Raw genomic sequence first — 49,441 nt, forward strand, 5'->3', positions numbered from 1 at the left:
GGCAATGAAATACTTAGAAGGATTAGTTATAAAGATACAGAAATTACGAAGGCCTTTGAAAAACACTTCAAAACTAAATCAAGAACGAATTATTGGAATGTTGAATTTGACTTACCAAGTTTTGTCTCGTGGGTAGGTAGTACGAGAAGGTTGAACACCATGATTCATAAATGTCATTATGTTTATAGGGTTGTTAGCAATCCTGGAATAGAAACTTTGCCTGATCAACTAAACACGAACCTTGGTATTGTGTCTTCCTTTTTAGAAATGATATACGATTGGGCTAAAACTAAGTTGTACGTGGTTAATACGCTTACTCACTAGACACTTATTTTGTATGCATAACATAACTTGATGCTATTACTTTTTCTACTTGGAAAAAAGACGATGCTAGAAAGATCTAAAATTAATCACGATGAGGTGCTTTATGACAACTTTTGTAAGGGTGTCAAAATTTCTTTAAACAAAAGTGCCACATGAAAAATTATGAACAGATCGTGGGGAGACAAAACACACCGTATTTGTTCTTATACAGCCATGTTTCCTCCCGCTTTAGCAAGGTATTTTATAGAAAAATATTCATCAAAAAATGACACTGTTTTAGACACATTTTCGGGTCGAGGAACAACTGTATTGGAAGCTAGATTACTAAACAGAAGAGCTTTTGCTATGGATTTAAACCCTTTGGCTTATGTTCTTAGTAGAGCAAAGGCGAAAAGTTTCCGTGAAAAAAAACTCCTAAGACGCGTCTCTAATTTGGAAAAGGAATTCTATTCTTATTCAAACAAGGTAGACATAACCAGTCACAAGTTAAATTCGTTGAAAACCTATTACAGTGACGAAAATTTAAGACAAATTATTTTTCTCAAAGACAAGTTGGGTATTAATCATCTTTCATTGGATTATATTGACAATTATATCCTTGCTATTACCTTGGGACTTATGCACGGTCCAATGAGGAAAAACGGGGAGAGCATATATTTTTCTTTGCACATGAGCAACCATACTTCAATGTCAGAAAATTATGTTAGAAAATATGCTAAAAAAAATTGTTTGGAAAAGCCAGTGGACAATATTTTTGAAAAAATTAGCAGAAGAATAACTACGATTTTTTCTAGATCAGAATACAGTACGAACAATGCTATAGTGAAGATAGGGAATGCTTTAGAAGCTTCTAAGCATTTTAAGATTAGACCAAAATTAATTTTGACCTCTCCTCCGTATTTAAATTTGGTCAATTACACTCAGCAAAATTGAATAAAAATGTGAATGCTTGGGTACGAGAATCGTTACGACAATAAAAACATTGGAATAGACGATAAACATAAGGAAAATTCGTATGAGAAATTCATTTGCGGTTATCTCTACGAAATTTCTAAAATTTTTTTCAAAAAACACTAGGTTAGTTATGGTTATAGGTGATGCTAATAAGAGAGACTCAATAGGTGACGGCAACTTCTTTGAAAAAATTTGGAACAAAAATAGAGACAAATTACCGTTAATTTTGGAAGAAAAGTATACAGATTATCTTGACCCTGTGAAAAAAAGTTCAATTTCCCTAGGAACAAAAAGAGGCAAAGCCACGAAAATGGAACAAATTTATGTGTTTAGAAAAAAAGATTTAGCATTACCTTGCATCTAAGTAACTCAACTTATGTTTTTTGTATGTTGGTGTAAAACATATGGTGCCCAAGATGGGACTCGAACCCATAAGACTCGGAAGTCAGTAGATTTTGAGTCTACCGTGTTTGCCATTTCACCACTTGGGCTTGGCAGGAGCAGCAGGAATCGAACCCGCACCAGTAGTTTTGGAGACTACAGTTCTACCATTAAACTATGCTCCTACGCATTGGAATTGTATATCACTTTTTATTTGTGATCGCTCATTTTGTAGCTAAAAACACTTCCATTCTCTAAATTTAACGGATGTATTTTAGACATCTTAATTTTATCATTCGTTATAAAATTGGAAGAATTTGTTCAGAAATATCATAATTGGCGTTTCATAACTTATTTCTTCGTTGAGAAAAGAATAGCGAGGACTGTTAAACGCCGTTAGAAGATACGATCATCCGCTTAAGTAGGGGTTAAAACTATGACAATGTTTTCCGGCTATTGAAAATATGATTGTTGACGGTTTCATCAATGCCAATTTCCATTCTTGCATTGATGATACTTTGCAAAGTAGCCATGCAAAAAGATTATTGAAATATAAAGCGCCAGAGAGTCGTTTGATAAATGGATGTTCATTATTTTATGTTTGAAACAACTAAACAAGTTGGGTAGAATTAGAGCAAGGTGATTTATGTCGCTAAATAGATACGACATCATTATTATTGGTGGCGGAATAATCGGAGCTACCATTGCTTACCGTTTAGCTCTGTATAAACTTAGAATCTTGGTGCTTGAAAAAAACCCTTATTTAGCCGAAGAAACTTCAGCGGCGAATTCGGGTTTGATTCACGGAGGTTTTGATCCCGAACCGGGCAAATTAGAAGCTCGCTTTAATGTTGAAGGCAATAAGATGTGGCAGAGCGAAATTTTTCCTTATTTGGATTTTCCACGTCGAAAAATTGATTCAGTAGTAGTTGCATTAAGTGACGCAGAGGTTTCGGAACTCAATGTGCTTTATCAACGTGGACTTACTAATGGTGTCCATAAGAAGGATTTGAAAATTGTCGGAAAAAAGGAACTTCTTTCAAAGCATCCGTGTTTGACTAGTAAGGCAAAGGCCGCTCTTATTTGTACTTCTTCTTGGTTGATTGATCCTGTGAAGGCTAGTTTGGCTATGTTTGGAGCTGCTGTGCAAAACGGAGTGGAAATATTAAGATCTAGCGAGGTTGTAAACATTAAGTGAAAAGAGAAGTTTTGAGAGGTAAAAGTTCGTGATAATTCCAACATTTTTAGATCTAGAAACATCATAAATGCAGCTGGGCATTATGCTGACACAATTGCAAATTTAGCGGGTCAAGGTAATTTTGAGTTGATTGCGCGTAGGGGTGAATACAAAGTTTTGTCACGCAGCGAATCTCAATGTTTGAAGGCAGTTTATTTTATGGTGCCCACGGTTCATGGGAAAGGAGTTTTAGTTGCACCGCTTTTGGATGGTAAAGTGTTAGTCGGACCAACGGCAGAAGATGGTGTCACAAAAGAAGATACACGTCTAGTTACAGATGTCAAACAATCTGAAATTAGAAAAATTGGGCATCACTTAGTTCCGAATCTAGATATGAATAAAGTGGAAATGACTTTAGCTGGTTCGCGTCCCATTGACAAAGATACAGACGACTTTATTATTGCTTATGGAACAACAAGCAATAATTTTATAAATGTGGCGGGTATGCAGTCTCCGGCTATAGCATCTGCGCCTGCAATTGCATTTGAAGTTGAAAAACTGTTGAAATCACTTCCAAATGATTTCCAAATTGATACTGAATTTAATCCTCATTATAAGTTGATCTATTAGTAGTTGGCTAAACTTGAGTAGATAGTATCTCTATTTCACAACCTCAAATTTTGAGCGCTTCCCTTTACGATAAAAGGACAATTCATTTTTATTGAAAGTATTTTTTTAATCGTTATTTTCAAGTAATACTCCATAAAAAGTCTACAAATTCTTGTCTTGAGCTCAGTTTCAAGCAATTTGCTAACTATTAAAGTGTTTGAAAAACCATTTACAAAAAACAGAACATGCGAGACCTTAAAAAATACGACTTCTACTTCGGTTCAACAGGAGAATCGTTTTCAATATTTAAATACTTTGTTTTTTGGTATCGCCTGCGCGATTCCAAGTTATCCAATAAAATTCCTCTTATTTTAGGTATTTCCAAGATACTCTCTATGAAGAAGTTCAAATTTTTTTCTGCATCGTTATCAAATACGGCTTTAATTTCTTCGTAATTTATTTTCATTAAAGAGCAAAATTCTTTCCCAGTCATCAAATTTTCCTTCTTAATTATTCCCTTAAAGCCTTGGTATATTTGATCAATGCTGTTTGAGTTAAAACTACACATGAAGATTTCGGTTTTATAACTCACTGAGTTGGATATAAGGTTTGAAAATTCTTTTAATTGTTCCCATTCCCCATTAACTTTTTTGGTGTCAAATACTCAGCCCATTTTTAATTCAATGATATACATGGTTTCGTTGTCTTTTTGTATTACCAAGAAGTCTGGTTCAATCCTTTTTCCAAAATTTCATCTTCTTTTTACAACCTTTTTAGGCACTACCCACATAGATTGATTATCAAAATTTTTGTTTAGTATGTTTTGAAGTTCTTCAACATTTTTGATGGTTTTAGCCCCTGTTTTCTCTAAAACCAACTTCTCCAGTTGGTTTCCATTAGCAATCGAAGTTGCGTGTATTGCCGTTATTAATTTTGCTAGTTTCTCATCGTTAAGAACAATTGCATATGATCCGCTAGATTCTGTATTCGCTTTTCTTTCGCTGATTAAGGCCATATTTTTTTTTATCTTCTCCTACATCCGTCCCTAAAAAAAGTCTATTTATTGACACTGCGGCGGCCATTACAGAAAAACTTCCTGCTGCAGGATCCAATATTATATCACCTTCATTTGAGACAGAATTTATCAGTGTGGATTGCAAATTAAAAGGCTTTTGGTGTGGGTGAGTTCTGTTTTCAATTTTTTCTGTTCAAACATCTCTGATATTTCTCGTTTTTCATATACTTTTTGCCCTTATCGGAGGCTTTTGTAGAATCAGCAGGTACTCACTTTGCCTCCTTGTCCTATAACCCATGCCCATTTTATCTTTGTTCCAAACTATCATGTCAACTATAGATAGATCTGTTTCTCTGATTCAAGGAGCTATTCCTTGACATAAGTGAAATTTGTCAATCCATAAGAAGAGGTGTCCGGTTTCAACCAGGACTCTGTCAATTTGTTTAATAAATTTTTTAATGACACTCTCACTCATCTGTTGGAGCTTTGAGCGCTTTATTTGCCTACTGCCTTCGTTACCGTAAGAGAGTTTATCCAATACCCCTCTATATTGAGGATCAAAGAAAACCACGGAGATGCAATTATTTTTCACATTTTTTAGTAGTTGCAAGCCATCAATAGAATACCTATGATTAAATTCCATCACAGTTTTTTTGAAAATGCTGACGTTATCCAACTCCCGTAATCCGGTTCTCTTGTTAGATGCTGCGTTCTTTAAAACTTCCATAACAACAATTCTATCTCTTATCTATACTGAGTGCCAGTTATTTTTTTGCGGGAGCTCATTTATCTGCAATTTAAAAACTGTTGAAAAACTATAAGTCTTTTTCGCTCACCTTTTGATTTTCCTTATAAAGTCGTCTAAAATTACATTTACCTAATTGTTGCCAAACTTTGGAGGTAAAAATGAATCAACATTTACAAGTTTTTCTCGGTGAATTTGTCGGAACCGCCTTTTTAATTATGATGGGTAATGGAGTTGTGGCGAACGTAGTTTACAAGCGTACGAAAGCGACTAACGCCGGACCCTTTTTTATTTCTCTAGGTTGAGCTCTAGCGGTATTTTTAGCGGTGGTGCTAGCAAATGTTTGAGAAACGGGTGGTCACTTAAATCCAGCCGTATCAATAGCTATGCTTACGCGCGGAATCATAACTTGAACCCTGTTTGCTATTTACATTTCTAGCCAATTTTTAGGGGCTCTAGTGGGGCAGCTAATAGTTAGTGCAGTTTACTGAAATCATGCCAATGAACCCGATAACAGCCAAAATGTTATCCACGCTCACGCTACATCTCCTACCCATCCCGAACGAGTGTTTTCTAACCTAATCACAGAAATGGTTGCTACAACAGTTTTGGTTACGTTAGCAATGATAATCGTGATCTCTTATCAATCTGAGCAAAACGACGTTATGAATGACATGATGCGTTATGTTGGTCCGCTGACTATGGGACTAGTTGTTTTGTCGATTGGTTTATCTCTAGGTGGAGTAACCGGTTACGCTATCAACCCTGTTCGAGACTTTGTGCCGCGGCTTGTCTACCAATTAAGTCCGTATAAGCAAAAAACTAGCGCTAACTGAACTTACAGTTGAGTACCCGTTGTAGGGCCGTTGATTGCAGGCGTTATTGTTGGGGCTTTTGGAAGATTGATATAGTTGTACTAAAAAGAGGTAACTATGGAACTTAAACCACAGTACGTTTTAACTTTAGATGCCGGAACCACTTCTGTTCGTTCCTTAATAAGCGATAAAAAAGGAAAGGTTATAGCAGTCTCGCAGTTAGAGTTTACTCAATATTTTCCCCACTCGGGATGGGTAGAGCACGATCCTATTGAAATTTGAAAACGTTCAAAAAACCGCCATGGTTAACGCTAAGCGTCAACACGGCTTAAAATCAACACAGCTAGTAGCTTGCGGAATAACCAATCAACGCGAAACAATTGTGGTGTGAAATAAAAAGACAGGGCTACCAATTTACAACGCAATAGTTTGACAGGATCGCCGCACTAGCGACTTCTGCGACAAATTAATTAAATCTGGCAAGGCTAGTCTTTTTCAGCGCAAAACGGGCTTAATCATCAACCCTTACTTTAGTGGCACAAAACTAAAATGAATTTTAGACAATGTGCCCGGTGCTCGTCAAAAAGCACAAAAGGGTGAAATTTTGGCTGGCACCATCGACACTTGGCTAATTTGGTTGCTGACTAACGGAAGAGTCCATGCCACTGATGTCTCCAACGCTTCAAGAACTTTGCTCTTTAACATTCACACGCTTGAGTGAGATCAAGAACTTTGCAAAGTTCTTAACATACCGATTCAAATTTTGCCGGATGTAAAAAGTTCCAGTGATTTTTACGGAACAATTGAGCCAACCCATTTTTCTCAAGCAGCTCTAGGCGAAGTGCCCATTACGGGAGTTTGCGGTGATCAGCAAGCCGCTTTGTTCGGTCAGCTTTGTACGCAAGTCGGGCAAGTTAAAAATACCTACGGCACAGGTTGCTTTGCTTTGGTCAACACAGGCAATAAAGCCGTAACTTCACGCAACAAACTGCTTACCACCATTGCTTGAAAAATTGGCAAGCAGAAAACCGTTTATGCCTTAGAAGGTTCAGTCTTTGTGGCTGGAGCTGCTTTGCAATGATTGCGTGATAACCTAAGGATGATTTATGATGCTCCGATAAGTAATTACTATGCCCAATTAGCTGATAGCAAGGAGAGTGATCAAAGAATCTACTTTGTGCCCTCTTTTACCGGACTAGGGGCTCCTTATTGGGATTCAAATTCACGCGGAGCAATTTTTGGTTTAGAACGCGGCACTAAACGAGAGCACATTGTACGGGCTGCTTTAGAATCAATTGCCTACCAGAGCAATGATCTATTAAAAGCGATGGCTAAAGACTTAAAACATCCAATTAAGTTGCTTAAAGTTGATGGAGGAGCCGCTAAAAGTGATTTTCTCATGCAATTTCAAGCAGACATATCAGGACTAGAAGTAGTCAGACCACAAAATACCGAATCAACTGCTATGGGGCAGCTTTTTTAGCAGGATTACACGTTGGTTTTTGAAACTCAGTTGAAGAACTCCAAAAACTCGTAAAAGTTGATCGCAACTTCATTCCCGAGCTTAATTCCCAAAAAACCAAGCTTTTGATTAAAGGTTGAGACGAGGCAGTTAAGCGCACTTTAAACTGAACAAATTCGATCAAATAATTTCCAATTTTGGAAAAATGTTCCCTTTTTTCTCAATTAAAAACTTTAAAGTTATAATTAGGGCGAAAGGTGAGTAATGTGACATTGACTATTTACGAAGTCAATAAAATATTGAGTAGTGAAAACAAATCGAAGATTATCGCTCATTTTTGAAGATGTCAGTGCGAAAGAAACTGCGTTGAACAGATTGGGCACCTGCTGGGAATAAACCGCGTAAACCTTTCAAAACACTTAGGTAAGTTGTTAAAATTTGGCGTACTAAAGTACAAACAAGTTGAAGAAAAGCGTGTCTATTCCATCAATCCTAAATGAAGAAACGAATGGTTTACAATTGTAGAACCAATCCTCCAAGTTCGTGAAAACGCTCCGTACGCGTGTTCATGTTCGCCGAAAGGATAAGAATGAAAAACCAACACGATCGTGACCACGGTTCACACTCTAACATGAATGATGGTAGAGACAACCGAGGAGGACACGATAATCGAGGAAACCACCACATGCACCGCGACAACCACGGTAGTCACAATCATGGACATGGTGGCCACCACGATAAAGAAAAAGGAAACCACGGAAACCATGATGGTGGACGCGGTAACATGGGAGGCGGCAACGACTAATAAATCCGATGACCGGGTAGACAAACGTCACCGCTGTCCTTGTGGTTGTGAACATATGCAAAGTTGCTCTTGCGACCACCAATTAAAAAAATAAAATACTTTTTGTTCAAAATATACGCCCTAACGTTCTAGCCGACGTTAGGCGTTTTTTAGTTTGGTTGTTTTATTTAGTAAGGTGTTTTTTAATGATTAGTTATTTGACAAAGATCGGCCTTCACAAACAAAAGCGCTTAACGTTAAGATTCTTTATTTTTGGCCACTATATAAATGACAAACATGAAAACAATCATTTATTTGCAGCGACAAAGTGAGTTTGTTGGGAGAATCAGTACTATCACTAATTTTCCAAGAAAGATTAATTTTTTTTAACAAAGTAAGTTTTTCCTTAGTAATGAAATCTCTTAAATGGTTGTTGATTCGTTCAACAACTATATGCCCATCATTTTTTTTGATTAGTTGTTTTAGTTTTTTAAAATAACCAAAATCTTCAAGTTCTTTGAAGACTTGCTTTTTGATCTGAATCAAAATGTTTAGTGCTATTTCTTCTATAACGGTCATGTATATAGTGAAGAGAGAGAATTTTGTATCGTAACTGGTTAAATCTTTTTCAAACCATTCTCCATGTAGCAATTTATTTCTAACTTCAAGTCCGTTATCTATAAACGAAGAACACATATAATAGTGTAGAAATGATTTTGTATTTTCGCTTAACGGGTATTTTATTCCGGTTTTATTGTGTTTAGCGTTTACTTGTTCTTGGGTTAACAATGCTCCTAAACTTTTGTAATCTTTTTGCATTTTGTCGTTATCTTTATGAAAATACATGAATAGATTTTTGACAAGTTTTTCAATAGCAACACAAGTGAACATGGATTGCTTGAGATTTTCTATCTTGGTGTATTTTTTTGTATTCAAAAATCCTTCAAACATATCTGTTACTGCGTAAATATCAAATTTTATCTTCTCTTTTTTAACTTCCATAAAGTTAAGACAAAGATTTAATAGCTTTTTTACTCTTTCCAAATATTGTTTCTTCCTTTCTCTTAATAGCATTTGTAGAATTTGTTTTTTTATAATTAGCCCAGTTTCAACCGGAAATATAAATGAATGTTTGTACTTGCTTGTTGAATCACTTTCAAAAATATCGGCAAGTTTGTTGCTAATCAATTTTTCATCGGTAATTGATTTGAACTGATCTGTTTCTAGGAATGTTAGTATAGGTCCAAATCCATCCATAGCGTCGCTCACTAATTTTAAAAACTCTTCACAATGGATGTTGGGAACGATATATTGCAACGTTTCTAAATGTATACCTTTTTTGCTTTCTTCCTTGATTAAAGAATTTATTTTGTTGCTTTGTTCCTTGATAAGGTTTTGTACTGAAAAATTATCTCCAAATTTTTTGATATTTTGCTTAACAACCTTTAGTAGTTTTTTATAAGATTCATAAGAAAAGAGAATAAAATTTGGTGCCACAACTCATTCATAAAATTTGTTTAGAATTTGTTTAATAAACTCACTTTTTGTCTCTAAATAGTAAGCATCCAAGTTTTCTATATAACAAGAAAGTAATTCCAATTTGTTTAGCATATACTGGTTTTGTGAGAGAAGATTTTCCATTTCTTGAGTAAAAGCTTTTTTTAATGTAGCATCTTTCGTTAAAAAAGTGTTTTTGCAGTATCAAAATACATTTTTGGAAAAAAGTCTAGAAATGCTTGGATAGTTTTTGTTATCTATGAAATTTCAATTTTCAGTAACTAGATTAAGCAGATCCACGTGAGACAGCGATTTGATATTTTTATTTTTTACTTGATCTTCTATTAAGTCAAGATTGCTATTTAAGTATCGTAGCATTAGATTTAAATTTTTTTTGATGTTTGTTTTTAGATCTTGCTTAATTCTTCTTAGGAATGTGCCATAATCGCCCTCTAGTATTTTTTGAAAGTACTCGTCGGTAAAAGTATCTTTTTCTCTGTCTAAAATATCTCTTTCCATTGATAGTAACTCGTTTAGATAAAAGGACAAAAGAAAATCTGCCAATGTTCATGAGTTTGGTAATTCTTTCAGATTAGATTTAAGGTACAGAATGAATATATCTTTAGCATTATTCATAAAATGATCTATAAATGCATTTATTCCTAAGCCACGCAACCCATAATATCGCCTATTCGCTATTTTGTCATCAATATTAATTACTTGAAGAAATTCTTCTGATGTTTTCGTCGCCATTATAATTAATCATTATATTTCAAGAAACACCATAATCTCTTAAATCACAAGCAAATTTGTAATTGTGTCTTCTAAATACTAAAGTTTTTGTGCGTTGAAAGGTTTTTTATGAAATAAATTCATTTTAAGTTTTACAACGATCTACTTACTTTTTAAGTAACCAACTACCCATCATTGAGAACAGTTTTAACTGATTAAGGAGACACAAAATTTAAAGATGAGAAATGCGCAGTTTTGGATGAAGCGTTATCAATGATTTTATAGTCAAGACTAATTGTTAGCAAGACTTTTGTCATAGAAACCATTTTGAATTACCTTTTTAACTAAACATGTGTTGATAATTAAATTGTGGTATAACCAGTGTTTGAACGCATGAAAAAAGAAAAAAATGGAGAAACAACTTCATCGTTTTCATATGAGTGTTGTTTTCTTTGTTATGGTAGTTATGTGCTAATCTTGAGCAGTATATTTTAAAGTTAAGAGGTGATTAATGATTGTTTTTTTACATAGTCATTGTTTAAATTTTTTTGTTGATTTTTAGAATTTATTTCAATAAATTTTTCAATCAAGGAAGCATTCAGTGCGAAATTGTGCGCTATATCAGTTATTGTTAATTCACTGTCACTTTTATGACCCTTAACTTTATCCACTTTGTTTGCCAGGTGTTTAGAAAATGTTCACACATGTTTATATAAATTTCGATCTGTTTGGTTTAAAAACTCTAGGTCATCAGGTTTAATCTTTTCAAATCCACTGTAGATACTACAAATTAAACCGGATAACTCTATTTCGCTTCTATTAGGACTAAGCAATTCAATGATGGGTGTGGCTTTTTCTTCGCTGATGTTTTTCAGATTTTCTACAACTGGCGTAAACTTACTGTATTCAAATGGAATAAATGCGTTTTGTTCTGTCAGATTTTCTCATTTTATTTTGTAATCTGGTGAATACTTTTCTAATATGTTCTTTCATTTACTACTTCTTTCCTCAAGGCCAGAATTATGGCGAAAATAATGCGGTTTTTTTGTGTAGATTAAGTGGATCAATGAGATAGTGAACAATATTTGCGCCAATAGTCATTCAGGGTTTTGTTCATCGCTAGTAGAGTTTTCTCCGTAAAAAAAATTCACACAATTTTTAAAATTTTCACAATTTAAAGTATAATCACCACGAAGTTCTTCAAGAGCAATTGCTCACGCATAATTACCAGACCCGAGCGTAGTTGTTTTCAACTTATTAAGAAGATCGTTCAATACCATTTGTCGCTTCTGATCAAACGACAAGACTTTTAAAGACATGGCAGAATTATAAATCAACATTTATTTTTTTAACTGATAGCACGTCTAAGTTTTATAAAAACTAAAATACATTTATTGCTATTTCGCGAACTTTAAGTTAGTTTTGGTACGGCCACACCGTTTTTTTGAGGAAAATATTCACGTAAAATGGGGATTAAATCAACTGTTTCTTCCCCAGGACAATTTATCCTTTTCTTAAGACCTGAGAGAATTCGTGCCATTTGCGTTTTCTTTACAGGTCTATTAATGGGTTTATTGATTTTCAGTTTTGACAAAAGTTTAATTATCAAATTTTCCATATTGCTTTTACCGGACTCAGAACCACTATAAAGTATTTGTTCGCTAATTCTTGCAACAATACCGTATTGATCTTGAATAATCCAATCATTTACTTCGTCTAGAAGACTAGTAGTTTGTTCTTCGGATCACGATTCAGGTATCGTAATGCATTTCGAAAAGTAATCATAATCTTGGACAAATTTCTTTAAATTGAGCGATTCGGCTATTCTTTGTAATTGTATTGGTAACCCCAGCCAAATAGTTGGTGATTCGATGCACCATTTGCTGTAAATGTAGGAAATGAAATACGCGAAAAAAGAGTCTCCAAATTCTTTTTTAAATTCCTTAACGAACTTTAAAACATTTTTTTCTAATTTTACTTCATTGGTTTCTATGATTTTTTTTGCAGACGAAATTTTTTCCAAATGTTTTTCGCCAATCAGAGTGCCTTTCATATCGAGGATCAAACTTTTAAAATGGACGAAAATGTCAACAAGTTTTGGGAGATCCGGATTCTTATCTGCCGTCATAGATCCAATAGTTCTTATTATTTCTAAAATATCTTCTTTAGCAACGTCTATGAATAGCAGTGGGTAAGTGCTTACATGCTGATTTTTAAAATAATTTTCAATTATGTGCCCAAAACACCATCATAGTAACTCATGATGCTTTAACTCGCTTGTTAAGTAAATATATTTTAAACTGTGGTTATGCTGAATTTCCTCCAAATATTTATTGAATTTTTGCAAAGAATAAACGTCAGCTGGAAGTATGTCCGAACCAAGCACCTCAACAATTTTGTTTATGTCAAAATCTGTTATCAAAGGTTTTTCAAACAAACTTTCAAAATTGCCGAAAAAGTTGGTATGCGCAGGAAAAGATATCTTATTTTCGTTTATTTTAAAACCTTCTAAATTTTTTCCCATGCACTCTAAAAGGTTTCTAAGTCTATCTATGTGGAAATCGTTCTCGGTTTTTATAGTTAAATATAATGAATATGCTTTTCGCATTTTTGATTTTAGTTCTTCATTTTTTAGTTTTGGAGGCATTATTTCGTTTAGGTAACTGTCTGCTTCCTTAAAATGCCGCAAATTAACATTTTTAAACATTGTAGTAGGCAGAAATATTCTTTCTCTGACGATTTTATCCAAATTGTTTATGAAATTGGAATGTAGTATCAAATAAACATCGTTTCTAAACATTAGTTCGTTAACCATCGGAGCTAATTGTTGGTGTGATGGATTCCTATCGGGATCATCTATCAGTATGAGTTTACGGTATTTTCAAAACCCTCAATTTCAAAATCACCCCAAAATAACTCATATAAACAAGAAAACATATTCAAGTAGCGTTAGAAGAAAAGAAAGGAAGTAGTTGAAGTAACTGTCATTGTCTTCCTTGGTGAAAGATAGTCCACAACTCTTAGAACCCAAAGAGAAAGATTGCTTGTTTCCAAATAAATTCTTTACAAAAGTGCTTTTTCTTTTCACTCACCACATGTTGAAGTAAAGGATTATGGTTCCGTATTTTCAGCACACATAGGTTCCTATTAGTTTTTGTGCATAATGAGTTTTTCCGCCGCCAAATTGTTCAAAAATGTGAACTGCTTTTTCCTTAAATATGACTTTAACGTCCTCCTTAATTTTTGTATTTAGTTCTTCCTTGTTTAAGTCATATATCTTCAATGATTGCTCAGTTCAATTTTTATAAAGGCAATAATTTATCACTCTGTAAATCAGCGAAAACAAAAAAATCAAACTTGGGAGTAAAAGCGTTAAATAAAATCATTTTCAATCGCCCGATAAGCAAAGAGATATAAAAATCCATATGGCGCACACTAAAATAATTGCCCATCCAGTTTTTAAGAATATTTGCCCAAGAACTTTAATTAAGGCGCTTGATAATCCTGGTTTGTTCATTTAAAATCACCATGTTTAAACTTAATCTTGTGGACATTTTATAAATTTACTCCGAAGTACCTAGATTCATAGCAAAATTTGATATTTTTTAGCTGCATAACTACCAATCTTAGTATCGTGAGAAGTTTAACCTAATCATTTTCCTTTATCTTCCGTTAATTTGTTAGTATACGTCAAAAAAACACTGAATTAAGTGCTAAACCAAAAAAATGATGAACGTTAGTTTGCTGTTTACTACATAATCTTAAAATGGGGCGCAGATAATTAAATTCATGCTGTTAAACCGCTCGCTTCATCGGTCGTTTATAATTAAGGCAATTTCGCATTTAAAATAAAACAATGGCAAAAAAAACACTTGACGACATTAATCTCAAAAATCAAACAGTGCTAATGCGCGTTGATTTTAATGTTCCAATTGAAAATGGTCAAATAATGTCCGACAAGCGAATTACGGCTGCGCTCCCTTCAATTGAAAAAGTGATCAGTAGTGGAGGGAAGTTAGTCTTATTCTCCCACTTAGGTCGCGTTAAAACTGAGAAAGATAAAGAGAGATACAGTTTGAAAGTTGTTGCAGAGAATCTTAGTAAGAAACTAGGCAAAGAAGTAATTTTTATTAACAAAACTCATGGACCTAAGTTAGAGAAGGCAATTGATAATTTAAAACCTGGTCAAGTTTTAATGGTTGAAAACACTCGCTTTGAAGATCTAAACAACCGCGCTGAAAGTTCTAATTCTCCAGATTTAGGCAAATACTGAGCTTCGCTCGGCGACGTTTTTGTGAATGATGCTTTTGGAACTGCTCATCGTTCCCACGCATCAAATGTTGGCATAGCCCAAAATATTGCTGTTTCAGCAGTCGGCTATTTAGTTGAAAAAGAATTAAAGATGCTTGGTCAAGGACTTGATTATCCCGAGCATCCTTTCGTAGCAATCGTTGGCGGTGCAAAAGTTTCTGACAAAATCAAAGCCGTTGAGAATCTGCTTCAAAAAGCTGACAAAGTGATTATCACTGGCGGAATGGCGAGTACATTTAACAAAGCGCTTGGTAACAAAATCGGCGATTCTCTAGTTGAAAATGATTATGTAGATTTGGCCCGGCGTTTACTTAACAGGTACAAAGATAAAATCGTTTTGTCAATTGATTTTGCAATTGCTCCTAAATTTACCAATGCACCCCGTAAAGAAACCGAGGGCGTTGACATTCCTGACCACTGGATGTCGCTCGACATCGGCCATAAATCAATCGCTCTGTTTGAGAAAACTTTGCACGGAGCCAAAACAGTCGTTTGAAATGGACCAGCAGGTGTAACTGAGTTTTCTAACTACGAGCAAGGAACAATCGCACTTGCCCACGCGATTGCTAAGCAGCCGGGCGTGTTTGCTATCATTGGTGGCGGAGATTCGGCTGCGGCGGCAATTAAGCTTGGTTTTGAAAGTAAGTTTTCTCACATTTCAACCGGCGGTGGTGCCTCTCTAGCTTACATGGAAGGTAAACCCTTACCAGCTATAGACGTAATTCAAAACGCCTAAAGGGGAAGCATGGGAAAACCGCTCTGAATAATTGGAAACTGGAAAATGAACCAGGACTATTTGCAAATTGACTCTTATCTTGAACGTTTTGAGCAGGCGTTGAATAATCCCAAAGTTAACTTTGCTTTAGCCGTCAATTACACCTTGTTAAAAAAGGTTCGTCAATCAGGTATAGAGGGGCTAAAAACTTTTGCCCAAAATGTCTCCGAATTTAATCCTGGCGCATACACCGGCGAAACATCGGCCTTAATGCTATCTAGCCTTGGGATTGAAGGGGCTATTATTGGTCACTCGGAACGACGTCAACACTTTGGAGAAACAGACTTAATTGTTCGCAAAAAACTCAAACAACTTCTAGCTAACCGCTTAACCCCAATTGTTTGCGTCGGTGAAACTTTGCTTGAGCGCCAACAAGAAAAAACTGAAAAAGTAATCATTGAACAACTAGTTACAATCTTCGCCAAATTCAAAAAGTTTGATGATTTTATTATCGCTTACGAGCCGCTTTGGGCAATTGGAACTGGCCAAACCGCTACGCCCGAGCAAGCTCAAAAAGTAGCTCGCTTAATTCGCAAACAAACGGCCAAGGATGTAAGAATTCTTTACGGCGGATCTGTTAGCGCCGATAACGTTGCTGCCTTCCTAACTCAGCCGATGTTGATGGCGTTTTAGTTGGCGGAGCTTCGCTTGATCCTAAGGGTTTGCCCAAATCATTAGCGAGGCCGAGCGTGTCTAAACGAGCGGTGTTAGTCATTTTGGACGGATTTGGCGAGCGCAAAGATCAAAAAGGTAACGCAATTGCGCTGGCTAAAACCCCTAACTGAGATTACCTACGCAAACATTATCCTCACACATTGCTTAAAGCTGCTGGTCAAGCCGTCGGTTTACCTGCCCAGCAAATGGGCAATTCGGAAGTTGGTCATCTTAACATCGGAGCTGGCACAGTTGTTTATACCGGCTTATCTCTAATAAATCAAGCACTTAAAACTGGTGATTTTGAAAAAAACGTTAGTTTTTTAATGGCTTTTCAAAAAGTTAAAAAAGCGGCGCAGCATTGCACTTAATGGGACTTCTTTCGCCCGGGGTGTTCACTCTCACGAAGATCATCTCTTTGCACTTTTAAAACTTGCCCACGTGCAAGGACTTAAAAATGTTAGCGTTCATGTTTTCGGCGATGGTCGCGACGTTAGCCCTCAAAGCATCAAACCATCACTTGAAAAATTAATTACATTGCTTCAAAATTACCACTATCAACTGGCCAGCATTATGGGCAGGGTGTACGCAATGGATCGCGACCAGCGCTTTGAAAAAACTTTGCTAGCTTACCAAGCCTTGCAAGGAAAGAGTAAGAATCATTTCTCAAATGTTTTAGATTATTTAAGTCAGCAATACCAGCAAGGTATAAGCGATGAATTTTTAGAACCAGCCGTTAACAAAAGTTCTAAGACCCATTTTTTGAAATCTGGCGATGCAGTAATTTTTTTCAACTTTAGACCTGATCGTGCTCGTCAGCTAAGCCACTTTTTAGTCGGATCTTCATTGTATGACTATAATCCGCCCGAGCGTCTATTGAGCATTGATTTAACAACTATGATGAAGTACGAAGGAATAAGTAAATCCAGAGTTGCATTTTCAGAGATGGAGATTAATCAGACATTGGGAAAAACTTTATCTGATAACAATATCAAACAACTCCGCGTAGCGGAAACTCAAAAGTACGCTCACGTCACCTTCTTTTTTGACGGCGGTAAAGACGTCCTTTACCCACTGGAAAAAACGCATTTTGGTGCCATCACATAAAGTTGATAACTTTGCCCGTTTACCTGGTATGAGCGCTCAGGGCATCACGAACGCAATTATTAAAAATTTGAACCAGTTTGATGTAATCATTGCTAACTATGCCAATCCTGACATGGTTGGTCACACTGGCGAACTAAAGCAGACTATTGAAGCTATTGAAATAATTGATGATCAACTGGGTCAATTGTATCGTGCTTGTCAAAAGCACGGGGCAACGCTTTGAATTACGGCTGATCATGGCAATGCTGAAATCATGTTAGATAAGCAAGGGAAACCTTCAACTAAACACACAAATAGCGATGTTCCTTTGTTAGTGTGCGACTCCTTGATCAAACTTAAACCGGGTAAACTTGCTAATGTGAGTCCAAGCTTACTTGACTACTTAGGTTTAAAAATTCCTACTCAGATGGATGCTAAGTCGTTATTGATTAAGTCGGATCGTTAGATATTGGTTGGTAAGTTTGCCGCATTTGCTCTTTAAGTTGCGGATCGTTTTTAATTAGTGCAAGCAGTTGAGCGCGCCCATGGGCAATGTTTTGACCATTTCACTGGTACCACCCGCCTTTAGAAACTAACGAACCTTGACTAATCAATAAATCGATTAGTTCGTTATCTTGGTCGAGTCCGTGGTTAAAACTGAGGTGAATTTGACCAACTCGGTAAGGCGGAGCTAACTTGTTTTTCACGCACTTAACTTTTAGATTCACTCCATTGGGAGCATCGCTTACACCAGTGTAACCAGTCCGACGTACTTCCAATCTCAGCGAAGCGTAAAACTTGAGCGCACGACCACCGGGCGTGACTTGAGCAGGACCACTAAAATGATTAATTTTTTCGCGAATTTGGTTAATAAAAATTACGCTTGTTTGTGACTGGATAGCGTAGCAGTAATTTTGCGGAGTGCTTTGGACATTAAACGCGCTTGCAGTCCAATCGTGTTGTCTTCAAAACAACCTTCTAATTCAGTTTGAGGAATTAGAGCCGCTACCGAGTCAATTACGATTAAATCAATCGTGCCAGTTTTGGCTAAAGCATCGGTTATTTCTAAAGCTTGCTCAGCCGAGCTGGGTTGGACTAAAATGAGTTGATTTTTATCAACGTTTAGCTTAGTTGCGAATTCTAAATCAAGCGCATGTTCAGCATCAATGAAAACGCATTTACCGCCCTCTTTTTGAACTTGACTAATTGCTAAAAGAGCCAGCGTGGTTTTACCACATGATTCAGGACCGTAAATTTCAACTATTTTCCCGCGGACAAATCCGCCCACACCAGTTAACTCGTCAATCACGAGCGAACCACTTGAGAAAACCGCGCTGGGCTCACGAAGACTTTCGCCCGGCAAAATAATCGTGCTATCACGAAATTGTTCAACTAGCGCTTTCAAACTCGAATTGGAAGACTTTTTAGACATATCTACTAAGATATTGGTCAGTTAAAAATTTTACTTAATTTTTTAAAGGCAAAATTGACTGCTTGGGCGCGAATTTGGTTACGATCACCTTTTAAATTGAGTTGCCACACTTTTTCGTTAATTGCTACGTAAACCTCTCCAACGGGACGGTTTTCTTGATTAGTTGGACCGGCGTTACCAGTAAAAGCGACGCAAATATCTACTCCGAGTCACTTTTGGCCTTGCTTTGCCATATCTAAGGCGGCTTGAGAATTAATCACGCCCTTATCAACATTAACGCCGATCTTGGCTTTTAAATCTTTGTCATAAAGAACTAGGCTACCACGAAAATAGCGCGAGACATTGGCGTTATTAACTACTTTACTCGCAAAGAGTCCTCCTGTTAAAGACTCAACTGCACCAAGCGTGGGCAGAGCCACTAGAGCAGCTCCAATCGATCACTTAGGTCGCTACTTGTAAATTGCCCCTTAACGAGAATGTTTCTTTTTGCTAAACGTGAATAAATGACTCGTTCTAAAAACATGTGGAACCAATTCATTTTGTAGTCGGTGGAAACAAGCGGCTGAACTAAGATAGACTCGCATTTTAGTCTGTTAGCGACTAGAATGTCCATTACGATTTGATCGCCCATGATAATTGTCTCCGAGGGTAAAACTTGGTAGCGTTCAATGATTGAACGCACAACTCGTTTAAAGGGTTTGCGCGCGTTGCCATAGAAAGCGTCAGCAGTAGTCTTCTCAGCAAAGCGCTGGGTTCGGTTTTTAGTGTTGTTAGAAACAATTACAAAGATGATGCCGGCACTTTGAATCTTTTGGATGAAATTTATTACGTCAGCGTTGGGTAAACGCGTGTAGTGGGGAACGAGCGTATTATCAAGGTCGCTAATAAAGAGTCTAATTCCTTGGCGTTTAAGTTGCGTTAAGTTGACATCTTTGAACGAGCGGATGTAAATTGAAGGCTTAAAGTAGTTGGCGATTAATTTCTTGCGTCGGCTGTCCATCATATTTGTTCAAGCGATAAATCGTATAGATTGCTTAGATCGCTAAACTTAGTTTTTTCGGGATTTAAATTGATTTCAATGTAACCTACTTCACATCAGAAATCACCATTTCTAAGAAGACTAATTTTGATGCTGATTTTCCCATTTGAATGATCACGCCTAACCTTAATGTCCCAGCCCCATTCTTCAGGCAACAAAATGTCTTTATGATCACGCAGTTTTTTAAAAATTGACTTTTCAATATCTCTATTATTTTCGTTATTTAGTGGAAAGTTCTTTTTTTCTTGATTGATTCAATCTCCTAGTTTTTCAATAATGATTTTTCGCTTTTCTTGATCAGCCCCGCTAACAAAGCCTTTAATCACAAAAATTCTGTCAGCATTGTTTGTTTCAAATTTATTTTTCTGGCCATACTCATCACCCGCAAAAATTCATACCCCAATTTCCAATTCACCATTTTTATCATCCCGACCAATTATTTTGGTATTTATTCTGGATCAAGATTTGTTCCTTTGAATCCAAGGGTTTTTTTAAGTTTTTCAATTGTTTCTTTATCAAGTCCACCAATTTCACTCGGCAAGAAGTTTTTGTGCTTGATTTCTACTGTTGTCTCTACATCCGACAATTTTTTTCTTGCTTCCCTGGTGTTTTTTCAATGAGTTTCTAGATCTGAAGTTTTTAAAAGTCCGTCAATAGACAGAACATGTGAAAATCCAACTGATTTTGATTTACCAATATGTTCATGAAAAACCCAAACAATCATTGTGATAGTACCAACTTCATCGTTATTTTCAATAACATCAACAAACATTTCCAAATCACTAATTTTTTCATCCCATCCGACATTATTTTTGATTAGGTGGATCAAAGTTGCTAAATTTTCAGGATTTTTAAAATTGCTAGGCAGAATACTTTTTTCTTCTAATTCAAGCGTCTTCAGACTAGAAAGTTTTTGACGGATTTTTTCGGCGTATTCTTCCAACCGTGTTAGTTTGTCAAAGTTTTTTATTAATGTTTTGTGAAGAGTCAACCAGTTTTGATCATTTCTCAGTAGTTTAAAATTAAACTCAATTTGACTAGTTTCGTCATTGGCTTGGGATTCAATTGCTAGCTTGAAGTTGTCTGGAAGTGTAATATCAAGTAACTGGTTAAGCGCATTTTCAAAGTACTCATGAATTAACTTGACAAATTCGCTAGCTTTAGCTTTGCCTAGACTCTCTGGTAAAAGCGCTTTTTGAATGCTTGGTATTAGATCTGTAAGCCTTGCTTGGATTTGGTCTTTCAACTTGATATCTTCTAAACTCAGTAGTTCGTCAATAGTGATGCTGTGGTCAGGTTGGCGATTTTCAGTGCTTTGACCCTTGGTTAAAATTCAGAAATTAATCGTTAGTTTACCGCTCTTGTCGTCAGCATTAACAATTTTTGCTCTTAAACTAATTCCTTCGGGCGTTTTATCAAAATCAATCGCTTTTTTGATTTGTTTAAGTCAATTGGTATCAATGCTTTCAAAGTCACTCGGCAATACATTTTTATCTTCCAGTTCTAGCGTCTTGACTCCGGTTATTTTTTCTTTTAATGCTTGAGCAATTTTTTCTAATTTTTGTAATTGACCAAAATCGGTAATGGTAGTTTTGCCAATTTCAATCCAGAACTCACCATGACGCATTAATTTGAAAGTGATTTCAATTTTGTTATTTTCATCGTCGTGACTAACTTCCACTTTTATGCTCATCTCTTTTGGAGTGTTGAACATTTGACTAATAAAACTTTCTAAGTAACTTTTGATGCCTTCGGCCGATTCGCTAGCTTTGCCTAGACTCTCTGGTAAAAGCGCTTTTTGAATGCTTGGTATTAGATCTGTAAGCCTTGCTTGGATTTGGTCTTTCAACTTGATATCTTCTAAACTCAGTAGTTCGTCAATAGTGATGCTGTGGTCAGGTTGGCGATTTTCAGTGCTTTGACCCTTGGTTAAAATTCAGAAATTAATCGTTAGTTTACCGCTCTTGTCGTCAGCATTAACAATTTTTGCTCTTAAACTAATTCCTTCGGGCGTTTTATCAAAATCAATCGCTTTTTTGATTTGTTTAAGTCAATTGGTATCAATGCTTTCAAAGTCACTCGGCAATACATTTTTATCTTCCAGTTCTAGCGTCTTGACTCCGGTTATTTTTTCTTTTAATGCTTGAGCAATTTTTTCTAATTTTTGTAATTGACCAAAATCGGTAATGGTAGTTTTGCCAATTTCAATCCAGAACTCACCATGACGCATTAATTTGAAAGTGATTTCAATTTTGTTATTTTCATCGTCGTGACTAACTTCCACTTTTATGCTCATCTCTTTTGGAGTGTTGAACATTTGACTAATAAAACTTTCTAAGTAACTTTTGATGCCTTCGGCCGATTCGCTAGCTTTGCCTAGACTCTCTGGTAAAAGCGCTTTTTGAATGCTTGGTATTAGATCTGTAAGCCTTGCTTGGATTTGGTCTTTCAACTTGATATCTTCTAAACTCAGTAGTTCGTCAATAGTGATGCTGTGGTCAGGTTGGCGATTTTCAGTGCTTTGACCCTTGGTTAAAATTCAGAAATTAATCGTTAGTTTACCGCTCTTGTCGTCAGCATTAACAATTTTTGCTCTTAAACTAATTCCTTCGGGCGTTTTATCAAAATCAATCGCTTTTTTGATTTGTTTAAGTCAATTGGTATCAATGCTTTCAAAGTCACTCGGCAATACATTTTTATCTTCCAGTTCTAGCGTCTTGACTCCGGTTATTTTTTCTTTTAATGCTTGAGCAATTTTTTCTAATTTTTGTAATTGACCAAAATCGGTAATGGTAGTTTTGCCAATTTCAATCCAGAACTCACCATGACGCATTAATTTGAAAGTGATTTCAATTTTGTTATTTTCATCGTCGTGACTAACTTCCACTTTTATGCTCATCTCTTTTGGAGTGTTGAACATTTGACTAATAAAACTTTCTAAGTAACTTTTGATGCCTTCGGCCGATTCGCTAGCTTTGCCTAGACTCTCTGGTAAAAGCGCTTTTTGAATGCTTGGTATTAGATCTGTAAGCCTTGCTTGGATTTGGTCTTTCAACTTGATATCTTCTAAACTCAGTAGTTCGTCAATAGTGATGCTGTGGTCAGGTTGGCGATTTTCAGTGCTTTGACCCTTGGTTAAAATTCAGAAATTAATCGTTAGTTTACCGCTCTTGTCGTCAGCATTAACAATTTTTGCTCTTAAACTAATTCCTTCGGGCGTTTTATCAAAACCAATTGCTTTTTTGATTTGCGCTAGTAAATGCTCGTCTACGTTTTTAAACGCACTTGGCAAGAAATTTTTGCTCTCTAATTCAAGCGTTTTGACATCATTTAGTTTAACTCGCAAGTCCTTGGCGATTTTTTTCTAATTTTTCTAGTTGACCAAAACCGCTTAGAGTAGCATCTACGACTTTAGCTCAAACTTGACCATTTCGTTCCACTTGGAAAGTGATTTCAATCTGATTATTTTCATCATCGCTTTTGACTCTGACTAGCAATTTTCAGTTGCTAGGAAGAGTCAACAGTTCCTTAAACTTTTTCTCGAAGTAATCACGAATTAAGTCAACAGATGCGCTAGGTTTAGAAAGCAATGTCTCAAGTTCAAGTGCATCTTGCGTTTTTTCTAACAACTCCTTTAGGAAAGATCCAATTTGATCTTTAATTTCTACCTCTTTGAGACTTACTAGATCTTCAATGTTAACTTTGTGATCAGCCTCGCGCTCACGGTAGTTTTCTTCCCCAACTAAAACCCAAATGCCAATTGTCAAAGTTCCGCTCTTGTCGTCAGCATTAACAATTTTTGCTATTAAACTAATCCCTTCGGGCGTTTTATCAAAATCAATCGCTTTTTTGATTTGCGCTAGTAAATGCTCGTCTACGTTTTTAAACGCACTTGGCAAGAAATTTTTGCTCTCTAATTCAAGCGTTTTGACATCATTTAGTTTAACTCGCAAGTCCTTGGCGATTTTTTCTAATTTTTCTGATTCGTCAAGTTTACGGTACCCACCAAGTTCAAACTCAAAGTTAGCCACAAATTTATCTGAGCCCGGTTTGTTTTGGTAGTAGACCTCGATCACAACTGCGACAGTTCCGCGCTCATCGTCAGGTGTGACGTCTTTTAAGTTTTAATTCAATTCCCTCTGGCAAGGTTATGTCGTACATGCTCAGAATGAATTCGAAATTTTTAAATAACACCGGTAATTCGTTCAAAGTATCAGCGATTTTTTTCTTGACTTCGTCAATCTTTTCACTCGGCAGTGAATTTTTATCCGCTGGAAAGACAAACTGTTGAAACAACGTAATTTTGTCTTCAAAACTTTTGATCCAGTTAAGAATATCTTGCTCTCTGCTCTTAATACCTGAAACTTTGAATTCACGTTCTGCTAGCACCTCATCTTTAGAAAGAATTTCAACTACCAACGCAAATTTTCCTTTTCAGTGGTCAAATTCCTTGCCGCTGACCTTGAAAGTGATTCCCTCGGGAAGTTTTAATTCGGAACTGATTTTTTCCACAACTCCTCAATCAAATTCTGGCTATCGTGGTAATCATTGGCGGTTAGCGTTTCATCACCCAAAATGTCACCGGGTATTTTTTCAAATTCCTCTTTAAGCGCCGCGATCTTAGTTTTAAAGCCGCTAATCGTAATTTCATCAACCGGATAATCGCGCTCGGAAGTTTTCACGAAAATGCTTATTTTTAAGATGCCTTGGTGTTCATCGCTAAGCATCTTAATTTCCACTTCTGCCCCGGGAGGTCTGTTTTCGTCTAATTCGCTAACTGCCTTGCGAATTCGTTTTTCAATTTCGCTTTGAAGTTCAGGGGTTAGTAAGGAGTTAATTAAGTCGCCAATTATTTGTTTGTGATTTTCTCTTAATTCATTAACCACTTTGTTCTGGTAGTTAACGTAAACCATGTCGTTTTTAGTGTAAAAACCTCTCCAAGTCATTTGGACGTGCCGACCCCATGGTTTTCCTGACTTATTTAACGCAAAAGTTAGTTTAACAATACCTTCTTGATCGTCAGCAGAATCATTAATCACCAATTCGAATTCAGACCCTAAATCACCAAACAGTTCTCGAACTTGCTCGGCGATAGTTTGTTTTCATCTTTTGTAAAATTCACTTTTTACGAAAGCGCTTGGCAAATTCAGTTTGTTTTGCGGATCAGTTAATTTGTTTTGATCGGCCTCTTTTTGCAACTTAGCGATTAAATCGTCAAAAAGATTTTTGGAAATCCGCGTCGCGCTCGGCCTCGGTTCTAAAACCAGTCAATTTAAGGTGAATGCTTTTGATTATCTTGTCTTCATCTTGAATTAACACGACCAAGTTCACGTAACCTTTTTCGTCGTTAGGCGTTGATTGATAATCAATTTCCCAAGTTAAACGACGACCAATTTCTTTCCAAGGCAGCACGTGTTCCTCTAGGAATTTTTTAATTCTGTCGTTGCGCTCTTGGTCTTCTTTGACAAATTCGCTTGGCATCGTATCCTTGACCCAGTCGAACTTGTCACGCAAATTTTGTTCGTTTCAATTTTCAATTGATTGAGTTAGCGTATCAACCAAACGCTGATATTCTTCAACAGATAAGAGTTTTCAGTGCGCTGAGCCCTCGGTTAAAAGAGTTTCCCCGTCGTAGACTTGGTAATCAAACCAAAGGTCACCAGTTGTTTCGTTAGTTTTGCGCGCGTTGATTTTGAATTCAAGTTTAAAACCAATTTTTTTCTCAAACTCTTCAATTCCAAGCATCTCGCGCAGCAGTTTGTTGTTTTTCACAACTTCTCGCGCTAATTTATCAAGCGGTTTAAACGGACTTTTGACCCACTCTTTAGCCTCGCTTACTTTGTCAACTTGTTCCGGAGTTAGTTTAGCAAAACCACCGATTTTTATTTCATGGTGAAAGTTTGCCAGACTTTTATCCGTCGGTCAAAACGTTATTTTAAGAATGATTTCCCCAGTTAAGTCGCTAGCACTTGCCTGCAAGGCCACTTTCTCAATGGTGTCAAAATTGATTTTGTGAAAAACTTCCTGAGCTAACTCATCAAGCGCTTTTTGTGAAATCTTTTCTGCCGTAACGCTAGCAGTTTTTAAAGCAAAGGATTTTGGATCTTTTAGTCCAGGCAGCTCGGACAACTTTTCGTTAAGAGCCTTTTCAAATTCAGTTGCTGTTTCAATTTCAAACTTGCGTTGAGTGTTAAAGTAACCGTTAATTTTTAAAGTACCCAAATTAATGTCGCCCCTAGTTCAAAGCGATTTTCCGAGTAGACTTGAAGATTAATTTGACCTTCTGCATCGTCAAAACTTTCCAGTTTAAATTTCAAGGCAACTGGGTATTCAAAAACTCCCTGCTTTTTTAGATCCTCCAGAGAAGGCAGTCCGATTTTTGCTAAATCAATTCACTCACCCAAGGACTTAGTAATTTCGCTGGGCAAACGTTTGGAGAGCGCTGAGTCTTGGGTCTCGCCTGCAAAAGGATGGTTTTGATTGGCGTAATTTTGCAGACGGACAAAGTTTGCGTGTTGGTACCACTCACCCAGTTGGTTGTGAATGTCCGCACCATTTTTTCGTTCAAATAACCAGTTATTGTCAAATTGACCGCTTGGTCCGAAACAACCTCTTTGGACTGACCGCTGTGGTCGGTCACGGTTAAGTAAGGAGAAACCTCTACTTCTAACGATCCAGCGATCGTGTCAACAGCATTCACTTTCACATGTCACTCTAGGTAATCGCGGACATAAAAATTAAGGGCGGAAGTAATTCCAAGGTCTTTAAGAGAGTAGGTTTTACCAGCTTGGTAGTTAGCAACTTTAATTCTGTTTTCGGTTTTCAGGTCGCTAACTCCCTTAAGAGTTTCAATCGTGTGCTGAAAAACTTCGCTGGCGTTTTTGCTTTGGTAACCTTTGATTTTGATCCGACTGTGTTGAAAATGTTTGTGACCCATTTCCCCTTCTTGGTAATTTAGTTCCACTTCCATTTCCCCGATTAAGTCAAAAATTCGGTTTGGAACAAAAACTGCTCCCTCTGGGAAAGAGTTAGGGTTAATGCCTAGTTCGCGTGCGCTGTAAGCGAAACCTTTGCGCAACTTTAAGATGTCAACTGACTTGTTTTCAACTTGATACTCGTGAACAAGTTTGTTAATTCAGTGCTCTTGTTCCTTAGTTACTTTGTCGCCCGGATCTATTTCTCGTTCAATTAAACTGGGACCGCAAGCGACAACTGCGGCAACTGGAGCCGACACAAGTCCAAGTCCTAGCCCAAATATGAGCGTGTTTTTAATTTTGTTTTCTTTGCATGTTATTCCTGCTCTCCTAACCAAGGTTATTTACATAACCTTAGGTTCTAAAATTATTTTAAACCAAAACATCATTAAGTGGACAAAAAAAGAGCGGTCAAAACCTTCTAGTTCTTAACCATGCAACTATGATTTTAAACTCTTTTGCATCAGTTGCCTAATCAACTGATGTTTTACTCTCTAATTTTACTAAAAAACTTGCCAACTAGAGAAAGTTCGGTACAAATTGCTGTAAGAAACCGCACTAGATTTTGGACGCTTAACTCACGAGCGGTCAAACTAGTCTAGTCAGGGTTGAAGTAAAACCATTCCAACCGCGATGTGAATTAAAATTAGGGCAAAGAGGTTAAAACGTCGGTAGTAACTGAGGTAAAAACTCTCAAGGCTGGCGACGACCGAGTAAATAATCACCGCGTAAATGCGCCAACCCGCGACAAAAGCGGCCTTGGGTTGGTTTCAATCAATTTGCGCGTAAATCCCCATCTTGTTAAAAATCAGTTGCGGGAAGCAGTCGCTAAAAAAGTTGGATCGCCAGCGTCAGAGCAATGCCGGCAATCACAGGCCTTAATCAACGCATCAAAGTGGTTAGGTAAGGGTACTGACGTTGAGAAACAAGTAGACCATAAGCTCACCAAACCATCAAAGCGCCGGGCAGAAAAATTGCTAAGTAACTAGTCAACATGACTAAAACAGCGCTCCACATTTTTTCGCCGACTAAAAAACCGGTAATTAGCCCAAACTTAAGACCCGTTACACCGGGCGTTGAGTTAACGACTAGGTAAATTTTTTCTTTGACATCCGGATCAAACCCAAGCAGCGTTCAAAGCGATCCGAAAATCGGCATGAAAGCTTGACCGCCACCAAACACAACCATCCGACTAAAAACGACCCGCCGATCGCTAAACAAAATTTTCACTAGCGTTTTCCCCGTCTTTTAGCTGATTTTTTCCGGACGAATAATTGCACGATTGAAACAACGCCAATCACAGCTAAAATTGCAAAAATGGAAACGTTGTAAGGGTTAGGCACAAACAGACCAAAGAGCACCGTTCCTAGCATCGTTAAAACGAGTGGCACGATCCGGAGTTCTTTCCGACTCGCTTTAAAGTAACGTCAGGCAAACGAGAGCAACACTCCGACAATGACAGGCATAACGGCCAAGTTGACAGCGTACATGTAGCGGGCTTCCACGTAGTTGTTAATCAAAATGTAAACGACTAGCGCCAGCAAAACGTGGGGCAGCATGGCTAGCAAAGTCACCAGCGTGCCGATTCACTTGCCAAGTCTTTTCATGGCGATAAAAACCAAAAATTCAACCGCGCTCGGTCCTGGTAAAGCGTTAGTTGTAATCACTAAGCGGTCAAACTCAACTTTAGTGATCCACTTTCTTTTTTGAACCGCTTCGCGAAAAATGATCGGATTCATCGCGTTCCCGCCGCCAAATCCAAGCAAGGTAATTTTGAAAATAAAGTACGCAATTCGAGCAGCTTCCCTCAGCATCGCTAACTTTATCATAGCACTTAGTCTTGGTATAATGGGAGCAACTTTAACTAAGGAGTTCACCCATGCAAGCTAGCAAAATTTTGGTCATTACCGCTTCGGTAATGCCGCTGGAAAAATCGTATTCCGACGAACTCGCTCACCGCTTTGTCAAGCACTACCAAAAACACTATCCGCAAGACAAAATCACCTGACTAGACTTAAACACAGTTAAGATGGCTGAGAAAACGATGACACGAGCCAACTTTGGTCAGTTTTTTAACCAGACTGACAGCGGAGATTACATCAACCAACTTAAGCAAGTCAACAAAGTGGTTTTTGCTTGCCCGATGATGAACTTTGCCATTAGCACGATGGCTAAAAATTACCTAGATCACATTTTGCTAGCCGGGCAAACTTTTTCTTACAAGTACACTAAAAAAGGCGATGCGATCGGTCTTTTAGACCATTTAAAAGTTCAAATTTTAACTACCCAAGGCGCGCCGCTAGGTTGGTATCCCTGGGGCGACTTAGTCGCTTATCTTAAAGGCACTTGGGAATTTGTTGGCGCTAAGGTAAGCCAGCCATTAACTGTGGCAGGCACCAAAGTTCCGCCGACTAACGAGTTAACTCCGGCTCAGTTAATCGATCAGTACGACCAGCAAATTGAAAAATTAGCGCTTCAGTTTGGGAAAGAGTAAATTTGGACCAGGACCAGCGCTTGAAAATCGCTATTTTCGGCGGGAGTTTTGACCCGGTTCACGCCGCTCACATTGAACTTGCCCGCTTTGCGCTGCAATCAGGCGTTTGCGATCAGTTAATTTTTGTACCCACTTACCAGAATCCCCACAAAAAAAACTCGTCCCATCGCTTCTGACCAAGACCGCCTAGCGATGATTAAGTTGGTTTTACCCGAGGGAAGCCAGGTCTCTGATTTTGAAATTAGACGCCGTGGTCCTTCTTACGCGATCACAACGCTTGAGCATTTTCAAAAACGTTACCCAGCCGCCGACTTGATTTTGTTAGTTGGCCAAGATCAGCTCAGTCAGTTTCACCGCTGGCGTCAAGCTGACAAAGTGAGCAAGATTGCCCAGGTGGTTTTTTTTTCGGACCTCAACCAAAGGCGTTAACCGCGCCAAGCTAGCTGCTTTGGGCGCCAAGGTCTTGACTAATCCGATTTACGAAAACCGCGCCAGCGCTTACCGAAGCGGCGATTTGGGACTGGTTTTACCGCCGGTCCAACGTTACATCGCTGCGCGACGACTTTACTCGAGGAGATTATCAAAAACCAACTCAGCCAAAAACGTTATCGCCATAGTCTGGCGACGGCTAAATTGGCACGCCAGTACGCGGCGCTTTTAAAAACCGATCCCGAAAAAGCTTACTACGCGGGTCTTTTGCACGATTTTACCAAGGAATGAAGTGTCGAGCAACACCAGCAATTTCTCAAAAAGTGGCACTACAACGCTCGTCAGTACGAGCCCTACCAGTACCACTCTTTGACCGCTTCGCTCTGAGCTGAGCACGTTTACCAAATTAACGACCCAGAAATTGTTCAGGCGATCCGGGTTCACACTTCGCTTGAGTGGGAACTCACCGCGCTTGACAAAATCGTTTTTAGCGCCGATAAGTTGAGTCAAGGTCGCCGTTGAGAAGGGATTCAAACTTTGCGGCAACTAATTTTGAGTGACTTTGACCGCGGTTTTGCTCAAATCGTGGCTAAAACGTGACGTGATTTAGAAGCGCAAGGCATCACCCCTAGTCTTTACCAAGCCAAAATTTACCAGCGCTGGTCGGGCCTTAGTTAGCAAAGCATTATAATGCTAGTGTGAAACAAAGCCAAATGGAGCAAATTCTTAAATCGCGTGGTCTTTGGGTAACCAAAAATCGGTTGGCGATTATGGCTTGTTTAAGCGATCAAGAGCACTTTCACTCGATTAACCAAATTGTTAACCACACCAAAAAATTAATTAACACCAAAAGTATTTACAACAACATTCGTGCGCTCACTAAGGCTGGGATCGTGGACAGTTACACTTTTGATGGCATTTCTAAGTACGCGCTCAACGACCAATTGCTTGGGCAAGTGCACGCTGTGCACCTAGTTCGCAGTAATCAGAAAGTTGACCATTTAAGCGTTGACCAGAAAGTTTTTGCCGCCATCAGCGACCAGGTTCAAAAAGTCACCGGTCAAAAAGTCCGCGCGGTGAAGATTTTTGTGGATTTAGATTAGTTTATTCTTCTTCGTCAATTAACTCTAGAGGGATGACGCGGGTAATCACTTGTTCTTCTACAACGCTTGGCGCCGGTTTAACGACACTTTTTCTGACCGCTGCCGGTTGTTTTTTAGCTTTGCCAACCGGAATTAAATTGGTCATGGCCGGTTGAAAGTCTTTTTTCTCGTCATTAAAGCGGAGCGACCAGAAGAAGATGGCGAGAAAGTTTAAGGTGATAAAGTTGAAAATGAGCAACCCCTTTTTCAAAAAAGCAGCAAGTACCAAGGTAGGTGACAAAAACCTCAGAGGGTAAAACTCCAAATTAACAATAGCGCCGATCCGATGCCAACCGCAATTGCGTTGCCAAGAGGCGAAATTGGCAAGAGCAAAATGCGCCAGCCCCGGAAAGAACCGTAAACCGATTGACCAAGGTATTCACCAACTTCGTCAAACAAGTTAAACGAAGCGATCGTAAAACCAACTAGCGCCAAAGCAAAAAGACCTAAACTAATTAAGAGCAAAACAATTTTTCCCCAACCGTGGGTTCACGTTCTTTTTTAGTCACGATTAATTCCGTGTCTAAAAGAGTAGCGGCGATTTCCCGCTCAAGCGCTAAAAAGTGGTTGTGGTTAACGCGGAAATAGTCGTTTAGGTTTTTAAAGTAGATGTTAGCAATCGCTAAGCAAAACGGCGTGATAAAAAGTCAAATTGATGTGCTGTAAATAATTGGTAGGTCAAGCATAATAATTGAGATGATTCCGCCCACGATTAAAGGCACGCCTAGCAGACAAAACCAAATTGGCAAAGTCACTAACGGCGTTCAAAGCGGCAGTGAAAAAAAACTGCAGTTGCGAACTAAAAACTTGTTTTGGCGACTAATCGCTAAGTGAGCCAGACCAGCCGAGTTATCCCAAGGGATAAATTTGTAATAAAAACCACCGGGCCAAGTTGTGGCGCGAGCGTTTTAAAAGTTGGATCAAACTTAGGTCTAAAAAGTTAACGATTAAAAAACCAAGACCTAAGTAGAGGTTAAAAAAGTTCAAGCTGACGCATCTCAAACTGACCCCAAATTACCACAAAAGGGCAGTTACCAATCACAACAAAAGGCAGGAAAACTAACACTCTTAGCACTACATTTTTATAAAGCAAGTTTTTGTTGGGAAGAAAGACGGGTCATTTTACCAACATTATACCGCTTGCTCTTTAAATTTGGCAGCCAAGCGTGTCGTGTAAAGCCTCGTAAATTAAAAGCGCGCAACCTTGGCGATTAAGGTGGCGACCGACTTTAGATAAAACGTTGGCCTGACCCATTTTTTCTCTCGGGTATGGTAAAAGCTGGATCATTTGGCGGTAATCGCTCAGTCACTGGCAAGCCTCAGATAAGTTTAAGCCAACCACTTTTTCTAGCACCATGTCGCTGCTAGCGATGGCGATGACGCAGCCGTGACCGGAGAAGAGCGCTTTTTTGATTTTTCCAGCGTCAGTTTTGAGCACTAAAGTAATTTTATCGGCGCAGTGCTCGGCTTGGTAAATGCGAGACTTTACTCCCGCCAGCGTGCCTTGAAAGCGCGGATGAAGGTAGCGGTCCATCAAAATTTTGCGCCTTTCGTTCGGATCGCTATACCAATTCATCTAAAAAATCACCGCCCTCTTTTAGAGCGCTAACTAATTTGTCAATGTCGCTCTGGTCGTTGTAGCCGCCAATCGATAAACGTATGGCACTCAGAACTTGGCTCGCCTTGGCTGCTAGAGGCGCGCAGTGGGTGCCACCGCGCAAAATAATTCCCCGCCGGGCTAAGTAACTGACAATGTCGTGAGCGTTAAAGTGTTGGTAGTTAAAAAGACAAATTACGTCTTCGGGTTGGGAGTAAAGTGTTATTCCTGGACAATTTTTGAGCTGTTTGTAGGCGTAACGCGCGAGTTTTTTTTCGGCTTTAAAATCGCGGTTTTTCAAAAAGTAGTCTAACGCAACCCGGAACGCAAGCAGTCCAAAGTGATCGGGTGTACCCGGCTCATAACGACTAATTCCCCGACTTGGCTGCCAAGTTTGGTCAGTGACAACTTTGGTAGCTCCGCCGCCAAAAGTAACTGGTTCAAGCTTATCGAGCAAAGCTGACTGGATGGCTAAGACGCCAATTCCAGCTGGTCCGTAAAGTTTGTTAGCCGAAAAGGCTACCACATGAGCGTGTTTCAAAGTGACTGGTTCGTGGCGATGGCCTGAGCCGCGTCGTTAATCACTAGCGCCTTGACGCTCTGCGCTTTTTTTTCAAATTCGCGCGGGGTCAGTCGGCCTTGCCAAAGTGTTGTTAAGTTGGGCATAGGCGATCACTTTAGTGCGTGAGTTAATTGCTGGAAGAAGATCGTCAGCGTAAACAACTTGGGCCTTGGTTCGGCGCGCTAACTCAAGTCAAGGTGTGATTTGTGAAGCGTGGTTGTAGTAAGAGAGCAAAATTTGATCGCCTGGTTTAACTAGGTGTTCGACCATGCGGGCCACCCGGTTTAAACTGTCAGTGGCACTCGTGGTAAAAATAATTTCGTTTGACTGGGCGTTAATTAGCTCGCCAAGCTCTGAGCGCAGCTGGTTAATTTGATGCACAACTTCAATTGCAAGCGGAGCATCGGAGTTGTGAACGTTAAGCGGATATCGCTCGTAAAACTGGGCAAGTTTTTCAAAAACGACCCGCGGTTTAAGTGCCGCCGCGGCCGAGTCAAGGTAGACTAGATTTTTTAAAAGCGGGAAATCTTGGCGTTTCATTAGCTGACCTCCAACCAAGCAAAATATTCGGTGTTGCCCGCTTTTTTACCCGGCAGAGTTGAAGGCAAAACCGCTCGCTTTTTAAAACCAACTTTTTGAGCCTGATCGAGCACTTTGTTAACAATTTCTGGGTGAAAATGCTCGGGAACAATTCCGCCACGCTCCACTTGGTCGCGCTGAGCTTCAAACTGGGGTTTGACCAAAGCAATTAAAATTCCGCCGGGATTCAAATCTTTCTAATTGGACCAAACACCTTGGTTAAACTAATGAAAGACAAGTCACAAGTGACGATGTCAACTTTTTCTTTGAACCAGCTGGGATCTAGGTTTTTGGCGTTTTTCTTTTCCAACACACTGACGCGAGCATCTTGGCGAATTAGGTAGTCAAGTTGGTTGGTCCCGACGTCAAGCGCCCAAACGTGCTTGGCACCCTGCTCTAGGGCCACTTGGGTAAAACCGCCCGCGCTAGCACCAACATCTAAAACGTTTTTGCCCTGAAAGTCAATTTTCCAAGTTGACAAAACTCCGCTCAGTTTTTCGGCTCCGCGCGAAACTCAGCGGCTTCGGAGTTTAACGTCAATTTGGTCACTTTCCTTAATTGCTTGACGGGGTCAAATTTTCCACTTGATGGTTAACATAAACTTGTCCTGCCCGAATTAATTTCTGAGCCTTTTCACTTTGGTAACCCTGGGTCAACAAATAATCCAGCAACTTCATTAAGTTACCTCTTTTAAAACGGATCTAATTTGTTGATTGTACTCAGGGTGGTAGCAGTCTAGCGAAGCCAGTCAATCGCCGTAGTGGCGACGTTTTTGGGAATTGGCCGCCAGGTAAGTTTGGGAGCTATAAACGTTAGATTTTTTGTACCGACGATCGCGGTGAAAAGTCGACATTTGGTAAACGTACCAGAGAAAAAGTGCCCAGGCTTTTCAATTGATTTTTTCTAGTCCAACCGCGGCCAACTTTTGAAAAGCCGGCACAAACATGTCGGGCCAACGGGCGTTTCAAGCAGCAGTCTTTCGCCTTCCAGACAAAAATCAGTCGGTAAATCGGGTGCAAAAATGAGCGCGATTTTAGTGAAAATAAGTCGCATTTGAGCGTGACTAAAACGCTGACAGTAATCTTTTCACTGTCTTGTCTTGCTAAGTTTTTGGGCGACGATCTTTGTTTTTGACATCTTCTGCACTAATTTTATCTAAAACGGAGTTAATGTACTGATAAGCCTGACCCGGGATAAGGTCTTTAGTCAGTTCGACTAGTTCGTTTATTACGAGCGCCGCGTCATTGACGCTGAGTTCGTAAGCTCCGAAAACTAAAATGGCTCTTTCGAGCGGCGCGGTTCTTTTTCACGTCCACTGCTTAGCCAAAGATTTTTCCACCAAATTTTTCAGTTCCAAGTACCGAGCGCAAACTTGGTCTAACGCTTTGAGAGCTTGGGCATCCAATGAGCCGCTTTCAAAAATTTGACCGCAGTCGGGCGACTGTCAAAAAGTTCAAAGCGGTAAAGAAACTGGACGATCTTTTGCCGCTCACCGCGCGTTAGTTTACTTTTTGCCATCGTGGTCTTGGATAATTTTTTTAATCCGATCGGTCAGTTTTTGGAGACTAAAACCAAGGTGCTCGTAAACTTTTTGACCCGGCCCTGATGCTCCGAAACGGTCGATTCCAATGTTATAACGCGCCCACTTTTGCATTCCGTAAGTGCTCGCTGCTTCAATTGAAATCGCTCGGTCAACTTTCCAAGTAACTTTAGCCGCCGCGGCGTTGACAAGCGAAACGCAACTTAAGTTTAACTTTTGACTAATTTGGTAAGCTAGCGCTAGTTCGCTGCCGCTGGCGACCAACGTTCAAGGTTTTTTTACCTTGGAAAACTAAGTAAGCACCCTGCTTAACTTTTGCTTGGCTGGTTGCGGGCAAAGAAGTAATTTTTTGGCGAGTTAAAACGATTACGCTCGGGCGATTTTTGCTCGCCAGAGCGACCTGGTAAGCACCGCAAACTTCTTTTTCATCGGCTGGCCTTAAACGTTTAAGTTGGGCGTTGCCCGGAGCATCGCTAAATGTTCGATTGGTTGGTGAGTCGGTCCGTCTTCGCCGACTTGCACCGAGTCGTGAGTTAACACGTAAACTACCGGCAACTTCATTAAAGCAGCCAGACGTAGAGCGGGTTTAAAGTAGTCGCTAAAAACAAAAAACGTTCCCACAAAAGGTCTAAGGACGCTGTGAAGCGCCAAACCGTTAGCGATGGCGGCCATGGCAAATTCTCGGACGCCAAACAAAATGTTGCGACCTTGTCGGTGCCAAGGTTGAAAGTCACCGTTGGCCCCGCGTGCTTGGGTGGAACTAGTTAAATCCGCCGATCCGCCGATTCAGTTAGGCATCGTTTCGTTTAAAAAGCCAATTACTCGCCCAGAACTAGCCCGGGTGGCCAAATTAGTTTCGATCGGAATTTTAATTTGACTAGGCGGCGGAGTTTTCAAGAACTTAGCCAGTTCGGGCGAAACTTTGAATTTTAAACGCGCTTTGTGTCCGCGAACATTTACCTTGTCGCGGTAATAGTTTTGAACCAAAGTCGGGATGTCAAATTCGCCTAAGTTTCAGTCCAGACTTTCTTTGACGCTCTGAAAATCACTTCCCAGCGGAGCGCCGTGTACCCGGGGCGTACCCGCTAGTTTAGCGCCGTGGCCGATGATTGTCTTGATTTCAATAAAACTGGGACGGTCGCTTTTTTGAGCTTTTTTAAGCGCCTCATCAATTTGGTCAACTTGGTTTTTTTCCACGCGCAAATATTCAAAACCGATCGCTTCCATTTTTTGAGCTAAATTTTCGTTAAAACTTCTTTGACGTGGGTGTCAAGTTGAACGTCGTTCGAGTCGTGGATCACGATTAAGCGTGATAATTTTTGGTGACCAGCGAGCGAAAGCGCTTCCATCGCCACGCCTTCTTGCAAATCGCCATCACCGCAGAGCACGTAAGTAAAATGGTTAATTTCTTTAAAGCGGGATGCCAAGTGGGCCTCGGCAATCGCTAAGCCAACTCCGACAGCGATGCCTTGACCAAGAGGTCCCGTCGTCGCCTCGACGCCCAGCGTCAAACCGTGTTCCGGGTGACCAGGGGTTAAAGAACCTAGTTGTCGGAATTTTTTGAGGTCTTTTTCGGAAATTAATCCCATTATTCTTAATTGGGCGTAAAGAAGTGCCGAGCCATGACCGGCTGAAAGGACAAAGCGGTCGCGGTTAATTCAAGTCGGATCGCTCGGGTCGTACTTTAGGTGGCGACTAAAGAGTGTGTGAATAATCGGTGCAGCGCCAAGGACAATGCCCGGGTGGCCTGAATTAGCCCGGTTAACCGCAGCGACCCCGTTTACTTTGAGCGTTTTAATCGCTAAATCGTCAATCAGTGTTTGTCTGGCCATAATTACCTTTCGACGACGTCAATTTTAATGTTGGTCGCCTTACCATCGACTAGACTGTAACATAAGTCATCTAACTCTTCCTCAAGCGTTTTGATAATTGGGCAAAGCTGGCTTTGACGAGCAACTTCAATTTTTAAATCCAGTCACAAACTTTTGCTCGGTTCGGAAATTTTGACTTGAACGTCAAGCAACTTAGCTTTTTTGTAGTATTCAAAAACGTGACGAACTGCTTGGTAAAAAGCAGTTGTTTCGATGAAGTACTGCTGGCCGACCGAGTAGTCAACTGGGAAAAACTGACTCATGACTACTTACCTTTCCCAACGTATTTACCTGTCAGCGTTGAAACAATTACCTTGTCACCCGTTTTAAATAAACATCGGCGTTTCTAGTTCGTAGTTAGTTTCTAAAACGACTTTTTTTTGCGGGTTACTTTGGGTGTTGCCTTTGACAGCCTCGGGCGCCTCAATTAACCTCTAGTTCGACGTGAGCGGGTAATTCCAAACCAAGTACTTCGCTGCCAAACATTCTCAGTTCCATCGCCATCTCAGGTTTAATGAAATTTAGTTCCCAACTAATTTGCGTGACTGGCAGAGAAATTTGTTCAAAAGTGTCTTGCGTCATCACGATCACAAATTCACCTTCGCGGTAGAGAAAGTTAACCACTTTTTTGCTAATGTGAGCTGGCGTGATTTTTTCGCCGCCGCCATAAAGTTTTCATGACCACGGCACCGGTCCGGAGATTTTTAACTTTCGCTTTGACGTTGGCTTGACCTCGTCCTTGCTTAGAGTGTTGGGATTCTAAAACCACGTAAATTTGGTCTCCATCTTGAAAAGTGAGACCAGGTTTGAAAGAGTTGACGTTTATCATAACTAAGAAAAATTATAAACTAACTGCGCGACAGAAACTTGGTGACCGCTCGGAGTAACCAAAACGTCGTCCTCGATTCTGACTCCGCCTAAGTTAGGAATGTAAATTCCCGGTTCAACTGTAATGACCATGCCCGGTCTTAGTTCGGTCGCTTGGGAGGCGTTATTAGTCAGGTAAGGCAGTTCATGGACATCAATCCCAAGCCCGTGACCAGTCGAGTGGACAAAGTACTTGCCATAACCTTGTTCGGCAATGTAATCGCGGCAAATCTTATCAATTGTGGCCGTGCTAACGCCTGGTTTAACCGCTTGGATACCTTGGCTTTGCGCTTCGCGAACTACTTTTTCAATTCGTAAGTAGCTCGGGATTAGTCACTTTTCCTACGTGGAAATTACGCGTAATGTCGCAAGCATAACCTTGGTAAAGCGCTCCAAAGTCAATCGTCACGAATTCGCCCTCGGCCAAAACTCTTTGACTAGCGCGGCCGTGGGGCAAGGCTGAACGGGGCCCGGAGGCGATGATTGCATCAAAAGAACTTTTGTCAGCTCCTCCTTGTCGGAGTAAAAATTCTAACTTAGCATCAAGTTCTTTCTCGCTCACACCAGCCTTAATGTGCGGTCGCAGTTTTTCCAGCGCCTGGAGAGCAATTAAAGCTGCTTTGCGAATTAGTTTAATTTCGCGGGTAGTTTTAATGATTCGCATTTTTTGGGCTGAAATTGGGATAAGTTTAGCGCTGGGAAACCAAGCCTTAATTTTTTCGATTTCGCTAAAAGTAGCGTATTCCTGCTCGATTCCGATCCGCTCGTAACGAGCCGCTTGGCAAAAGCGAAAAATTTCCTCGTTAGTTCAAAGCTTAACGTCGGTGTTTTGGGCGTTAGTTTGGGCGTCTTGGAAATAGCGACCGTCCACAAAAAGCGTGTGTTTGTTTTTCTCAATGAAACTCAGTCCGGCCGAAGTGCTAATTTGACTTAGTCATAACCGGGTCTGGTAACTGAGCGAAATTATGACGTCCAATTTTTTTGCGCGCCAAAGTTTTTTCAATGGTTAAAGCGTGGTTGACCAAGTGCGCCTACTTTTTCTCACGGTATAAAGTGTAACGACGAACTTTGGGGTTGTACTTACGAACTTCAAAACGCTCGGGGTGGAGTTTTTTGTTTTTGGTAGTGATGTAAGTTTCTTGCCCAGTCTCGGTGCACTTGAGAATAATGCCTTCTCTTGCCATAATTAAATTCCTTTCCTAAACTTAATGTTTTTTCAAGTTGTAAAGACGTTTTCTTAGGTCTTTAATTTCGCGTTCTTTTTGACGACTCACCGCGTCGTAATACTGATCAAACTCTTTTTGCCGCTCTTCTTTGGTAACTGTGTAAGAAATCTCCAATGTTTCGCTGGAAAACTGAGCCAGTAAACATAATACATTTGACAAAAGCGGAACGAAAACAAACAGCAAAAAGAGTTGGTCAAAAAGTCCTCGTTCGCTAGTTCGAACGATTTGTAAGCCGATCACCCGGAAGATAAAACGAGTCCAAAGGAGAGATAGACCAAGATTGAAACTGTCAGTCCGCCTGGGTTAGAAACCCGGAAAGTAAATATTTCTTTTAGCAGTTCAATTCAGCCGTATCTCATTTCGCTCACGCTAATGTCAGTCGTTCCGCCGACTAGCAATTCGCCCGGGAGCGTCAAGATCAGCAAAAAAGTCATTCCCATCACAAAAGTAAGAAATGAAAGTCACGAATTGAAACGTGGGCGTAAATTTTACTTTTGCGGGAAAAGAACTTTCTCCTTCATAGTTTAAAGTTTAGCAAATTTGTGGTGTTGAAATTCAACGTATGGTGGAGATGCCGGGAATCGAACCCGGGTCCACGAACAACTCAGATGGTTAACTCTACAGTTTAGTTACGATTAGAGTTAATCTGCCAGTCGTAAATCGTAACCAAAGTTGACTAACAGATCCAACGTTTTTTCGCTAGCGTTAAGTTGGGTCGCGCTAGTATATTCCCGTTAGTTTACGAGCCAGGCGAGGACGAGAAACATTCGCCGGTTCGCTAGCAATTAACTAAGCAAAAGCTAGAGAGTTATTTGTTTGAGCCGCTTTAGCAAGAAATACTTCTTGGGCAAGTTGCTCAGTAGATTTTTCGTTTCCGTTTATAAAAACCTAGAGCCTTAAGGTTTGCAGACCACTGCCTTAACCACATTTGTTGACCATGTCAAAACCACTACATCCCCGTTTAAAAATAAGAACGGTTTTGGCGGAGTTGATCGCGCTCTTTAATTTTTTCTCGTTTGTCAAATTTGCTCTTTCCCCGTCCGAGCGCGATCGTCAGTTTAACTAACCCGCGGGGTGAAAGCGTCAGAGTTACCGGCACGATTGTTAGGCCGCGCATTTTTTGACTTAGCGCTAGTTTGCGCAACTCCTGTTTTTTAGCAGCAGTTTGCGATCGCGTTTCGTTTCCTTCGGCGTTCATGTAACGATCAACGTGCATGTTGACTACGTAAAGTTCTTGCTTTCGAAAGAGACAGTAAGCACCTCGTAAGTCAACTTTTTTTGACGAATGGACTTAACTTCCCAACCCTCTAAAACTAGACCGGCTTGGTAAGTTTCAAGTAGATCAAAATTTCACCTTGCCAAAGGATTTTTTGCGATTACTTTCGCCACGGATAACTCTCTAGCCTAGAAAAATGTTTCTTAGGCAAACACATTATACCCTATTTAGGGTAAAAAGTGCCTCAAATCCGCGCTTTCCTCGGTTAAATTTTTCCAAATTCCAGCTGGATAATTTGGCTGGGAATTTTGCAGTTAGCCCAGATTTAACTTTTGAGCAGTTCAAAATAAACCGACCGACTTGGGATGCTGTTTGTATAATTAAGAAAACATTTATGCGACCAAAGAAACACCCGACTCGCACGGTTTACCTTTTGAAAAAGCCTGGGCGGTTATTACCGAATTTATTGCAACTTTTCACCATGATGGTAATTTTTACTTTGCTTGGCTCAGCGATTACCGTTTTCATTCCCAAAGCGGTTAACATGCTGCTTGAAAGTCAAAGTTTTACTTGAAAGACCGTCGGAATTTTAGCGCGGTCGTTTTTAGTTTGATTATCGCGCTTGGTTTTGCGATGTATCTCCGCCGCCTAACGGCTAACTTTTTGGCGCGACGTGTTGAAATTGATTACCGCAACCAAGTGCTTGGCCACTTACTGAGTTTAGACATTGCCTACTACGAAAAACACTCTTCGGGCGAGATCGTCACCAAAATCATTAACGACACAAGCATCGTGGCGGAAAACTCCAAGGAAATTCCGGTTTTATTTCTCAGTTCGATCGCGACTTTCATTGGTTCTTCGGTTGTGATGGTTCTAATTGAGTGAAGACTAACGCTGGTCATTTTTGTCAGGTCTTTTTAATTTTGTTAGTGGCGGGCTTAACGTTTGGAATTTTACGGCGTTGGTACCGCAAACTGCGCAAAAACTTACACCGACGTTAACGCCAAGGCGCTCGATCGTCTCAGCGTGGTTAGGTTAATTAAAGCCAATGCTTCAGAGCACCACGAAACTAAGTACTTTGACTCTTTGCACCGGGAGTACAACCGGGTGGGTCGTTCGGTCGATCAGCGCGAAAGTTTAACGTTTGGAATTTTCATGACTGCGATTAGTAGCATTAATGTTATCGCAGTGGTAGCCGGCGTGATTTTCATTACGTTTGGACTAATAAGGCCGACTGAAATTGCGAACCAAATTTGTGCCTTTTGTTTTGTCAACCAACACGCTAATTTTTCCGATTTTTCAAACGATTGGGGTGCTCGGACGATTAGCCTCCACAACAATTTCAATTCAGCGTCTGGAATCGCTTTTAGATCAAAAAAGTCAAATCGTGGTGCCAGCTCATGCTCACAAAATAAAGCAAATTGCCAAAGACATCGTTTTTGAAAATGTTTCCTTTGCTTACAAAAGTGAAAAGTACATTTTGCAAGACTTTTCTTTCCGTTTTAAACGTAACAAAAGTTACGCCTTGGTTGGAACAACCGGCGCGGGCAAAACAACCATTTTCCAAACTTTTACTCCGGTTTTACGACCTCAACAAGGCCGGATTTTAATTAACGGCCACGACCTAAGAAAAGTTGACTTGCGTAGTTACTTAAGTCGGGTTGGCTACATTGAACAAGAGCCGGAAATTTTTAACGGCACGATTGCCCAAAATATTACCTACGGCAGTTTTGAAGCTACCCAAAGTCAAATTGAAGTTGCTGCTGAGAAAGCTAATTTGGCGACTTTTATCGCTTCATTGCCGGCCCAGTACCAAACCGTCGTGGGTGAAAAAGGTTTCATTCTTTCCGGCGGTCAAAAACAACGAATTTTAATCGCTCGATGCTGCTCAAAAACCCCGACTTAATTATTCTCGATGAAGCTACCAGCGCCTTAGACAATATCGTTGAGCGTCAAATCCAAGCTGAACTAAACCAACTTGCGGCCGGCCGAACTAGCATCATCATCGCCCACCGACTTTTCTACGATTCAAAACGTGGACCAAATTTTAGTCTTGGCCCAGGACAAGGGGCTTGTGCAAGTTGGCACTTTTAACCAGTTAGTCAAAAAAACCGGGTTATTTTCAAAAACTTTACCAGGCTGGTTTAATGAAAACTTAGCTAGTCCTTGTTAAAATCACGGTAATGTTTTTAAAAGCAGCGAGTTGAAAAATTTTTGGCGAGGTTGAGCCAGTTGTTTTGATTGTGCTCGGAACGCTCATGATTGCCCTTGGCTTAGCTTGCCTTCTTTTCGTGCCGGGGCAGAAAAAGCCCAGTGGTACAAAAAGCGCCAACTTGATGAATACCGTCGCATTTACCAAAAGCCGGGCGCAAATTACGACCAAAGCGGGATGTACTTGCCCGCTTGGGAGCGCGTTAAACTTTTCAGTCCGATTTTTTTTGCGATCGTTTTAGTCATGATTGGCATCGGTTTATTAATTAATCTTTAACTAACCGCGTTAGTTTTTTCGTCCCAAAAGTCGGACTTACTTTGTAAAGCTGGCGGTTTTTTGAGTCCATTTCAGCGCAACTAATTGGCTCGACTAAGCGTTTCAAGTTAAGATAAAATTTAAGTGAAACCTAAACTAAATCTTTAGCAGCGAAATTAGAAAAGAGACCAAAATGAAACAAACAAAACCGACTTGGAAAAGAAAAATTGCTCGACTTATCTGCGTTGCTTTTGGGCTTTTTGCCACCCTGCCTTTGGCAGTTAGTCAAAGCGCCAGTTCAACCAATCTGTTAACTCAGCAAACTAGTCAATTTTCTGAGCGATCCCAAAGCTCACCCGAACTAAGTTCAAAAAGCGAAAAAATTTCCCAATATCAGCGATCAGGATATGCTACTTGAAAAAGATTTGGAAGGGCTTTGGGAATGAATTCACGATAACTTACCCAGACAAGTTTAAAAGATGTTTACCCGTCACAAATTCACTTAAAGGGGAATATGGCAAGCTCGAAGACTTTGGTTTAGATCATTGAAACTGACGGCAAGAATTTTTAAACACCGCCGATCCCGACGCTGATTTTATTCACCTTGACAACATAAAAAAACAAATTCATAAAATTGGGATGCGCTTTTCGAATTAAAGATCGAATGGACTCCCGCGGCATTGTGCAGACTTGGTTAACGTTAAGACTTAGTTGGGCCAGCGTGAGCAGCGACTCCCACGTCGAGATTACTTATCAATTAGCGGGTTTAAAACTCGCGATTTAGGCAAAGATTATGAGCATCGCAAAGCACTAATTGACAAAACAATCGCCGCCATTAATAACCCAAAAATGACCGCCCGCGACGACATACTTCCTTCTCAGATGGCGACCAAAGTTAAAGCACCCGATTTTTACGATCAACTAGAGATTGGTAAGTTTCCCTCTTTACCGCAAGACATCAAGGTTGAGTTTGCGAATCGGCGAACAAACTAGCGACGAAAAAGGTCCAATTAGAACTTTTAGTCAGTTTGCGAACATCTTATCTTTTTAGTGAATACCGCCGTAGCGCTAGTTTTTTAATTGTCGGTTTTTTTGGATTTGAAAACTTTATCCAACCGCAGTTTGCCTCATTTGTGGGGCTGGTTTGCTCAAAATAAGCCTCGCACGACTTTTAGCAACAAACTACCCAGTCAGATTGGCGTCGCTTACCAAGTTGTTGGTCTGGAAGATTTAGGGATTGGTCACTGGGATTGACGCCGCGAGTTTATTCGTTATAGCGCCCCGAAAAAGCAATTTCCTGACTTGAAGTTTTTGCAAAAAAAATGCTTGGAAAATTGACATTGAACTAAGAATCGCGGAAGTTAACGACAACCCTCAAGCCAAGGGAGTGCGTTTGATTGACGGCGGGTACGTCAAGCTTTGAATGCAACTTAGAATTTTTGGCGCAACAGCTAACGCCGATAAGTTAGGCAACGACTCTTTCAAGGTCGAAAGGTTTAAGAGCAAGTACGCGTACTTGATGGACATGTGAACTTGGGTCACTAACAGTTTTCCCAAGACTTCACTTACTAGCAAACTACCGAGTCAGATTGGTCAAAATGGGTCTGAGACCACTTGAGACGATCTTGGCATTCACGGTTTTGATTGAAAAAACGGGTTTTTAAAACACTGAGATCCGGATAAAGCTTTGCCAGAAGACGAGCGTAAAGAGTTAGAAGCCGAGCTCGCCCGAATCCAACTTAGACTTTGAATCAAAGAGAGCAAAACTCTACCGGCAAACTTTTAATGTGGATGTGACTGACAGTTGACGGCGTGCGCTGCACTTACAACCGGAATTTTTACGATGTCTTCACGATTTCCGGTTATAGGTCAAGTTAATTCAGCGCAGTTAAAATTGGCTGACCACTAGTTTGGCCGAGTGACTGCCCTAGAGGCGATCGCGAGTTGAGTAATTATTTGCCTGCTCTAGAGGAAATTAAAAACTAACTTAACATTAGAACCAACAAACTACAGGCTTTCCCGGCCGGAAAAGAGAAACAATGAAAAATTAGCAAAATACTTTTAAGTCAAAAAATTGTCCGCCCAGTCCTAATGGCCTTGGCGCTTGGCAGCGTCTCGTCACTGAATAATTACCACCAGGGCCAAGCACAACTTAGCAAAGATGGATCGCAGGGCAACTTTTTTGCTGATCAGTCCAGCGCCCGTGCCAGTCGCGTTAATCCCGAGAACATTTACGAGCGATCTGATCAGACTAGATCCACTTTCCAAAGCGAGGAACAAGTGTTAAGAAAAACTTGCAAGGGCTTTGGTGGTGAATTTGAAACCACGTGCCAGACACGAGTCTTAAAAATGCTTATCCAACTGACATTGCTCGCGACGGTGAAGTGGTAAACTTTCAAGGACCTTGGGATAGACCATTGACTTTGGCAAAAGGAGTTTGTTAATAACTATATGGATTTTAACGATCACTTTAGCAATCTTTTTGCTTTCCAAGCTCGCATTTATGAGGTTAAATGCGACTTACGCGTTCGAGAAGTGTTTGATATGAAAGGCACGATTGAAGTCTGAATGACGCTTGGGTTAGACAATGTTTAGCGTCAGCGAAGATTTTCTCGGTTTTCAGTCCTTCTTAATCAGAGGATTTAAAACTTACGACGCTCACCTAGGCTACCAAGAAAACGTAGAGTGGATCGACAAAACGATCGCTTCACTGCCAACCCATCAAGTGAGTAAATTAAAAGGCCGCCTACCGTCGCAGCTCGCTGCTAACGTTGGTCAAAAAAATTTCTTTGACCAACTGGGAATTGGTCGCTTCCCTCCCTTACCTAGATTTGTTAACCTCTGAATCAAAATTGGTGATCAACTAGCGACGAAAAAGGTCAGTTAGAAATTAGCATTATTTTGAGCACTTCTTACGTTTACCAAGAGTACGTTAAACGCAAAACGATTTTAATTTCCGGTTATTTAACTACGGAGTTAAAAAATAAAGTCGCTCCCAACTTACCCCATTTATGAAGTTGGATTTTTGAAAATAAGCCTAGCACCACTTTTGCCAACAAATTGCCAAGTCAAATTGGCCAACTTGGTCAAGTTGTCACTTTGGAAAAACTTGGCATTGGTCACTGGGATTGGCGTAACCAGTTTATTCGCCTAGTTGATTCGCGTCGTCAATTTCCTAATTTGCCCCTAATTAAAAAACACATTTGACACATTGAACTTAGGTTAGTAATAGCCCAGGTTTCAGACAACCCGCCGGGAGAAGTTTTAACCAACGGAGGTCAGATTCAAGTGTGGATGCAAGTGGCTGTACGGCGATTTAGTGGTAGGGGGTGATCCAGTCGGTCGGGAGTCTTTTAAAATTAACAAGTTCAAACATTCTTACGGTTATTTGATGGATTTGTGAACTTGGATCACGGAAAACATGAAAAAAACTACCCGAGTCCAAACATTGCCGAGCCAGATCGGAAGTCGAAAACAAGTTGTTAGTTTAGAAGCACTCGGGTTTGGTCATTTTGATTGAAGAGAGGGATTTCTAAACTATTATGATCCCCACAATTACCTCCCTGAGAGCACAGCGTTAAAAAATCAAATCGCTAAAGTTAAGGCGAGTTTAGAGTTAAGTGGGCTAACGATGGTTTGGGAACATTTGACATGTGACTCGGTTTGGAAGTCGATGGTGTTAAATGCACTTATGATCGCACTTTTAACGATACATTTATCATTTCGGGCTACAAAAAATCCGCTAAAATTAGTCTTTTGAATGGACAAGTTGAGTTAGCAAGTCAAAAATCAAAACTATCTTTTCTAATTGATAATTTTGGTACTTTGGAGTCAAAAGTTAGCCCCAATCAAGACTTAAATAACTAGTCAATCGGTCTGATAGGCATGTTTAAAACAAGTTAATGTCTTCTAATCAGGTCTTGGACATTTTCGAGTGCTATAATCTGGTTGCTCCTAGTTTGTTAACTAACTAGGAGAAAGTTTTTAGAAACGGCAGGTGAACAAAATTCCAGGTTTAATTTCCAAATTATTTCACCGAAAAAAAACTGTTCCTCAAGTTGCTGTTAATGGTCAAGGTAAAAAAGGTAATTTTCGAAAGTTTCTCTCGAAAATTTCGGGATCTTTTATGTTGCCCATTTCCGTGATGGCGATTGCGGGACTTTTTCTTGGTGTCGGTGCTACGATTGCGACCCAAGCTAAAGGCGGAGTTGCCGACGCAACTAACGCCGGAGTTAAGCTGGGTCAGTTTATTCAAAATGCTCGGCGATCCGATTTTTGCGGCGATGCCGATTTTATTTGCAGCTGCGATCGGGTCGCTTTTACCGACGAAGCTGGTGTCGGGGTTTTTCGCGGCGATCGTTGGTTTTTTGATTTTCTCTCAGTCTTCAATCAATTTTTATTGACCAGGTTTTAGACAGTGAGGGGAATTTAGTCGGTTACCGAGTGCTGTTTGAAGCGGGCGGACGCGACGCGGCTTCCTTAAAAAACCTAGTTGGGTCCAACTTAGGGATTCGTTCGTTAAACACCTCGGTTTTTGGTGGCATTATCGTGGGAGCGATCGTAGCTTTTTTGTACAACCGTTTTCAACACTATTCAACTGCCCAAGTAATTTCATTTTTTGGCGGTAAACGTTTTGTTTCTTTGCTCGTAATCGTTGCCAATGATTCGCTTGCTTTCATCTTTTTGCTTTTTTACCGTGGTTGGTAAAGCGCTATCGGTTTTTGGTCGCGCTTCGGGCAAAAATACCTTACGGTTTTGACTCCTTTATTTTTGGTTTCGTGGAACGTTCGCTGATTCCTTTTGGTCTACACCACGTTTTTCTACGCGCCGCTGTGGTGATCTGACGCGGGCGGTAACGGATTAGTTGAAATGCAAAATTGAATCGACAGAGTTAAACCGGTGGCCGGTCAGGGCAACTGGGAACAGTTGTTGCAACTGCTTAAAAGAATCAGAGAGTAAGTCGGTCGGCGACTCTTTGCTTTTGAATTACGATCAACTCTTTCCACAGCAACGTCGTCAGTTGAACATCTAACGGTCAAAGTGCGGAGTTGCCAGTTTTTGATTTTGTCAGTCAAGAGTTAGGTATTCGTCTTGGCCGCTTTATGCAAGGTAAATTTGGGTTTCATGATTCTTGGCCTGCCGGCGGCCGGAGCCGCGATGGTTTTAGCGGCTCCAAGGAAAACCGCAAAGTCGCGCTCGGAACCGTTTTCCCAGCTTGCTTGACCGCCTTTTTGACGGGCGTGACCGAGCCGATTGAGTTCACTTTTCTATTTTTGGCCCCTTGACTCTACTGGGGATTTCACGCTTTGATGGCGGCAATTTCGTTTTTGGTTAATGAATTTGTTCGGCGCTCACATCGGAATGACCTTCTCGGGGGGGTGTTAGATTTATTATTTATGGGGCTATCCCAGTGGCAAAGGGAACTTACTTTTGGTACGCCATTTTAATCGGAGCCGCTTACATTCCGATCTACTTCTTTGTCTTCTACTTTGCGATTAAACGTTTTGATTTACAAAACTCCAGGTCGCGGTACTAACACAGCCCTTTACACCAAAAAAGATTACCAGTCTGAGCGAGGTAAATCAGTCAATCTTCGGGCGGATTTTCCGACGATAAACAAGTTAATTTGGTGGTTGAAGGTTTTGGGGGTTGAGACAACATCAAAACTTACACGAATTGCGCCTCTCGACTTCGTTATGATGTTTACGATCCGTCCAAAGTTAAAACGAGCAAATTCAAACAGGCCGGCGCCTTCGGGGTTCAAAAGTGGGTCAAACCGCACTACCAAATTATTTTTGGCCCGGCGAGCGAACAAATTAACGCCAAATTATGGCGGCAAGAGGTAATAAAATGTCAGTTTCCACCCCAACTTTAGAAAAAACAAAAGTATCTTCGGCCGAGACGCTTAAGAATTGAAAAAGTTGACTGTTAAAGCGGTTGTAAGCGGAAAATCTATGACGCTTAAATCACTCAAAGACGGCGTTTTTTCCGAAAAAATCATGGGTGATGGTTTGGCGATCATGCCCAAAGTAAGCAGTAAACAATATTTCTAACGCGCCGATTAGCGGCAAACTGGTCACGGTTTTTCCAACAGGTCACGCCTACGGCATTCAAAATCAGGCGGGTGTGTCCAGTTTTAGTGCACATTGGGATTGACACGGTCAACTTACGCGGAGAAGGATTTAAATCTTTGGTTAAGCAGGACCAACACATTAGTGTTGGCGATCCAATCGCCGAGGTCAACTTAACTTTGGTTAGAAAAAAGCTCCTTCCATCGCGACTGTGGTCGTGCTAACACCGACTCTAAGGGTCAGGCCAAAATGATTATTGCTAGCGACCAATTGTTTAACCGCGACACGACAATTTTTAAAGTTAAGTAGTTGTTTAATTTGCACACAACCAAGACGCCAAACTTGTTGTTTTTTTGTAAAATTATCCTAAAATTGCGGTATAATGCTATGACCGCTTTATTAAGTTGTATATATAGGTAAAGACTCGGATTTGAAACCAACCAGTAAAGTCTGGTTGTTTTCTAACGAAATTGGTCGTCGGAAAGGATCTCAAAATTGACTAAAAAAAAAATTGAAAAAAAAACGCTTGGCTGATTAGCGCTTGGGCCCTTGCCTTTTAGTCGCCAGTTTGAGTGCGGTATCGTGTCTTAAACCTAATCCAGCCCAAATTGAGG

General features: G+C 40.0%; 67 protein-coding genes, 2 tRNA genes, 1 other RNA gene and 4 pseudogenes (1 of these 74 cut by a window edge). 31 read left to right on the forward strand and 43 right to left on the reverse strand.

The genetic code is table 4. The features are described from left to right. From CSH31_RS03865 to CSH31_RS03875, 3 genes are all read left to right on the forward strand, one after another. Positions 1-324 carry the 3' end of a hypothetical protein gene (locus tag CSH31_RS03865; RefSeq protein ID WP_128008890.1) on the forward strand. Its footprint begins 1,758 nt before the window's first position, so the window shows 324 of its 2,082 coding nt (coding positions 1,759-2,082); its start codon lies beyond the left edge, outside the window; it ends in the stop codon at positions 322-324. A gap of 63 nt (positions 325-387) precedes the next feature. Next, on the forward strand, positions 388-1,401 hold the full coding sequence (locus tag CSH31_RS03870) for a DNA methyltransferase (protein WP_161565731.1): 1,014 nt from the start codon (positions 388-390) through the stop codon (positions 1,399-1,401). Between the two features lie 7 nt (positions 1,402-1,408). Beyond that, positions 1,409-1,642: a hypothetical protein gene (locus CSH31_RS03875; RefSeq protein WP_128008892.1), complete on the forward strand. Its 234-nt coding sequence runs from the start codon at positions 1,409-1,411 to the stop codon at positions 1,640-1,642. Positions 1,643-1,683: 41 nt separating this feature from the next. Here CSH31_RS03875 and CSH31_RS03880 read toward each other — a convergent pair. Together CSH31_RS03880 and CSH31_RS03885 are read right to left on the reverse strand one after the other, a co-directional pair. Further along, positions 1,684-1,769, reverse strand: a tRNA-Leu gene (locus CSH31_RS03880). Between the two features lies 1 nt (position 1,770). Further along, positions 1,771-1,844 (reverse strand) — tRNA-Trp (locus CSH31_RS03885). 434 nt (positions 1,845-2,278) lie between these two features. Here CSH31_RS03885 and glpO point away from each other — a divergent pair. After that, complete coding sequence (gene glpO / locus CSH31_RS03890) at positions 2,279-3,466, forward strand: type 2 glycerol-3-phosphate oxidase (RefSeq protein ID WP_236630717.1); 1,188 nt, start codon at positions 2,279-2,281, stop codon at positions 3,464-3,466. 250 nt (positions 3,467-3,716) lie between these two features. On the opposite strand, the gene CSH31_RS03895 is transcribed toward glpO, so the two are convergent. Next, entirely contained in the window at positions 3,717-4,460 is a 744-nt protein-coding gene (locus CSH31_RS03895; protein ID WP_128008894.1) for a type II restriction endonuclease, read from the reverse strand. Then, on the reverse strand, positions 4,420-5,187 hold the full coding sequence (locus CSH31_RS03900) for a DNA methyltransferase (protein ID WP_128008895.1): 768 nt from the start codon (positions 5,185-5,187) through the stop codon (positions 4,420-4,422). The genes CSH31_RS03895 and CSH31_RS03900 overlap by 41 nt, the downstream gene beginning before the upstream one ends. Positions 5,188-5,366: 179 nt before the next feature. On the opposite strand from CSH31_RS03900, the gene CSH31_RS03905 reads away from it, so the two are divergent. Both CSH31_RS03905 and glpK read left to right on the forward strand, forming a co-directional pair. Beyond that, positions 5,367-6,116: an MIP/aquaporin family protein gene (locus CSH31_RS03905; protein ID WP_128008896.1), complete on the forward strand. Its 750-nt coding sequence runs from the start codon at positions 5,367-5,369 to the stop codon at positions 6,114-6,116. A gap of 21 nt (positions 6,117-6,137) precedes the next feature. After that, positions 6,138-7,670 (forward strand): annotated as a pseudogene (gene glpK, locus CSH31_RS03910) (glycerol kinase GlpK). A gap of 863 nt (positions 7,671-8,533) precedes the next feature. Here the strand turns inward: glpK and CSH31_RS03915 are convergent. From CSH31_RS03915 to CSH31_RS03925, 3 genes are all read right to left on the reverse strand, one after another. Next, complete coding sequence (locus CSH31_RS03915) at positions 8,534-10,516, reverse strand: hypothetical protein (protein WP_128008897.1); 1,983 nt, start codon at positions 10,514-10,516, stop codon at positions 8,534-8,536. 476 nt (positions 10,517-10,992) lie between these two features. Then, the gene (locus tag CSH31_RS03920) at positions 10,993-11,814 is read right to left on the reverse strand and encodes a hypothetical protein (protein WP_161565732.1); all 822 of its coding nucleotides are present in this window, start codon (positions 11,812-11,814) and stop codon (positions 10,993-10,995) included. Between the two features lie 92 nt (positions 11,815-11,906). Then, positions 11,907-13,778: a hypothetical protein gene (locus CSH31_RS03925; RefSeq protein ID WP_128008899.1), complete on the reverse strand. Its 1,872-nt coding sequence runs from the start codon at positions 13,776-13,778 to the stop codon at positions 11,907-11,909. A 573-nt stretch (positions 13,779-14,351) separates the two neighbouring features. On the opposite strand from CSH31_RS03925, the gene CSH31_RS03930 reads away from it, so the two are divergent. The 3 genes and pseudogenes from CSH31_RS03930 to gpmI all read left to right on the forward strand — a co-directional run bounded on the left by CSH31_RS03930 (position 14,352) and on the right by gpmI (position 17,787). Beyond that, on the forward strand, positions 14,352-15,542 hold the full coding sequence (locus CSH31_RS03930) for a phosphoglycerate kinase (RefSeq protein WP_128008900.1): 1,191 nt from the start codon (positions 14,352-14,354) through the stop codon (positions 15,540-15,542). Positions 15,543-15,551: 9 nt separating this feature from the next. Then, a complete protein-coding gene (gene tpiA / locus CSH31_RS03935) occupies positions 15,552-16,214 on the forward strand; it encodes a triose-phosphate isomerase (RefSeq protein ID WP_236630718.1) in 663 nt (220 codons plus the stop codon). 56 nt (positions 16,215-16,270) lie between these two features. Then, positions 16,271-17,787 (forward strand): annotated as a pseudogene (gene gpmI, locus CSH31_RS03940) (2,3-bisphosphoglycerate-independent phosphoglycerate mutase). On the opposite strand, the gene CSH31_RS04745 reads toward gpmI, so the two are convergent. The 15 genes from CSH31_RS04745 to CSH31_RS04010 form a co-directional block, all read right to left on the reverse strand. After that, positions 17,771-18,295 carry a hypothetical protein gene (locus CSH31_RS04745; protein WP_236630719.1) on the reverse strand — a complete coding sequence of 175 codons (525 nt, stop codon included), beginning with the start codon at positions 18,293-18,295 and terminating at the stop codon, positions 17,771-17,773. The pseudogene gpmI and the gene CSH31_RS04745 sit on opposite strands and share 17 nt — an antisense overlap. Beyond that, positions 18,199-18,726, reverse strand: a complete 528-nt coding sequence (locus CSH31_RS04750) for an ATPase domain-containing protein (RefSeq protein ID WP_236630720.1) — start codon at positions 18,724-18,726, stop codon at positions 18,199-18,201. Before CSH31_RS04750 ends, CSH31_RS04745 begins: the two co-directional genes overlap by 97 nt. 32 nt (positions 18,727-18,758) lie before the next feature. Then, positions 18,759-19,172 carry a CinA family protein gene (locus CSH31_RS03950; RefSeq protein WP_128008901.1) on the reverse strand — a complete coding sequence of 138 codons (414 nt, stop codon included), beginning with the start codon at positions 19,170-19,172 and terminating at the stop codon, positions 18,759-18,761. Next, complete coding sequence (locus CSH31_RS03955) at positions 19,172-19,756, reverse strand: HAD-IIIA family hydrolase (RefSeq protein ID WP_127943071.1); 585 nt, start codon at positions 19,754-19,756, stop codon at positions 19,172-19,174. The genes CSH31_RS03950 and CSH31_RS03955 overlap by 1 nt, the downstream gene beginning before the upstream one ends. Beyond that, entirely contained in the window at positions 19,729-20,202 is a 474-nt protein-coding gene (locus CSH31_RS03960) for a hypothetical protein (protein WP_128008902.1), read from the reverse strand. Before CSH31_RS03960 ends, CSH31_RS03955 begins: the two co-directional genes overlap by 28 nt. Positions 20,203-20,240: 38 nt before the next feature. Then, entirely contained in the window at positions 20,241-23,138 is a 2,898-nt protein-coding gene (locus CSH31_RS03965; protein ID WP_128008903.1) for a lipoprotein 17-related variable surface protein, read from the reverse strand. After that, entirely contained in the window at positions 23,128-23,868 is a 741-nt protein-coding gene (locus CSH31_RS03970; RefSeq protein WP_161565733.1) for a lipoprotein 17-related variable surface protein, read from the reverse strand. Before CSH31_RS03970 ends, CSH31_RS03965 begins: the two co-directional genes overlap by 11 nt. Continuing rightward, positions 23,828-24,304: a hypothetical protein gene (locus CSH31_RS03975; protein WP_128008905.1), complete on the reverse strand. Its 477-nt coding sequence runs from the start codon at positions 24,302-24,304 to the stop codon at positions 23,828-23,830. The genes CSH31_RS03970 and CSH31_RS03975 overlap by 41 nt, the downstream gene beginning before the upstream one ends. Continuing rightward, positions 24,280-24,990, reverse strand: a complete 711-nt coding sequence (locus CSH31_RS03980) for a lipoprotein 17-related variable surface protein (protein WP_128008906.1) — start codon at positions 24,988-24,990, stop codon at positions 24,280-24,282. The genes CSH31_RS03975 and CSH31_RS03980 overlap by 25 nt, the downstream gene beginning before the upstream one ends. Position 24,991: 1 nt before the next feature. Then, the gene (locus CSH31_RS03985) at positions 24,992-26,014 is read right to left on the reverse strand and encodes a lipoprotein 17-related variable surface protein (RefSeq protein ID WP_128008907.1); all 1,023 of its coding nucleotides are present in this window, start codon (positions 26,012-26,014) and stop codon (positions 24,992-24,994) included. Further along, positions 26,002-26,196, reverse strand: coding sequence for a hypothetical protein (locus tag CSH31_RS03990; protein ID WP_128008908.1), 195 nt, complete (start codon positions 26,194-26,196; stop codon positions 26,002-26,004). Before CSH31_RS03990 ends, CSH31_RS03985 begins: the two co-directional genes overlap by 13 nt. After that, on the reverse strand, positions 26,175-27,026 hold the full coding sequence (locus CSH31_RS03995; RefSeq protein ID WP_128008909.1) for a hypothetical protein: 852 nt from the start codon (positions 27,024-27,026) through the stop codon (positions 26,175-26,177). The genes CSH31_RS03990 and CSH31_RS03995 overlap by 22 nt, the downstream gene beginning before the upstream one ends. A gap of 333 nt (positions 27,027-27,359) precedes the next feature. Further along, entirely contained in the window at positions 27,360-27,563 is a 204-nt protein-coding gene (locus CSH31_RS04000; RefSeq protein ID WP_128008910.1) for a hypothetical protein, read from the reverse strand. Positions 27,564-27,594: 31 nt separating this feature from the next. Continuing rightward, a complete protein-coding gene (locus CSH31_RS04005; protein ID WP_128008911.1) occupies positions 27,595-27,996 on the reverse strand; it encodes a chromate transporter in 402 nt (133 codons plus the stop codon). Then, the gene (locus CSH31_RS04010) at positions 27,996-28,595 is read right to left on the reverse strand and encodes a chromate transporter (protein ID WP_127943074.1); all 600 of its coding nucleotides are present in this window, start codon (positions 28,593-28,595) and stop codon (positions 27,996-27,998) included. The genes CSH31_RS04005 and CSH31_RS04010 overlap by 1 nt, the downstream gene beginning before the upstream one ends. A gap of 50 nt (positions 28,596-28,645) precedes the next feature. On the opposite strand from CSH31_RS04010, the gene CSH31_RS04015 reads away from it, so the two are divergent. From CSH31_RS04015 to CSH31_RS04035, 5 genes are all read left to right on the forward strand, one after another. Then, on the forward strand, positions 28,646-29,260 hold the full coding sequence (locus CSH31_RS04015) for an FMN-dependent NADH-azoreductase (protein ID WP_127943075.1): 615 nt from the start codon (positions 28,646-28,648) through the stop codon (positions 29,258-29,260). A 20-nt stretch (positions 29,261-29,280) separates the two neighbouring features. Further along, positions 29,281-29,460, forward strand: coding sequence for an adenylyltransferase/cytidyltransferase family protein (locus tag CSH31_RS05120; RefSeq protein WP_161565734.1), 180 nt, complete (start codon positions 29,281-29,283; stop codon positions 29,458-29,460). Then, positions 29,453-29,689, forward strand: coding sequence for a hypothetical protein (locus CSH31_RS05125; RefSeq protein ID WP_345775191.1), 237 nt, complete (start codon positions 29,453-29,455; stop codon positions 29,687-29,689). The genes CSH31_RS05120 and CSH31_RS05125 overlap by 8 nt, the downstream gene beginning before the upstream one ends. Before the next feature lie 150 nt (positions 29,690-29,839). Then, complete coding sequence (gene yqeK / locus CSH31_RS04030) at positions 29,840-30,367, forward strand: bis(5'-nucleosyl)-tetraphosphatase (symmetrical) YqeK (protein WP_345775204.1); 528 nt, start codon at positions 29,840-29,842, stop codon at positions 30,365-30,367. Between the two features lie 20 nt (positions 30,368-30,387). Continuing rightward, positions 30,388-30,792, forward strand: coding sequence for a transcriptional repressor (locus tag CSH31_RS04035; RefSeq protein ID WP_127943077.1), 405 nt, complete (start codon positions 30,388-30,390; stop codon positions 30,790-30,792). Position 30,793: 1 nt separating this feature from the next. On the opposite strand, the gene CSH31_RS04040 is transcribed toward CSH31_RS04035, so the two are convergent. The 21 genes and pseudogenes from CSH31_RS04040 to CSH31_RS04485 all read right to left on the reverse strand — a co-directional run bounded on the left by CSH31_RS04040 (position 30,794) and on the right by CSH31_RS04485 (position 40,462). After that, positions 30,794-31,030, reverse strand: coding sequence for a hypothetical protein (locus CSH31_RS04040; RefSeq protein WP_148669018.1), 237 nt, complete (start codon positions 31,028-31,030; stop codon positions 30,794-30,796). Next, a complete protein-coding gene (locus CSH31_RS04045; RefSeq protein ID WP_128008915.1) occupies positions 31,003-31,296 on the reverse strand; it encodes a hypothetical protein in 294 nt (97 codons plus the stop codon). Before CSH31_RS04045 ends, CSH31_RS04040 begins: the two co-directional genes overlap by 28 nt. Next, the gene (locus CSH31_RS04050) at positions 31,287-31,586 is read right to left on the reverse strand and encodes a hypothetical protein (protein ID WP_148669019.1); all 300 of its coding nucleotides are present in this window, start codon (positions 31,584-31,586) and stop codon (positions 31,287-31,289) included. The genes CSH31_RS04045 and CSH31_RS04050 overlap by 10 nt, the downstream gene beginning before the upstream one ends. Positions 31,587-31,978: 392 nt before the next feature. After that, on the reverse strand, positions 31,979-32,407 hold the full coding sequence (locus tag CSH31_RS04055; protein ID WP_128008917.1) for an iron-sulfur cluster assembly scaffold protein: 429 nt from the start codon (positions 32,405-32,407) through the stop codon (positions 31,979-31,981). Continuing rightward, positions 32,394-33,530 (reverse strand): annotated as a pseudogene (locus CSH31_RS04755) (aminotransferase class V-fold PLP-dependent enzyme). The gene CSH31_RS04055 and the pseudogene CSH31_RS04755 overlap by 14 nt, the downstream one beginning before the upstream one ends. Beyond that, complete coding sequence (locus tag CSH31_RS04070; protein ID WP_128008920.1) at positions 33,530-33,760, reverse strand: SAM-dependent methyltransferase; 231 nt, start codon at positions 33,758-33,760, stop codon at positions 33,530-33,532. Before CSH31_RS04070 ends, CSH31_RS04755 begins: the two are co-directional and overlap by 1 nt. Next, the gene (locus tag CSH31_RS04075; RefSeq protein WP_128008921.1) at positions 33,739-34,167 is read right to left on the reverse strand and encodes an SAM-dependent methyltransferase; all 429 of its coding nucleotides are present in this window, start codon (positions 34,165-34,167) and stop codon (positions 33,739-33,741) included. The genes CSH31_RS04070 and CSH31_RS04075 overlap by 22 nt, the downstream gene beginning before the upstream one ends. Positions 34,168-34,245: 78 nt before the next feature. Further along, positions 34,246-34,515 carry a hypothetical protein gene (locus CSH31_RS04085; protein ID WP_128008923.1) on the reverse strand — a complete coding sequence of 90 codons (270 nt, stop codon included), beginning with the start codon at positions 34,513-34,515 and terminating at the stop codon, positions 34,246-34,248. Positions 34,516-34,671: 156 nt separating this feature from the next. Then, positions 34,672-34,974, reverse strand: coding sequence for a transcription antitermination factor NusB (locus CSH31_RS04090; RefSeq protein WP_161565737.1), 303 nt, complete (start codon positions 34,972-34,974; stop codon positions 34,672-34,674). Between the two features lie 99 nt (positions 34,975-35,073). After that, on the reverse strand, positions 35,074-35,373 hold the full coding sequence (locus CSH31_RS04760; RefSeq protein WP_236630721.1) for a hypothetical protein: 300 nt from the start codon (positions 35,371-35,373) through the stop codon (positions 35,074-35,076). Positions 35,374-35,547: 174 nt separating this feature from the next. Next, positions 35,548-36,336 carry a hypothetical protein gene (locus tag CSH31_RS04765; protein ID WP_236630722.1) on the reverse strand — a complete coding sequence of 263 codons (789 nt, stop codon included), beginning with the start codon at positions 36,334-36,336 and terminating at the stop codon, positions 35,548-35,550. Positions 36,337-36,344: 8 nt separating this feature from the next. Next, on the reverse strand, positions 36,345-36,941 hold the full coding sequence (locus CSH31_RS04770) for a 1-deoxy-D-xylulose-5-phosphate synthase N-terminal domain-containing protein (protein ID WP_236630723.1): 597 nt from the start codon (positions 36,939-36,941) through the stop codon (positions 36,345-36,347). Between the two features lie 2 nt (positions 36,942-36,943). Continuing rightward, positions 36,944-37,243 carry an MMB_0454 family protein gene (locus tag CSH31_RS04100; RefSeq protein ID WP_127943085.1) on the reverse strand — a complete coding sequence of 100 codons (300 nt, stop codon included), beginning with the start codon at positions 37,241-37,243 and terminating at the stop codon, positions 36,944-36,946. Positions 37,244-37,245: 2 nt separating this feature from the next. Further along, positions 37,246-37,809, reverse strand: a pseudogene (gene efp / locus CSH31_RS04105) (elongation factor P). Between the two features lie 2 nt (positions 37,810-37,811). Beyond that, positions 37,812-38,177, reverse strand: coding sequence for a M24 family metallopeptidase (locus CSH31_RS05130; RefSeq protein ID WP_345775205.1), 366 nt, complete (start codon positions 38,175-38,177; stop codon positions 37,812-37,814). Next, positions 38,110-38,823 (reverse strand): Xaa-Pro peptidase family protein, encoded by a 714-nt coding sequence (locus CSH31_RS04110; protein ID WP_345775192.1) that lies wholly within the window; start codon positions 38,821-38,823, stop codon positions 38,110-38,112. The genes CSH31_RS05130 and CSH31_RS04110 overlap by 68 nt, the downstream gene beginning before the upstream one ends. 55 nt (positions 38,824-38,878) lie before the next feature. Beyond that, positions 38,879-39,031, reverse strand: coding sequence for a 50S ribosomal protein L33 (gene rpmG / locus CSH31_RS04115; protein ID WP_127943087.1), 153 nt, complete (start codon positions 39,029-39,031; stop codon positions 38,879-38,881). Between the two features lie 21 nt (positions 39,032-39,052). After that, the gene (locus CSH31_RS04120; RefSeq protein WP_128008925.1) at positions 39,053-39,313 is read right to left on the reverse strand and encodes a hypothetical protein; all 261 of its coding nucleotides are present in this window, start codon (positions 39,311-39,313) and stop codon (positions 39,053-39,055) included. Between the two features lie 323 nt (positions 39,314-39,636). Beyond that, positions 39,637-40,032, reverse strand: a transfer-messenger RNA (tmRNA) gene (gene ssrA, locus CSH31_RS04125). Positions 40,033-40,034: 2 nt separating this feature from the next. Then, the gene (locus CSH31_RS04130) at positions 40,035-40,340 is read right to left on the reverse strand and encodes an SsrA-binding protein (RefSeq protein ID WP_201736486.1); all 306 of its coding nucleotides are present in this window, start codon (positions 40,338-40,340) and stop codon (positions 40,035-40,037) included. Beyond that, positions 40,295-40,462, reverse strand: a complete 168-nt coding sequence (locus CSH31_RS04485) for an SsrA-binding protein (RefSeq protein ID WP_201736480.1) — start codon at positions 40,460-40,462, stop codon at positions 40,295-40,297. The genes CSH31_RS04130 and CSH31_RS04485 overlap by 46 nt, the downstream gene beginning before the upstream one ends. Before the next feature lie 397 nt (positions 40,463-40,859). Between CSH31_RS04485 and CSH31_RS04135 the strand changes: the two genes are divergently transcribed. From CSH31_RS04135 to CSH31_RS05135, 17 genes are all read left to right on the forward strand, one after another. Further along, positions 40,860-41,210 carry an ABC transporter transmembrane domain-containing protein gene (locus CSH31_RS04135; RefSeq protein WP_128008926.1) on the forward strand — a complete coding sequence of 117 codons (351 nt, stop codon included), beginning with the start codon at positions 40,860-40,862 and terminating at the stop codon, positions 41,208-41,210. Positions 41,211-41,529: 319 nt separating this feature from the next. Next, positions 41,530-42,195, forward strand: coding sequence for an ATP-binding cassette domain-containing protein (locus CSH31_RS04140; protein ID WP_161565738.1), 666 nt, complete (start codon positions 41,530-41,532; stop codon positions 42,193-42,195). Then, complete coding sequence (locus CSH31_RS04145; protein WP_128008928.1) at positions 42,171-42,383, forward strand: hypothetical protein; 213 nt, start codon at positions 42,171-42,173, stop codon at positions 42,381-42,383. Before CSH31_RS04140 ends, CSH31_RS04145 begins: the two co-directional genes overlap by 25 nt. A 184-nt stretch (positions 42,384-42,567) precedes the next feature. Beyond that, the gene (locus tag CSH31_RS04150; protein ID WP_128008929.1) at positions 42,568-42,777 is read left to right on the forward strand and encodes a hypothetical protein; all 210 of its coding nucleotides are present in this window, start codon (positions 42,568-42,570) and stop codon (positions 42,775-42,777) included. Positions 42,778-43,467: 690 nt separating this feature from the next. Further along, on the forward strand, positions 43,468-43,749 hold the full coding sequence (locus tag CSH31_RS04155) for a hypothetical protein (protein ID WP_128008930.1): 282 nt from the start codon (positions 43,468-43,470) through the stop codon (positions 43,747-43,749). 244 nt (positions 43,750-43,993) lie between these two features. Next, a complete protein-coding gene (locus CSH31_RS04165) occupies positions 43,994-44,542 on the forward strand; it encodes a hypothetical protein (RefSeq protein ID WP_148669021.1) in 549 nt (182 codons plus the stop codon). A gap of 305 nt (positions 44,543-44,847) precedes the next feature. Beyond that, positions 44,848-45,147: a hypothetical protein gene (locus tag CSH31_RS04170; protein ID WP_128008933.1), complete on the forward strand. Its 300-nt coding sequence runs from the start codon at positions 44,848-44,850 to the stop codon at positions 45,145-45,147. A gap of 60 nt (positions 45,148-45,207) precedes the next feature. Further along, entirely contained in the window at positions 45,208-45,351 is a 144-nt protein-coding gene (locus CSH31_RS04440; protein WP_161565739.1) for a hypothetical protein, read from the forward strand. Next, a complete protein-coding gene (locus tag CSH31_RS04175; protein ID WP_128008934.1) occupies positions 45,344-45,643 on the forward strand; it encodes a hypothetical protein in 300 nt (99 codons plus the stop codon). Before CSH31_RS04440 ends, CSH31_RS04175 begins: the two co-directional genes overlap by 8 nt. Before the next feature lie 14 nt (positions 45,644-45,657). Further along, positions 45,658-46,113, forward strand: a complete 456-nt coding sequence (locus tag CSH31_RS04180) for a hypothetical protein (RefSeq protein WP_128008935.1) — start codon at positions 45,658-45,660, stop codon at positions 46,111-46,113. 279 nt (positions 46,114-46,392) lie between these two features. After that, on the forward strand, positions 46,393-46,623 hold the full coding sequence (locus CSH31_RS04185) for a hypothetical protein (protein WP_148669022.1): 231 nt from the start codon (positions 46,393-46,395) through the stop codon (positions 46,621-46,623). A 130-nt stretch (positions 46,624-46,753) separates the two neighbouring features. Then, entirely contained in the window at positions 46,754-47,170 is a 417-nt protein-coding gene (locus CSH31_RS04775) for a hypothetical protein (protein ID WP_236630724.1), read from the forward strand. A gap of 29 nt (positions 47,171-47,199) precedes the next feature. Further along, positions 47,200-47,463, forward strand: a complete 264-nt coding sequence (locus tag CSH31_RS04780; RefSeq protein ID WP_236630725.1) for a PTS transporter subunit EIIC — start codon at positions 47,200-47,202, stop codon at positions 47,461-47,463. A gap of 93 nt (positions 47,464-47,556) precedes the next feature. Then, complete coding sequence (locus tag CSH31_RS04785) at positions 47,557-47,715, forward strand: hypothetical protein (RefSeq protein WP_236630726.1); 159 nt, start codon at positions 47,557-47,559, stop codon at positions 47,713-47,715. Between the two features lie 89 nt (positions 47,716-47,804). Beyond that, positions 47,805-48,203, forward strand: a complete 399-nt coding sequence (locus CSH31_RS04195) for a PTS transporter subunit EIIC (protein WP_128008937.1) — start codon at positions 47,805-47,807, stop codon at positions 48,201-48,203. A 182-nt stretch (positions 48,204-48,385) separates the two neighbouring features. After that, positions 48,386-48,631, forward strand: coding sequence for a PTS transporter subunit EIIB (locus CSH31_RS04200; RefSeq protein ID WP_161565740.1), 246 nt, complete (start codon positions 48,386-48,388; stop codon positions 48,629-48,631). Positions 48,632-48,668: 37 nt separating this feature from the next. Then, entirely contained in the window at positions 48,669-48,809 is a 141-nt protein-coding gene (locus CSH31_RS05135; RefSeq protein ID WP_128008939.1) for a PTS glucose transporter subunit IIA, read from the forward strand. Positions 48,810-49,441: the final 632 nt, after the last annotated feature.

The sequence above is a fragment of the Mycoplasma sp. ATU-Cv-508 genome (genome assembly GCF_004011945.1).
Lineage (GTDB): Bacteria > Bacillota_I > Bacilli_A > Mycoplasmatales > Metamycoplasmataceae > RYZV01.